A 57,671-nucleotide genomic window follows, 5' to 3' on the forward strand; every position below is an offset into this window, starting at 1 on the left:
CCTGCGTGGTCACGCTGCGCTGCCGCCTCCGGGCCTGACCGCTCATGCCGTGTCTGTTGTCGGCATGAGCGGGGCCCTGCGTGGTCACGCTGCGCTGCCGCCTCCGGGCCTGACCGCTCATGCCGTGTCTGTTGTCGGCATGAGCGGGGCCCTGCGTGGTCACGCTGCGCTTCCGCCTCCGGGCCTGACCGCTCATGCCGTGCCGACCCGTTCGGTTTGTGGCATGTCTTCCTGCGGCGGTGCGGGTTCCGGATCGGTGCCCGCGCTCGCCCGCCAGGCCACAACGAAGCAGGCGACGTAGATGACCGTCTGCGCCACCACCGTGAAGTAGACGTTCTCGTTGTAGACCGCGACGATCAGCCAAGCCACGGTGAGCAGGGCGACGGTGCGTTTGCCGCCGCGCATCAGCCCGGCGTACACCGCCAGCATCCATACCGCGCCCACCGCGATGTACACCCACGGCCCGAACGGAGCGCGGAACGACGCCAGCGTCAGCACCGCCAGCCAGATGGCCAGCTGCTCGGCACGCACCCGCGGCCCTTCCGCCCCGGCGGACAGCCGCCGGTGGATACGGACCGCGGTAGCCGCCACCAGGATCAGCAGCAACAACGTGTAGATGTTGGTGATCACGCGAGCGGGCCCGACGGGATCGCCGATATCCCAGCCCATGATGTTCGCCTTGTACGGCAGCCCGAACGGCGAATAATTGACCAGCTGGTTGGCTCGCTCCACCAGCACGAACTGGTGGAACTCCCCGCTGGCCAGCCGCTGCCATGTGCCGTCGGACAGGAATTGCCGCCACGGCTCCCAGCCGAAGATCGCCAGCGTGGCCAGTGAATACAGCACGCCGAACACCGCGGTCCACACCGCGGGCCGCCAGCGCCGCTGGACCAGCAGATAGACCAGCAGGATCGCCGGGGACACCTTGGCGATGATCGCGAACGCCAGCGCCGCGCCGCCGAAGATATTGCGCCGCCGATGGAACAGCACCATGGCGCCCGCCCCGCCGACATACAGCACCAGCACATGGATGTTGCCGATCTGCAAAGTCGCCAGGGTCGGCAGGCTGAGCCACACCACCGGGGTCAGCGCCGCCAGCACCCCGCCCTGCCTGCCGCCGACCCAGCGGGCGATGGCGAACATCGCCACCAGCACGATCGCCACGTACAGCGAGTAATACAGCGCGCGCAGCGTGGCGAAGTCGTGGCTGAACAGCAGCAGCAACCGGGGCAGCAGCAGGAACGGCGGCGGGTAGAGGTAGGCGTCGCGATCCTGCGGCGCCACCGCGGGCAGGATCGAATCCGCCCGAGGTGATTCGTAGCGGTGGCGGTCGTAGAGGCTCGCCGGGTCGTGCTCGGCCATGAGCGCACCGCTGATGTAACCGGACAGGTGGGTCTTCTTCACCAGGAAGTCGTCGTCGGCCGACAGCGAGGCGTCGACGTTGTCGGCGTCGAGGATGAACTGCGTCAACCGGGCCAGCACCGCGACCACGAGCAGGATGGCCACGCTCCACAGCACCCGCACCACGATCGGTTTGGCACGCACCACCTCCCGCCACTCTGCGGGCACCGTCGGCACGAACAGCACGAACAGCGCCACCGCGCACACGACGCCGAGCACGGCGGTCACCGGTCCGGGGAGGCCGGTGAGCGAGAGCACGATCATCACGACGGGGACGAGAATGCCGACGACGAACACCGCGTACATCGCGGCGAAGTAGTCGAGCGAACCACGGAACGTGGTCCATGTCCTGGATATCATCTGCAACCTACGGCTTTCGGTTCCCGCGCCGCCCGATCCGGGCCGCGCGGATGGTCTATCTGGTCGCTGCTGTGGCGTGCCCGGTCAGCAGCGGAACCACCTGGGACACCACGTCGCCCGCGGTGGGTGCGGCGCGCAGGTCTGCGCCGATCTGTTCGGCGGCGGCGCGGAATCCGGGTTCGAGCAGCAGCGTGCGGATCGAGGTGGTGAGCGCGTCGATGTCGCCTTGGCCCGCGGGGGTCTCGGCGGCCAGCCCGGCCCCGCTGCGCACCAGGCCGCGGGCGTAGTCGAACTGGTCGAACATCTGCGGCAGCACCAGTTGCGGCAACCCGAACCAGCCCGCGGTGAGGCCGGTGGTCGAGCCGCCGTGGTGCACCAGCAGATCGCAGCTCGGCAGGAACAAGTTGAGCGGAACCTCCTGCACGACCCGGACATGCCCGGGCAGTTCGCCGACGGTGGCCCGGTCGGATGCCGACAGTGCGACGACGACCTCGGCGTCCTCGATGTCGGCCAGGGCCGCGAGGACCGATTCCAGCGGCCGCGGACCGGTCAGGCCCAGCGTGCTGCCGCCCATGCACACCGCGATCCGCTTGCGGCCGTGCTCGTTGCGGTGCCACGGCGGCAGCGCGCCGGTGCCGTTGAACGGGACGTAGCCCAGCGGGGTGCCCGGCGCGGCGTCGGGCGCTTGCAGCCGCTGCGGGCAGATGTCGAGCACGGCGACCGGGTCGGCCAGCCGGGTGCCCGCTTCGGCGGCGAGTGCGGCGGTGCGTTCGGTGAAGGGGCCGCCGGTGGGGTCGATGCCCCAGCGGTGCACCAGCACCGGCAGATCCAGGTGCGCGCCGAGCGCCCGGCCGATGGTGGCCAGCGGGTCGGTGAGGATCACCTCCGCCTGCCAGTCGGTGGCCACCGCGGCGAACGCCTCGAGGTATCGGCAGGCATGGTTGTGCCAGTTCTGCGCGGCGATCTGCCACAGGCCCTGCCCGCTGGACAGGTCGCGGTCGGCGAACAGCGGCAGCGGGAACATGCCCGGATTCACCTGGGTGCGCAACTGGTCCATGGGCACGTTGAGCGCGGTCAACTCGACGGCGTTGAGCCCCGAGCGCAGCGCGGTGGCCGTCACGTCGTCGCGTGAGGCGACCAGCACGTCATGCCCGGCCAGCCGCAGCGCCCAGCAGAACGGCACCATCGCCAGCAGGTGGCCCGACGAGGGCACCGGCACGACAAGAAACTTCATCCGATCACTCCTTCGGCTTCATCCACTCCATCGGATTGGTGTGCCGAGGCACCCATGATGGAGCCGATTGCTCGGCGTTGCGGCGTTTTTCGACGACCACGATGTTGTGGTAGAAGTGCAGCGCACCGATCCAGTCGTCGAAAGCGCCTGTCGCGCGGCCGGATTCCTTCTCGAATTCCTGGTGGTGCAAGGCGTCCACGAGGGTTTTCAGGTAACCGATGCTGGTGGCCGGGTCGTCGGTGGCGGTGCTGCTGCCGCCCCAGCCCGACCAGTAGGAGGTCTGGGTGTCCTCCACCACGTACAGCCCGCCGGGCCGCAGGTGGGCGAACAGCGCCCGGAACGAGGCGATCACGTCACCGCTGATGTGGCTGCCGTCGTCGATGATGATGTCGAACGGGCCCAGTGAGCTGCCGAGTTCGTCGAGGAACGTCGCGTCGCCCTGATCGCCGCGCAGCGGTTGCAGGCGCGGCTCGGCGATGCCGGACTTGTCGAAGTAGTCCAGCCCGAACACCAGCCCGCGGCGGAAGTACTGCTTCCACATCCGCAGCGACGCGCCGCCCACATCGGGTGCGGTGTAGCCGCCGATGCCCAGTTCCAGGATGCGCACGCGGCTGTCGCGCAGCGGCGCGAAATGCCGCTCGTAGTGCTGGGTGTACCAGTGCCCGCCCCACTTGTCCGAACCGAAGTGCAGCGACAGCGCGTTGAGGTCGTAGTGCTGTGGGCGGCAGGCGGTGACGATACGGTCGGCGGCGACCGCGGCGGCGTCGCGGGCCACCCGCCACGGGTCGTCGGGTGCGAAACTGCCCGGCCCCGGCTCGTCCTTGATCGCGATGGCGCGCGTGCCCAGCGCCGCGTCGGGCGGGCCGTAGACCGTGCGCAGCAGTTCCACCAGATCTTGCCGCACCACCAGCCACGGATCCTCCAGGGAGCCGGGAGCTATCGCGGGCTCCTCGGCGCCCAGGGTGAGCAGATAGTCGAGCTGTTTGCCCTCGTGGGTCAGCTCGAACACCGCCGTGACCGGCTGCCCCGGCCGGGATCCGTAGTTCGCGCGCCAGGCGATCTCCTTCAGCACCGCGTCGGCGACCGCCTCGGTGCCGATCTCGCCGATCCGCGCGGCGGTCTCCTCGTAGACGCCGTCGGCGACGGAGATCAAGTGGGCGGCGAGGACATTCTCGTCGTTCAGTGGCACGTCATCCATCCGTTCCGCCGGTGCGTACCGGCCTCGATTGCTCCGCCGGGCGCACGCCCTCGGCGACGAGCATGGCGCGCACCATGCCGTGGAAGTCCACCGAAGGGCGCCACCCGGTCCGCTCGCGCAGCCTCGTCGCGTCACCCACCAGCGGTCGCCCGCTGCGGGTGAGCACCGAGGAACGTTCGCGGACATGGTCGTTCCAGTCCAGTCCGGCCATGCCGAACGCGGCCGCGCAGAACTGCGCGACCGTGTGGTGTTCGCCGGTGGCGACGACGAACTCGTCCGGCTCGTCGAGGGCCAGGATGCGCGTCATCGCCTCGACGTAGTCCGGCGCGTACCCCCAGTCGGCGCCGGCGTCCAACCTGCCCACCTCCACCGTGGTGGTCTCACCGCGCTGGATCCGGGCGACGGCGCGCACGATCTTGCGGGTGACGAACTTCTCGGCCCGCAACGGTGATTCGTGGTTGAACATGATGCCCGCGGCCGCGAACACGCCGCGGGCGCGGTAGGCGCGGCAGGCCAGCAGGCCCGCCGCTTTGGTCACCCCGTAGATCGAGTCCGGTCGCAGCCCGCTGTTCTCGTCGCGCACCGCGGCGCCGTCGGAGCCGAAGACATGCGAGGAGGCCGCGTAGAACAGCCGCGTATCCGTCCGGTGACGATCGATCGCCTCCGCGAAATGCTGCACCGGCAGCGTGTTCACCCGGTGCGAGGCGCGGGCCAGCTCGCGCGGGTCGCCGTGGTCGTCCTGCGAGGAGTGCTGCACCGCTGAGAGCAGATACACCTGCGCGGGGCGCTCGGCGGCGATCAGCTCCTCGACCGCGGCGGCGTCGGTGATGTCGACCGGGCCGTCGCGGCCGATGCGCAGCACGCGCTCACCGCGCGCGGTGAGCAGGTCCGACAGCAGGGTGCCGTCCTGCCCGGCCGCACCCGTGACGACAACGGTCATCTCACACCACGTCCAGCTCCGGCAGCGGGAACACCAGCCGCCCGCCCGCCGCGCGGAAGGCGCTTTCACGCTCCAGCATCATCGTGCGGAAATGCCAGGGCAGTACGAAGAACTGGTCGGGGGCCAGCTCGCGGGCGCGTGCCTCCGACACGATCGGGATCGCGCTGCCGGGGGTGAACTTGCCGAATTTGTCGTCGTTGACCTCCGCGATGCACGTCAGGTCCTCCGGGCCGATCCCGCAGTGCTGTAGCACCACGTTGCCTTTGGTGGAGGCTCCGTAACCGAGCGTGCGCAGGCCCGCCTTACGGGAGCGGTCGAAGAAGTCGCGGACCCGTTCGCGATGCTGCTCGACTCGTTCGGCGAAGTCCGCGTACGGCTGCGCGGTGTGCAGCCCCAGCGTGGACTCCTCCTGCCGCATGCGATCCAGCGCGGCGGCATCGGCAGGCGAGGGCTCGCCCCGCTTGCCCAAGGTGAGCGCGAAGCTGCCGCCGTTGACGGCATTGCGTTCCACCTCGAGCACCACGAAGCCACAACGCCGCGCCATCCATTCGATCTGGTCGAGGGTGTAGTACTCCAGGTGCTCGTGACAGATCGTGTCGTAGGAGGTGGTGGCCAGCATCGCGGGCAGATAACTCTGCTCCAGCACCCAGATGCCGTCGTCGGTGAGGCTGTCGTACACCGAGCGCATGAACTCCAGCGGCGCGGGGACGTCGTAGAACATGGCGATCGAGGTGATCACCTTGGCCCGTCGCCCCGCCAACGCCGATTCGACCAGTTCGCGGGTGAAGTACCCGGTCACCAGCCGCACGTGCGGCGGATAGAACCGGCGGAACTTCTCCCCCAGCGGGTCGATGCCCACGATCGTCGCCGACCCTTCGGGGTAGGCGCGCAGCAGCGTCGCGTCGTTGCTGCCGATGTCGATCACCACATCCTCCGGCGACAACGGCACCCGCTGCCGGATCCGTGCCACCCGGTGGGCGAGGTGGTCGATCATAGATGTGTTCAGTCCGGAGCGGTATCCGTATCCGGGGGAATACATTTCGTCGAAGTCGGCGGTGTGGCGCAACTGCACCAGCCCGCATTCCTCGCTGCCGGTGGGCACGCAGCGCACCAACTCCAACGGGTAGCGCGGCACCTCGGTCGGGTCGGTGGCCGGGAACACCCCGGTCAGCGCCATCGTGCCGAGGTCGACCACCGTCTCGAGCCGGGTGTTCCCGCACACTCGGCAACCCTGCACCGCCACTGCTTGCCTCACACGTTCTCCATATCGTGGGCGACCATCAACTCGACCAGTTCGGTGAAACTCGTGCGGGGCGCCCACCCGAGCTTCTCGCGCGCCTTGCTCGGGTCTCCGGTGAGATGATGCACCTCTGCGGGCCGGAAATAGGTCGGATCCACCTCGACGAGCACCCGCGAGGTGCGCCGGTCGATTCCCTTCTCCGCCAAACCTGTTCCTTCCCAGATCAATTCGACTCCTGTGGCGGAGAAGGCGGTCTCGCACAACTCGCGCACGCTGTGCGTCTCGCCCGTGGCGATCACGTAGTCGTCGGGTTCGGGCTGTTGCAGCATCAGCCACATCGCCTCGACGTACTCCTTGGCGTATCCCCAGTCCCGGCGGGCGTCCAGATTGCCGATGAACAGCTTGTCCTGTTTGCCCTGCGCGATGCGCACCGCGCCGCGGGTCACCTTGCGGGTGACGAAAACCTCGCCACGCCGGGGTGATTCGTGATTGAACAAGGTGCCGTTGACCGTATACATCCCGTAGGCCTCGCGATGGTTGACCGTGATCCAGTACGCGTACAGCTTCGCCACGGCATACGGCGAACGCGGATGGAACGGCGTGTCCTCGCTGAGAGCCACATCGTGCAGTCCGCCGTACAGCTCCGAGGACGAAGCCTGGTAGAACCGGGTGGCGATGCCGGTCTTGCGGATGGCGTCCAGGATGCGCAGCGTGCCGATCGCGTTGGTCTCGGCGGTGAACTCCGGGATCTGGAACGAGATGTGCACGTGCGACTGCGCGCCCAGGTTGTAGATCTCCGCCGGGCGCACGTCCTCCAGGATCCGGTTGAGGCTGCTGGAATCCATCAGATCCCCGTAGTGCAGGAACAGCCGGCGTTGGGAATGCGTATCGGAATACAGGTGATCTATCCGGTCGGTATTGAAATTCGACGCACGCCGGATAATCCCGTGCACCTCATATCCTTGCTGCAACAGGAATTCCGTCAGATAAGACCCGTCCTGGCCGGTGATGCCGGTTATCAGCGCCTTTCTCATCAAACCTCCAACCCCGAGACTAACGGGTAGCCAAAAAGCGGGCAATACCTATCTTTCGGTCGCCGCCGGTATTAGAATTCGATTGCATGAGCGCGGCCTCCGAAAAAACTCTGGTAATGATTCCGACGTACAACGAGCGTCGCAACGTGGGCCCGTTGCTCGCTCAGATCCTGGAACAAGGCACCGATTTCGATGTCCTGTTCGTCGACGACAACTCCCCGGACGGGACCGGAGATCTGCTCGATGAGCTGGCCCGACAGCACGCGCCCCGCATCCACGTGCTGCACAGGGCCGGGCGCCAAGGCGTCGGCTCCGCACACCAGGCCGGAATTCGCTGGGCCTACGCGCGAGAATATCGGCACATCATCACGATGGATTCCGATTTCGCGCATCCGCCGTCGTATCTTCCGGCGCTGCGCGCCGCTGCGGCCGGTTTCGACGTCGTGGTCGGATCGCGGTATCTGAAAGAGGACAGCCTCGCCGACTGGACTCCCTTCCGCAAGGTCCTCACCCGGGTCGGGCATTTCCTCACCGTGACACTGCTGCGGATGCCCTACGATGCCACCGGTGCGTTCCGATACTACCGGCTCGACTCCGTTCCGGTGGCGGCTTTCGATCGTGTCCGTTCGACCGGATACTCCTTCTTCTTCGAAAGTCTCTACATTCTCGCCGCCAATGGGTTCCGGATCGAGCAGGTGCCGATCCACGTCCTCAACCGCACCGCGGGCGCGTCCAAGATGCGCACCCGAGACGTCGCGACCAGCGTGCGTTTCCTGCTGGTGCTGTGCGCGGAGAAGTATCTGCGCCCCAGCAGGCATCGCCTCAGTTCGCCCGCGCACCGCTGACCCTCCGCCCGGCCAGCCAGTCGATCACCGCCGCCGCCTCCGGCCAGTCCGGGCCGGTGGCGGTGATCGGGAACTGGTCGTCGACATGATCTTTGGCGAACTCCGAGCGTGAGCCCACCGCGTCGCGCACCTCGGCCAGCGTGACGGTGGTGCGTGCGCCGACCTCACGCAGGCCGGTGTCCTCGAGGTGGGCGGCGATCCATTCGGCGCACCACTCCACCGGGGCGAAGCTCTGGCGCGAGCGGCCGCTGGCGAACACCGGACGGTCGGCAGCCATGTCCGCCAGCACGCCCTTGCGGTAGTCCCCGCCGTACATCGGACCGAGCCGCACGACGAGACTGTCCGGCGTGCGACACATCTGCTCGGCTTCCGCGCGATGGCGGCCGTAGACGGTGTCCAGCTGGGTGCGCGCGGAGATGCTGCTGATCTGCACGAACCGGTCCCAGTCCCACCGCTCGCGCAGCAGGCGCGTCTTGTCCACCGTCTCCTGGCGATCGGCGTCGGGATGATGCTCGGCCCAGAACCTTTTCGACGGGCAGGCGGTATTGATCAGCACGTCGTAGCGACCGGCCGCGCGGTGACGTTCATGATCGGCGCGTGCCACCGGCACCACCTCCCACCGTCCGCTTCTCGCGAGCGCGCCGACCAGCGCGGCGCCCACGTATCCGGTGGCGCCGACCACGGCCACACGTAATCGGCTCACGCGCAGTCCTTTCCGGCATACACATCGCTCGCGGGGGGCTTCGGCCCCTGCGCCCGCGCGCCGTGTCCGCTTCGGCGCTCGGGCCGCCCGCGGTGGAGCAATCCCGGTCCTGTGGTCACAGCGCTCACGCGCCGTTGCCTTCCAAGGTGTGCGGCAGCGGCGCCACCTGCACGATCGGCGGATCGCACTCGTCCCACGGCTTGGTCAGCATGGCGATGAACGTCAGCGGGGTGATCGAGTACACGGTGTGCATCACCCCGATCGGCGTGCGCGTGCAGATGCCCTTGGACACGTGGATGAACTCCTCCGGGCAGTCCGGATCCTCGTGGTCGTCCTTGGTCACCAGCACGCCGTTGCCCTCCACGAACAGCAGATACTCCACGAAGTGCGGGTGGTAGTGCAGGCCGCGCACTTTGCCGGGGTGCATGTAGATCAGGTTGAACTCCAGCAGGGGTTCGGGCGGGACCCAGGTGAAAATGCCGCCGCGCCCGTCGCGGACGGTGTCGAGGTTGCAAGAGGGGGTGAGGACTTCGACCTTCATTACTGCATCCCTTCATCAGGCGGATACCGCGTGGGGGCGGACAGCGGCGAGCTTGTCCGCGAGCGAGCCGAGCAGCGCTGCCCGCTGCTCGACGAGGAAGAAGTGACCGCCGGGCAGCAGCTCGGTGGAGCGCAGTCCCGGCAGGACGTCACGCCAGGCCTCCAACTGCGTGACCGCCACCTGCCGGTCGTCCCGGCCGCCGAACAGGTGGGCCGGGCACGACGGCGCGGCGGCGGGAGTGAACCGGTAGTCGTCGAAGATCTCGAAGTCGCTGCGCAAGGCGGGCAGGAACAACGCCATCACCTCCGGGGTCTCGCGCACCTCGGGCGGAATGCCGCCGTAATGACCGACCGCGGCGACGAACTCGTGATCCGGCAGGTCCGACAAGCGCCCCGGCCTGGGCAGGTGCGGGGCCACCGCGCCACCGAGGAACAGCGCTCGCGGCGCGAGCGGGTCGGGCAGGCGGCGGGCCACCTCGTAGGCGGTCAGCGCGCCGAGGCTGTGACCGAAGAAAGCGAACGGGAGATCGGTCAGGGGCAGGACCTGGGCCAGCGCGGCGTCGACGAGGTCGGTGAAGCGGCGGATGGGCCTCTGCGCCAGATGACGCTGCCGGGCGGGCAGTTCGACCACGCACAGCTCCACCCAGTCGGGCAGCTCGCGCCGCCACGGCGTGTAGGCGGCGGCTTTTCCGCCTGCGAACGGCCAGCAGAACAACCGCAGGCCGGCAGTACCCGCGGTCTTGCGGTGGATGGTCAGCCCATCCGTCTCGGCCGGTCGCGTCGATCCGCGGGCGGCCGAAGGTGCTTCCGAAGTCGGAGCAATCCCTGCCACAGTCGTTTTCGTTTGAGGGATGGTCGACCCTACCGGCGACGTCGCAATGATCCCGGGCGTGATGCTGTCCGGTTCGGGGACGGCCGACGCTGCCACCGACACGGAAATCGTGTCAGGGGCGATGTATTCCCGTTCTGGGGCCGACGCTGCCATCGTAGCCACAGCGGGCTCGACGGCGGCATGTTCAGATCCCGCTTCGCCGAGGAGGGCCCGCAGATCGCCCACCGTCGCGATCCGGGTCACCGGCGCGCCCAGCGTGGCGAAGAACTTCGACAGCGGCGCGGACGGGCCGACTTCGTAGCGGGGGGTGCCCGAGCGCAGCAGCGCGCGCATGTTCGCCGTCCAGCGCACCGGAGCGGAGATCTGGCGCACCAGATGCTCGGCGAGGGTTTCGGGCCGGTGGAACTCCCCGGTGTAGTTCGAGGTCACCGCGACCGAACGCTCGGTGCGGATGCGCGGCGCGCAGTCGGTGAGATGTCCGGCGAACTCGGCCTCGATGCCGCGCATCCACCGGGAGTGGAACGGCGCGCTCACCCGCAACGGGACGAAACGCAACTCCGGATGACGTTCGGCGAGGACGACGCGCGCGGCCGCGACCGCCTCGCGCGCACCGCTGATGACCAGCTGATCGGTCGAATTGTCGTTGGCCACCTCCGCGCCCGCCTCGGCCACCAGCTCCGCCACTCCGGAGCCGGCGATATCCGGCAGGATCAGCGCGGCCATCGCGCCCGCACCCTCCGGCGCGGCACGCTGCATCAGCGCGCCACGCGCGCGCACCAGGCGAACCCCGTCGGCGAGTTCGAACACGCCCGCCGCGACCAGCGCGGCGTACTCGCCCAGGCTGTGCCCGCCGAAAGCGACCGGCCGGAAGCCGAATTCGGTCACCAGCACCCGGTACGCGGCGATCTCCATGGTCAGCACGCACGGCTGGGTGTACTCCGTGCGATGCAACCGCGGATCGCGCTCGGCGCAGATCCGCAGCAGGTCCTCGCCCACCGCGGCGCCGGCTTCGGCGAAAGTCTCCCGTGCGAGGGGGTATTCGGCGCAGAAGTCCGCGCCCATCCCCGTGCGCTGGGCGCCCTGGCCGGGGAAGACGATCGTGCACTCGGCGCTCATCGCAGCACCTCCGCGGCCGGCTCGGCCCCGTGCGGCGCGGGAATGTATCCCACCTCGGCGCAGTGCGCCAGATACACCCGCACCAGGTCCTCGGTAGGCGGACAGTCGATGCCCGCGGCGCCGAGCACCCGCCGGGTGTAGGCGCAGTCGGCGTAGGAGCTTTCTTCGTAGTGGATGGTGCCGAACAGTTCGATGCCGTACTTGAACATCTCCAGGGTCTGGCTGTCGTAGACCTCGTCGCTGCCCAGCCGGTAGATCTGCCGGTCGGTGGCCCGGCGATGGAATTCCTCGAGCGGCACCAGATCCACTTCGTAGCCTGCGCGCTGCACATAGCGCACCACGTCGTAGTAGCGCCGGATATCGGGGTTGGTCAGGTGGTAGGTCTCCCGATAGGTGGGGCGGTGCAGGGCGATGTGCACGATCGCGGCGCTGACGTAGTCGACCGGGGTGATGTCCCAGTGCACCGGCGTCAGCATCGTCTCGCCGGTCTCGATCATCGTCTTGAGGATGTCGTAGTACGCGCCTTTGACGCTGACCTCGGAGAACGGGTACCGGCCGGTGCGGCTGTCGCCCATGATGTTGCCGGGGCGCACGATGTCCCACAGCAGTCCGCGCTCGCTCGCCGCCCGGATCAGCTTCTCGGACTCGTACTTCGTCTGCTGGTAGGGCAGATGGTCGTAGCCTTGGCCCAGTTCGAGATCGCGCTCGGTGAACGGCGGGTTGTTGAAGTTGAGCCGATCGCCCAGCGCGCTGAAGCTCGACACGTACATCAGGTACTTGCCGCGCGAGCGCAGCGCGAAGTCCACTGCGCGGCGGGTGCCTTCGACGTTGATCGGGGCCAGCGCGTCGTAAAAGGTGACCAGGGTGGTGCGGCCCGCGGCATGGATGGTCAGGTCCACCTCGTCGGCGAGCCGGTGCCAGGTGTCCTCGTCCAGGCCGAGCCGTTCACTGGAGACATCGCCGAGCACGGTGGTGACGCGCTCGGCGAATGCCCGCTCGAGGGTCGCTTCCGGATCGTAGGTGGCCAGGAAGTGCTTGATCCGCTGCTCGGCCACGGCCACGGTCTTGCCGCGCACCAGGCAGGTCACCCGCACGTCGGTGCGCGTGAGCAGATCGTGCAGCAGCTTGCCGCCCAGCACACCGGTCACGCCGGTGATGAAGACCGATCGCACCGGGATCGGGGCGTCCATGGTCACCGCGGGAATGTCGTGCTGGGTCGCGGTGGCCGCGCTGACGGCGGTGGGACGCGGGGCGTCTTGCGCCGCGCCGGTGATGATGATGCCGTCGGCCACCAAATAGTGCGACAGCGACGCGATGGTCGGATACAGCTCGGTCGATTCCGCCGGGATCTTGACGTCGTAGTGCTTCATCAGCCGGTTGAGCATCCGGACGGTGGCCACCGAGTCGAACCCGAAGTCGGTGAAATCCGCGTCGAGGTCGAGCTCGGCCGGATCGGTCTTGGTCAGATCGGCGAAGATGTCGCGGATGTGCTCGGCGAGCCGATCGCGCAACGCGCTGTCGAATTCGTCGCCGGACGGCTCGGTGGCGACCGATTCGAGGGGTGTCCGCACCGGTTCGGCGGGCACCGGTATGTCTCGGTGCGCCGCGCCGTTCGTGGAGTGTCCGTTGCGCCGATCCGCCGATGGCGGCTCGGTTTCCCGCGCGACCACCGTCTTCGCGACCACCTGCGGCGCCGGGTCGGTGCGCCGCTGGTAGTCCTCGGGCACGATCCAGTACCTGCGCCGCGCGAACGGATAACCGGGCAGGCTCACGATCCGGCCGAACGGCCGCCCGTAACCCTGTTCCCAGTCCACGGTCCACCCGCCGGCCCACAACTCGGCGACCCGCGGCAGATTGCCGGAACGCAGCAGTGCGCCCACCTCGGCGCGCTCGGCATCCGACTCGCCGGGCAACTCGTCGAGGTCGCGGTGGGTGCGGGCCACCCCGCGGAAGACCAGCAAGCCCTCGGCCGGTGCCGGTGCGCTCGAATCGGCTGTGCTGTCGAGCAATTCCACGAGTTCGGCCGTGGAGGTGGCCACCACCGCGAGGCGATGCTCGAATGTGGCCCTCCCCACGGCCAGCGTCCACGCCACGTCGGGCAGCGCAAGCGGATGCTCGCGCAGCCGGTCGGCGGTGCGGGCGGCCAGTTCCGCGAGCCGGTCGGCGTCGCGCGCGGACAACACCACGATCCTCGGTCGCCCGTCTTCGGCAGTCGGCGCGACGGGTTCGCCGTCGGTGAGAATCACATGGGCGTTCGAGCCGCCCGCGCCGAAGGAGCTGACGGCGGTGACGCGGGGCTTGCCGTCGGCGGGCCGCGGCCATGGCGTGGGCCGGTCGATGACGCGGAACGGAGTCTCGGTGAAGTCGATTCCCGGGTTCGGCGGGTCGCTGTGCAGATTCGGCGCGATGGTGTCGTGGCGCAGCTGCAACAGCGCCTTCACCACGCCCGCCGCGCCCGCCGCCGCTTCCAGATGCCCCACACTGGATTTCGCCGAGCCGATGCCGCAATAGCCACTCGCGGACGTCGAGCGGCGATACGCCTTCGTCAGCGCCGCGATCTCGATGGGATCACCCAGCGCGGTACCGGTGCCGTGGGCTTCCACGTAGCCGATGTCGCCCGCGTCGACGCGCGCCGCGTCGAGGGCCCGGCCGATGAGGTCGGCCTGAGCGACCGGGTTGGGGACGGTGAACCCGTTGGTGCGCCCGCCGTGGTTGAGGGTGCTGCCGCGGATCACGCCGTAGACGCGGTCACCGTCGGCGCGTGCGTGGCGCAACGGTTTGAGCACGAGAGTGACCACACCCTCGCCCGGCACGTAGCCGTCACCGCCCGCGCCGAACGACCGGCAGCGGCCGTCGGTGGAGGCCCAGCGGCCGTAGCCGAGCAGCAGGTACTTGCCGGGGTGGATCGACACGTTCACCCCGCCGGCCAGCGCGTAGGCCGCTTCGCCGCGGCGCAGGCTCGCACAAGCCAGATGCAGGGCGGTCAGCGATGCCGAGCACGCCGTGTCGACCGCGAGACTCGGGCCGTTGAAGCCGAAGTGGTAGGAGACCCGGTTCGCCACCGCGAAATAGCCCGAGATCGGCACACCGACGAATGCCTGATACTCGGCGTAGCCCACGCCGGCGAAGACCCCGGCATCGGGCAGGCCGCGGGCCGCGGCGCTGCGGCGCACCCGCTCCGGCGAGTAACCCGCGTCTTCCAGTGCGGCCCAGGAGGTTTCGAGGAACAGACGTTGCTGCGGGTCCATCTCTTCGGCGTCTTTGGGGGTGATGCCGAAGAAGCGGGCGTCGAACTTGTCCACGTCGTCGAGGAACCCACCCCAGCGGGCGTAGGTGGTGCCCGGCTCGTCGGGATCCTCGGACAGGTATTCGCGGTGATCCCAGCGTTGCGGCGGCACCTCGACGATGCAGTCGCGACCCGCGCTCAGGTTGGCCCAGAACTCCTCGACGGTGCCCGCCATCGGGAACTTGCCCGCCATGCCGATGACGGCGATGTCCTCGCAATCGTGCGCATCGTCGAGGATCTGCTCGAGGGATTCGGCAGCAACGCTTGCTTGAGCAACCGCAGGCGCTGCCCCGGGTGCGCCGGCGGGTGACGGCGTCACGGCAGCGGGGTCGGCGGTGAGGGCGGCCACGCGCGGCGAGTGCTCGTCGGCGAGATAGCCCGCGAGGTCGCGGACGGTCTGATATTCGAAGAACAGGGTGCTCGGCAGCGGACCGAAATCGGATTCCAGCCGGTCGTTCATCTTGCTGATCAGCACCGAATCGATGCCGTAGTCCTGCAACGGAATGCGGGTTCGGATCCGCTGCGGGTCGAGTCGGCAGTACTGGGCGAGTAGACCTTTGAGGTAGGTTTCGGCGGCCCCGCGCAACGGCGGGACCTCGGCAGCAGATGCCACAGATCCACGCGCTGGGTCGTGGGCGACGTCCTGGAGGCCGCTGTCGCCCAGGGGTGCGGCCGCCGGTACCGCCGAGCCTCCGGCGGCCTGTCGCGGTGCCGAGGTGCCATCGAGTGGCGTCGTCTCGGGCGCGAATGCCGCCGGTACGGGGGCGGTGTCGCCTACACGCAGCGCTTGCGGCACCGCGTCGGTCGACGACGCCGCGGCGCGGTGTGTTGCCGCAACTGTCCGGGGCTCGGCAACTTCCCGAGGCTCGCCGATGCGCTGAGGTTCGTGGAAGCCCGCTGGGAGGGAAGCCCCTGCTGGTTCGGAGGCGCCTGCGAAATCGGCGGCGACTGCCGCCTCGGAGACACTCACCGGTCCGGAAACCTCGTGGAAGCGCCCAGCCTCGACCGCGTCCGAAGATGGAGCACTCGCCTCCGCCGCCCAGCACCTTTCTCGGTCGAACTCGTAACCGGGCAGGTGAATACGGCGCGCGGCCGGATCGATCCAGCCCGCGTGTTCGACATGTCCACCCTCGACCCATTGCCGTGCCGCTGCTACCGGGTCGTCCAGCACGATGGCTCCGGCTCGGTCCGTGGACGGGGTGTCGACGGTTCCGGTGAACACGCCTGCCGGACGGTCGCCCTCGGCGAAAGCGGCCAACCGCGCCGCGATCGCGTCCACCGAGTCTCCGACCACGGCGAGCCGATGCTCGAAATCGGCGCGCCCGAATGCCAGCGTGCGCGCGATGTCCGCGGGCGCCAGCTCCGGATGCGCGGCCAAGTGCCTGCGCAGCGACCGTGCCATCCGGGTCAAGCTCGTCGCGCTGCGGGCCGAGAGCACCACCAGCTGCGGGCCGCCCGGTACGTCACGGCGGGCCGTCACCGGCTCCGGTGCGCCATCCACCACCACGTGCGCGTTGGTGCCGCTGAAACCGAAGGAACTGATCGCGGCCCGCCGTGGTGCGCTGTTCCACGCGCGCAGCTCGGTGTTGACGAAGAACGGCGACTCGTCCAATCCGAGTAGCGGGTTCACCGAGTCGACGTGCAGCGAGGGCGGCAGCTGTCCGGCGCGCAGGGCCAGCAGCACCTTGAACAGGCTCGCCATGCCCGCGGCATGCGAAGCGTGCCCGATATTCGATTTCACCGATCCCACCGCCACGGCGCCGACCGCGCCGGTGTAGCGCCGGAAGGCGGCGGTGAGCGCCTCGATTTCGATCGGATCACCCAAACGCGTTCCGGTGCCGTGCGTTTCGACGTAACCGATGGTGGACGGATCGATCCAGCCGTCGCGATACACCGCCAGTTCCAGTTCGGTCTGCGAACGCACGCTCGGGGCGGTGATGCCATTGGTGCGGCCGTCGTGATTGATGCCGATCCCGCGAATCACCCCGTGGATGGGGTCGCCGTCGCGTTCGGCGGCGGCCAGCGGCTTGAGCACCACCACGCCGACGCCCTCGGCGATCACGAAACCATCGGCGCCCGCGTCGAAGCTCGCGCACCGGCCGCGCGGCGACAGCATGCCCATCGAGGAGGCGAGCAGGTGGTACTCGGGCGTCACGAACACCGCGACGCCTCCGGCCAGCGCGAGCTCCGACTCGCCCGCGGCGAGGCTGCGGCAGGCCTGGTGCAACGCGACCAGCGCCGAGGAGCAGGCGGTGTCCAGCCCCAGGCACGGACCGGTGAGATCGAGGTGATAGGCCACCCGGGCGGGCAGGATGGCCGGACTGTTGCCGGTGAACATGTGGTGGGAACCGGCCGCTCCACGGCTGCGCAGCAGGTTGGCGTAGTCCGACCCCGGCGACCCGGCGAACACACCGCACCGGGTGCGGCGCAACGACTTCGGGTCGATGGCGGCGTCTTCCAGGGCCAGCCAGCTGTGCTCCAGGAACAGCCGCTGCTGCGGGTCCATGTAGTCGGCTTCGGCGGGCACCAGGTCGAAGAACGCCGGATCGAACTCCTCGACACCGTCGAGGAATCCGCCCCATTTGGAGTAGGTCTTGCCCGGCGTCACCTGCCCCGCCCGGAAGTAGTCGGCGATCGGCCAGCGCGTGACGGGAACCTCGGTCACCGAGTCGCGGCCATCGGCGAGATTGCGCCAGAACTGCTCGAGGTTCGCCGCGCCAGGGAACTGCCCGGACATGCCGATGATGGCGACGTCCATCGATGCCGACCTCTCACTGGACTGCGCGGCCTGCGCAGCGACGGTTCGGGCGCCCGACGGCGCCACGTTCGAGACGGGAGATGGTGGGGCGGGCATCTGTACCGCCGATGCGCTCGCCGCCGTGGCTCCTCGTCCGGCCAGGTGCGCGCTGAGCAGCCGTACCGACGGATGGTCGAACACCACCGTGGGGCGCAGCGCCGAGCCGTAGCGGGCGTTGACCCGGTCGATGATCTTCACCGCCAGAATGGAATCGACCCCGTACTCCGACAACGGCAAGTCCGCACGCACCTCACCGCGCGCCACACCCAGTCCGTCGGCGACGATGTCGACGATTTCGGCCTCCAACGCCGCAGCATTGCCGGGCTGCGCGGATGCGCTCACCGCGGCGAGCTGTTGCGCGGCGGCCGAAGGTTCGGTCTGCCGAACGGCGGCCGGTTCAGCGGCCGCCGCGAAATGCGGCTGCGCGGCGGCAGCCGGTTCGGCCGCGAAGTGGCGTTGCGTAACGGAATCCGGCTCGGCTGCCACCCCCGGGGGGAGCGGCATACGGGCGGTGACCGCGAGCGAGGGCTGCGCGGTCGTGGCCGGTGCGGCGACAACGGGAGCGGCCTGCGCAGCGGCGGGCGCGGTGGCGCTGACCGCGGCCAGCAGCCGGAAACTCGGCTCCTCGTCCGCCGACAGCCCGGGACCCCACGAACGGACACCGGAGAATCCCGCCGCGGACAGCGCGGCCTGCCATTGTGACTCGGACAGCAACGGGGAGTGCGGGATACGCGCCTCCGGATCGCGGTAGGCGTGCCAGCCCTCCAGCAGCCCGAAGGTCAGCGCGAGCACCTCGAGGTCCGTGGTCGCCTCGGTGAACGCGAGCACACCGCCGGGCGCCAGCAACCGCCGGATGTTGCGCAGGGTCGCGTCGATCGACCGCGTCGCGTGCAGAACGTTGGCGCACAGCACCAGGTCGGCCTCGTGCGCGGAGAATCCCTGCGCGACCGGATCGGCGTCGATATCCAGCACCGCGAAACGCAGGTTCTCGCGCGTGCCGAAGGTGCGCCGTCCGTGCGTGAGGAAACTGTGCGAGACGTCGGTGTAGTGATAGTCGAACGCGATCCCGCGCGCGGTGAGCGCGTCGAGCACCGCGTGCGTGGAACCGCCTGTCCCCGCCCCGATTTCCACGATCCGCAGCGGCCGCGTGTCAACGGTCCGCTGCGCGACCGCCGCCACCAATTCGGCGAGCAAGCCGTTGGTGAAGTCGTAGGCGGCGTTGCCTCGATAGATCGCGCCCACCAATGCGAGGTCGCCGCCGGGGAACAGCACCTCCGTCGCGGACAACTCCCCGCGCAGCACGCGCGGATACGCCGCGAGGCAGCCATCCAGCAATGCCACGTAGGGCGCGGTTTCCGGGAAGCGAGCCAGCAGGTCGGCACGCATCCCGCCGGTGCCGGGTGGCGGGCCGGGGACCTCGAACCGGTCGTCGTGCCGGCGCACGAGCCCGTGTCGTTGCAGGATGTCCAGGCAGCTGGTGCGCAGCCGGCCGAACCCCGGTCGCACTCCCAGGCGCGCGTCCAAGGATTCCTGAGTCCACTCCCCCGCAGTGAGTCCCATGCCCGCGAGCGTGGCGAACAGCAGCATCGCCGCGTAACGGCCGAGTTCGGCTCGACCGGGCTCCACGATGCCGGTGGGCTGCAGCGCCGCCTCGAATCGCCGCACCGCGGTGTCGAAGCCCGAGCGCGGCGGCGCGATGATCCAGTAGTCGGTGCGTTCGAACGGGTAGCCGGGCAACGGGATCCGGCGCCGCGGGCCGCCGCGCCCGCGCCAATCGATGTCGGCGCCCGCGACCCACCGGCGGGCCAGTTCCTGGTCGTCGGTCGCCGGTGCGAGCAGCGGCTGGGTTTGTGCGTCGACGGTTCCGGTGACCACCGGACCGATTCGGTCGGTGCGGAACCGGTCGAGTGCGTCGGCCACCTCCACCGGGGAGGAGGCGACCACCGCGAGACGGTGTGCCAGCGCGGGCCTGCCCACCTGCAAGGTGCGCAACGCGTCGAGGAAGTCCGCGGGATCGAGGGTGCGGAAGTGCCGCGCCATGGTCTCGGCATAGCGGTGCAGCCGCTCCGGGGTGCGCGCCGAGAGCACGAAGATCTCGGGTTCCCCCGTCCCGGCCGGGGCAATCCGGTCGTCGACGAATTCGGCGAGCACCACATGGGCGTTGGCGCCGCCCGCGCCGAACGCGCTGATGCCCGCGTGCCGCGCCACCGCGACGCCGTCGACGGTGCGGCGTGGCCAATCCTCCAATTCCCGTGGCAGGTGGAACGGCACCGAGTTGAACGCGATGGCCGGACCAGCCTGTGCGGCGTGCAGCGTCGGCGCGATTCGGCCGTGGCGCATCTGCAGCAGCACCCGGGTCAGGCCCGCGACGCCCGCGGCCGCTTCCAAATGGCCGACGTTCGACTTCGTGGACCCGAGTGCGCGGGAGCGACCGCTGCCCCCGGAACTTCCGAATACCGCCGCCAACCCGGCGATTTCGATCGGATCGCCGAGCGGTGTCCCGGTGCCGTGCGCCTCGAGGTAGTCGATCGCGGCGGGATCGACCCCGGCCGCGCGCAGGGCCTCGCCGATCACCTCGGCTTGCGCTCCGGGGTGCGGCACGCTGTATCCCGAGGTCTGCCCGCCGTGGTTGACCGCGCTGCCGAGAATCAAGCCGTGGATGGTGTCGCCGTCGGCGCGGGCTGCCGACAGCGGCTTCAGATACAGCGCGCCGACGCCCTCGCCGGGGACATAGCCGTCGGCGCCGGCGGAGAAGGGCCGGCACCGGCCGCTGTCGGACATCATGCCCAGGCTGTGCAGCAGCAGGAACTTGTCCTCGTGCAGCAGCAGATTCACCCCGCCCACGATCGCCGCGTCGCACTCACCGTCCAGCAGACTGCGCCGCGCCAGATGCAGCGCGGTCAGCGACGCCGAGCACGCGGTGTCCACGGTGAGGCTCGGGCCGCGCAGGCCGAGGGTGTAGGAGGTGCGGTTGGCGATGGACGACGGGATGGAAGCCACCGCGACGGGATCGCCGTCGCGGGTGGCCGCGACCCCCAGCAGCCGGTAGTCGCTCCAGGTGGCGCCCACGAACACACCGACGCGGCGTGCCCGCACGGCCGGATCGGTGTGGTGGTAGCCGGCGTGCTCGAGCGCCGCGTAGGCCTGCTGCAGGAACAAACGCTCCTGCGGGTCCAGCAGCGGCGCCTGGACGGGCGGGATCCGGAAGAACTGCGGGTCGAACCCGCCCACGTCGCGCACGAATCCGCCGATCATCGGCGGCGCGCCGGGAGTGCCCTGGACGGCGGTCAGCCACCAGCGTTCGGCGGGGACCGGGCGCACCGCGTCGTGCCCGTCGCGCAGATTGCGCCAGAACTCCTCGATGTCGTCGGCGTCCGGATAACGGCCGCTGATGCCGACGATCGCGATGGGTTCCTCGGCAGGCGCGCGGTGCTCGTCGCCCGGTACCGGCTCGGCGGCAGCGGCGGTGGACGCGGCTGCCGGTTGCAGTCGTGCCCGTAATGCATCGGGCTCGCCCCAAATCGCCGCGAGTTGCGCGCGGTCGCGCGTGGCACACGACAACAGCAGGTCGATTCCGGTCGCGGTGGGCAGCAATCCGGCACCGGCCCGCCGCAGCGCGGCGATCTGCTCGGCGGGCGGGCGCATGCCGCCCTCGGCCCACAGCGGCCAGTCGACGCTGATCGTCCGGCTTCCGGCCCGATCGCGCTGTTCGGCGAAGACGTCCAGATAGCGGTTGGCCGCCGCATAATCGGCTTGCCCGGGATTGCCCAGCACCGCAGAGACCGAGGAGAACAACACGGTCAGCCGGGCCTCCGGCAGCGCCCGCGTCAGGTGCTCGACGCCGTAGACCTTCGGCGCCAGAACGGATCGCGCGTCGTCGCGGCCGGTGCTCGACAGCAGCCCGTCGCGCAACTGTCCCGCCCCGTGGTAGAGCACATCGACCGGTCCGAAGGTGGCGTGGGCTATCGCGGCGACGCGTTCGGCGTCCGCGGCCACCGACACATCGGCGCGCACATGAACGGCTTCCGCGCCGAGGCCGGCGAGTTCGCCGAGCAGTCCTGCGGCCGCCGCGTCGAGCGGACGGCGCGACACCAGGACCAGGCGGGCGCCGTACTCGCCGGCGAGGCGGCGAGACAGCTGCTGCCCGATTCCACCGAAGCCTCCGGTGACGACGACCACCGATCCCGGGCGCAGCACCGCGTCGCCGGAACTCGGCATGGGGTCGGTGAGCAGGCGTGCCCGGCGGACCTGGCGTCGTCCGCCGTGGTAGCGGATCTCGGTGTCGGGATCGCGTTCATCGATGCCCAGCTCGGCGGCCACGAGGTCACCGATCGCCCCGGCGGGGTCGCGCTGCACGGCACGCAGAAGCGGTTGCGGCTGCTCTAGCCGAAGCGTGCGCGCCAAGCCGCCCAGGAGTGCGCAACTCGATTCACCCGCGGGGGTAGCAGGCGTGAAAGCGAGCACCCGGCGCACCGGCGACTGCGGCACCCCCGCCGCCGCGCGCAGTAGATCGCGCAGCGGCAGGTACACCCGCTCGATCAACGTCTGCGGATCCGTGGCCGCTTCGGGCCACAGATACAACGCGGCGTCGAAGCGCAGCCGCCGTGCTGTCAGCTGTGCGACCAGCAGCTGCATGTGCTGCGAGTTCGCCGGGTCGACGACGAAAGCGTCTGCACCGGAGACGAATTCGAGGCCCGGCCGGACCTGGATGACGGTGACGGTCTCGTCGTGCGGGTAAGGGTGCTCGGCGGTGTCGAAGACGAGCAGCCCCTCCGGTTCGCGACGCGGATGCGTGGTGGCGTCGGGTTCCCAGTCGAATCCGAAGGTGATCAGCTCGTCCGCTCCTGCGGAAACCGCGACGGCTGTGACCGCTTCCGTCGGCGGCTCCGCGGTGCGCACGTCCGCGACGGATTCTGTTCCGGTCACGACCGGCTCGCCGAAGGCAGTACCGGCGGCGGGATGCGCTGTGGCGTCACGGGGCCGGTAATTCGTGCCGACGGTGTCGGCGAGATGCCCGGCCAGCGCCTCGATGGTCTGGTATTCGAACAGCAGCGTCGGATAGAGCGGTTCGCCGACCCGCGCCTCCAGCTCCGCGGTCAACCGCAGCAGGCGCCCGGAATCCAAGCCGAGCTCATAGAACCCCACATCCGTCGCGATGCCGGCGGGATCGGCGCCGAGTTCGCTCGCGACGAGAGCAGCCAAGTCGGCGGCGATCACCGCACGCGGATCACCGGAGGTAACGGCCACAGGGGTGGAAGCGGTCGGTCGCGGGGATGTCGACTCCGGCGGTGTCAGCAGCCGCTGAATGTCCGCGCTGCCGCGCACCCGCTTGGATGTCAGCCGATAGCCGACCACCGGAGATCCGTCCCGGTCGTAGAGGGCTACCTCGGCTTCGAGCAGGTCTCCGCGGTGCCTGCCGCCGCGGACGGTGGCCCGCACGAAGACCTCCTCGGGAGTGGCCCGCCAAGCGCGCACGTCACCGAAGTAGATCGGGATGAACGCGCTGTCGTCGTCCACGCCGAGGCGATGCGGGTCGATGAACGGCACGATCGTGGAGGCATCCAGGAACGTGGGATGCAGCAGGAATCCGGGCAGATGCGCGGCGGCCTCGGGGCCGAGACCCAGTGTCGCGGTGACCAGGTCGTCGCGGCGGTCGAAATGTCCTGTGGCGCGCATGAAGTCGCGATGCTCGATACCCCGGCTGCCGCTCTGGGCGTACATCTCGGCCATACCGCGCGCCTGCGCCGACGCCCGGAACCCAACCACATCGATACCGGGCGGTTCGGTGGCCGAATCAGCGGGCAGCACAACACATTCCGCGACCGGCTCGCTCGGCCCGACGGGCTGGCCCGCCGCGTCCAAGCGCTGCACGTCGATGGCGATGCGGCCGGACGGGCGATCGACCCGGAACGCGATGCGCACGGCGCCGTCGGCACCGAGGGCCACCGGACGCTGGAACAACGCCTCCCGGATCGTCAGGTCACCGGGCCGGTACCCCGCGGCCATCGCCGCACGCAGGATCATGTCGAGATACACCACGCCCGGCAGAATGCGGACACCGTGCACCCGGTGGTCACGCACCACGGGGTCCTCGGCTCGCAGAGTGGTGGCGAAGCTGTCCAGGTCGATTCCGCTCATCGCAGCGGCTCCACCCGCAGGAACGACGGCGCGGGTGCGCTCGGCGTCATCGGGACCACGATCCGCGGCGCGGGCTCCGTCGATGTGCTGGGAACCGTTTTGGGCAGCATGAAGCTCCTCTTGCGGAAGGCGGGTGGATCCAGGGGGTGGCGCGTCGGCCGGTGCCCGTCGGGCGCCTGTTCGATGACGAGGTGGGCATTGGTGCCGCCGAAGCCGAACGAGCTGACGCCCGCCGCGCGGGGCCTGCCGTCGGCCGGCCGCCACGGGCGCAGTTCCCGGTTGACCTGCAGCGGCGAACCGGTGAACTTGAAACGCGGATTGAGGTTGTCGCAGTGCAGCGACGGCGGCAGCGCCGCGTGGTGCACGGCGAGGATCGTCTTGACCGCCCCGGCGATGCCCGCCGCGGACAGCAGATGGCCGATATTGGTTTTCACGCTGCCGACCGCGCACGGCTCCGGGCCCCGCGAGCGGTCGCCCAGCACGGTCGCCAATCCCTTCAGTTCGATGGGGTCGCCGATCATGGTGCCGGTGCCGTGCGCCTCGAGATACGACAGCGCGTCCGGCGACATGCCCGCCGCCTCGAGCGCCGCGGTGACCACCTCGATCTGCGCGCGCATGTTCGGGGTGGTGATGCCCATGGTGTGCCCGTCGTTGCCGATCGCCGAGCCGCGCAGCACCGCGTAGACCCGATCGCCGTCGGCGAGGGCGTCGTCGAGTCGTTTGAGCAGCAGCAGCGCCGCACCTTCGCCCGGCACGAAACCGTCGGCGTCCTCGGAGAACGTCGCGCACCGCCCGTGCGGCGAGAGCACACCCGCCGCCGACAAGGTGACGAACGGCATCTCGTCGAGCAGCACCTCCACACCACCGGCCAGCGCCGCGTCGACCTCGCCCGACCGCAGCGCCTGGCAGGCCAGATGCACCGACAACAACGACGACGAGCACGCGCTGTCGAGCACGACATTGCCCGCGTGCCAGTCGAAGAAGTCGGAGATGCGCGCGGCGATGAAGTTCTGCCCGATACCGATCACGGTGTGCCGGTCGGGCACCGGAATCCGGTTGAAGTAGTTCGCCGCCCGGCTGCCCGCGTAGACGCCGACCCGCTTGCCCGCCAGCTCGTCACGCCGGTACCCGGCATCGGTGGTGGCCAGCACCGAGGTCTCGAGCAGCAGCCGCTGCAACGGGTCCATCTGCCAGGCGAGTTCGTCGGTGACCGCGAAGTACTCCGGATCGAACAGATCGACACCGTCGACGAACCCGCCCCACTTGCTGTTGGTCAGCCCGGGCCCGCCGGTCGGGCGGTAGAACCGGGCGGGATCCCAGCGAGCCGGGTCGACCTCGCGGATGCCGGACGCACCGGCGGCCAGCAGCCGCCAGAACGCCTCCGGAGTGTCGCCGCCGGGCAGCCGGCAGCCGATGCCGATCACGGCGATCGGCTCGGCTGCCCGGCCGCGGCGTGCGTCGGCAGCCCAGGTGGCCGCGGTGGGGCGTGACTTTCCGCGCTGCTCCGTCTGCGGTGGGGCGCTGGACGGACGCTGCGGGTCGGCAGGCGAATCCGGTGGCGGTGCGGGCGCGAAGCGTTCCGGATACTGCTCGGTCAACAGACTCGCCAGCTCGTCGAGCGTCGGGAATTCCAGCACCAGCGCCGGGTCGAAGGGCTGACCGACGACCTGCTCGATCCGGCGCACCGCCGAGGCGATCAGCACCGAGTCCGCGCCGTACTCCTCGAACCGTTTGTCGCCCTCGAAACGGGCCGGAGCCAGCTTCAATTCGTCGGAGAAGATCCGCAGCAACTCCTGATACGCCTCGGTGGACCCGGTCGCCGCCGCGGGCCGCACGGACGGTGCGGTCGCCGTTTCCGGCGCTGCCCGACCGGTGCGTGTCGAAAGATCCGCTGCCGCACCGTGATACGGCAATACGACAGGTGCGGGCAGTCCGAGCACCGCGTCGAGCAGTTCGAACCCCTCCGCGGCACTGAGCGCCGGAAGGCCGGTGGCCCGATAGGCCGCGCTGGTCACCTCACCGAACCCGGTGCCACGGAACGACGGCCACTCCACCGACCGGAAATAGGGCCGTCCCAGCGCGTGCTGGGCTTCGGCGAAGCGGTCCAGATGCGCGTTGGCCATCGCGTAATCCGACAGACCCACCGCCAAGGCGGGCAGCACGGCCGACACCGACGAGAACGACACGAAAAAGTCCGGACGGTCGGCGGCCAGCGCGTCGGCGAGGACCGCCGTACCCGCCAGCTTGGGTTCGAGCACGGTCGCGATGGCGGGGCCGGTCTTGCGCACGAACGCCGGACTCTCGCCGGAAACGCTTCCCGCGCAGTGCAGCACACCACCGATGGGACCCAGCTCGCGCCGCACCCGGTCGAAGAACCCCGACAGCGCCGTCTCGTCGGTGAGGCTGCCGAAGTAGGTCCGCACCGCGACGCCGCGATCACGCAACGCGACCAACCGCCGCACCTTCTGCGCCACCGGCCCGGATCCGGCGGCCACGCGGTCCCATTCCGGTTCCGGCGGCAACGGATCCCGGCCCAGCACGGCCAAGCGGCGCGCCCCACGCTCGACCAGCGCCGCCGCGAACTCCGCGCCGAGTCCGCGCGTCCCGCCGGTCACCACGTAGGTGCGGGCGGGATCGACGACGAGACCCGCACGTGCGGACGCGTCCGCCAGTTCGACGGCTTCGCGGATTCCGTCCCGATACCGCACCCGGGGGCAGCTGTCCTCGGTGGCGGCGCACTCCGCGCCCAGGATCGCCAGCAATCGCACGGGATCGGCGCACACCGCCGCTCGCTCGGCGATCACATGGACACTGCGCGTGCGCACGTCACGGATTTCCGCGGCGAGCGCGGCGACCAGACCGCCCAGCGGCGCGGCTTCCGGGCCGTCGGCACCGACGTGGCCGCCGCAAACATGCACCAGCGCGAGGGAACCGGCGCGCGCCTCGAGCACACCCTGATACAGCCCCATCCGGCCGAGATCACCCGTGGGCCTACCTGCCGCCGCGGGAGCGAGATCGCACACGTCGAGCACGCAGTCGGTATCGGGGTAGCGCGCCGCGAGCGCCCGGCCGAGAGCCGCGCCCGCGTCGAAGTCGTCGCGATTCAGGTCGCCCGGCAGGTCCGACAGGCGCACCAGACGGCCCCGATCGCCCGCCGCGGCGGCGAGAGCCTCCACCAGAGGGTGCGGAGTACGTGCGTTGTACACGATCAAGCTACGGCGGGCGCGCAGGTCACCGCTGGGGAGCGGAGCTTCTCGCCACACCGGAACCAGCAATCGGCGTTCCGCTGACGCGGGTTGCCGCATCGCCGCAGGGTGGGTGGCGGATGTGGACCACGACGAGGACTGCGGTGTCACGGACTCCGCGGCGATCCGGTCCGATGAAATCGGCGGCCTCGGGGTGCCGGAACCTGACGCGGCTTGCGGCGTCGACTCCGGGACAGGCCACATCAGACCCTGTCCAAGCCCCGGCGCGGGCGCGTACCCGCCATTCTGCGCAGGCGTCACCGGAACCGGCCCGGACACCGACTGTTGCGCCGATGCGGGGAGTGTCCGCGACTCCGGCGTGAACGCGGATCCCCGCTCCAGCACAGGCTGCGGCACCGTGACGGGCCCGGGCGCGGACCCTCGGCTCCACAGGGGTTGCGGCGATGCGCTGTCCGGCTCGGACGCCGACTGCGGGCCGGGCGTGGGCTTCGTGACGAAATCGGAGCCCGGCACGGTCTGCGGGCTCGGCGCGGAAGCGGAGCCGGGCACCGGCGCGACGTCCGGAATCCAGTATCGCTCCCGGGCGAACGGATAGGTCGGCGCGGGAATGCGACGGCGAGGTCCGGGATCGCGGACGCTGGCCCAATCGATGTCACCGCCGTCGAGCCAGCGCGCGATCCGGGAGTCCTCCCCCGCATCCCGGCACGACCTGGCGCCGGGGGCGTCGTCGACCCAGGCGCGTACGGCGGCGCGCAACTGGTCGATGTCGCGGGCGACGAACGCGGCGCGTGCGCTGCCCGCCTGACGGCCCACCTGCATCGTGTAGGCCAGATCGGCGAGGTTCGGTTGTTGCGCGGCGAGGAAGCGGTCCAGCGCGGCGACGTACTCCACCAGCCGCTCCCGGTCGCGAGCCGAGACCGGAACGACCTGCCCGCCGCTGAACCGGGTCGGCGGCCTGCGGTCGACGTACTCTTCGATCACCACGTTGGCGTTGGCCCCGCCCGCTCCGAACGAACTCACCGTCGCCCGGCGCGGGCGCGCCGGATCCCCGCCGGGCCACGGCAGCGGCTCGGCCGGAATCCGGAACGGCGTCGCCGCGAAGTCGATGTTCGGGTTGACCGGAGTGGCGTGCAACGACGGCACGATGGTCCGGTGACGCAGTTGCAGCAGCACCTTCGTCATGGCGGCGACACCGGCCGCCGCCTCGAGGTGGCCGACATTGGACTTCACCGAGCCGATCGGTAGCTCGGACACACCGGAGCCGCCGAAAACCTTGGACAATCCCGCGATTTCGATCGGATCACCCAGTGCGGTGCCGGTGCCGTGGGCTTCGATGTAGGACACCGATGCCGGGTCGACCCCACCGGCGCGCAGCGCCGAGCGGATCACCGCCGCCTGCACGTCGGGATTGGGCACCGTGAACCCGTTGACGCGACCGCCGTGATTGATCGCGGTGCCCTTGATGACGCCGTAGATGGTGTCACCGTCGGCTTCGGCGTCGGCCAGCGGCCGCAGCACCATCGCCCCGACGCCCTCACTGGCCACATACCCGTCGCCGCCCGCGCCGAAGGAGCGGCAGCGCCCGTCGGTGGAGGCGAACTGCCCCTGGCTCAGCGCGACGAACTTGTAGGGATGCAAGGACAGATTGACGCCGCCGACCACCGCCAGCCTGCATTCGCCGGTGCGGATGCTCTGGCAGGCCAGGTGCAGCGCGGTGAGCGAGGACGAGCACGCCGTGTCCACCGCCATGCTCGGCCCTTGGAAGTCCAAGGCGTGCGAGACGCGGTTGGGGATGCTCCAGAACGTCGACCCGGGCAGCGTGCCGTGCCCGAGCCGGGACTCCTCGGCCCCGAACATCTGGTAGGTCCCCCACATGACGCCGACGAACACCCCGGCCTGCTCCGGGCGCAGGCCGCCGCGGGCCAGGTCGGCGCGGGAATGCCCGGCGTCTTCCAATGCGGCCCAGGCGGTTTGCAGGAACAGCCGCTCTTGCGGGTCCAGGATTTCCGCCTCGCGCGGGGAGATGGCGAAGAACAGCGGATCGAAACAGTCGACGTCGTCGAGGAATCCGCCCCACTTGGTGTAGGAGGTGAACGGGTTGTGCCGGTCGGGAACGAAATAGCGGGTGTGGTCCCAGCGGTGCGGCGGGATCTCGGTGACGCAGTCGCGTCCCTCGACCAGCACCCGCCAATACGCGTCGAGTCCGTCGGCGCCCGGGTAGCGGCCGCTGACACCCACGATCGCGATATCCCCTACCGCGCCGGTGTCGCGGTAGGCATCCGAGGCGGTGGCCGGGTCGACGGCGGTCGGTGTCGCGAACGAGTCGGCCGCGGCGCGCTGATCGAGCGGCTGGTGTGTGAGGTGCCGGTCGTCGGCGAATGAGCGGCCGTTGGTGCCGGGCTCGTCGGTGCGTGCTGCGAATCCGTTGTCGGCAGTCTGCGGCCGAGTGTCCCCGTTCGGTGTGATCGAAGCATCCGCGTTGTGCCTCGTAGGAGCGGGCGTCCGCGCCGCCGTTCGATCGGAGGAATCGCCATGGCTCTCGATCGACGGCGGCACGAACGGCTCGGCAGCGGATCCGAGCCGCACCAGCAGGCCGACCACGGCGCGCGGGGTGGGGTACTCGAACGCCAGCGTCGCGGGCAGGCGGTGACCGCTGCGGCGGGACAGTTCGTCGCGGATCTCCAGGGCCGCAACAGAATCCAGCCCGAGTTCGTGCAGCGGACGATCGAGGTCGTCACCGGGCGCCAGGCCGAGGCAGCGCCGGACCAGAGCCTCGATCTCGACGGTCGGATCGCTTGCGGCGGGGACGTTGTCGACATCCGCGACAGTGGGTGCGACCGAATCCCGCAGCACGTCCGGCACGTCGGCTCCGCCTGCCTCCGGCCGCGCGAGCGGCAGCACGGTGACCGCCGCCGGTAGTACCGAACCGAGCAGGTGGGCGAGTGTGTCGAAGGCCTGTTCAGGGCGCAGCATGCCGTAGCCGCGCCGGGCCAGCCGCTGCACGGCGCCGCTGCCGAGTCGCTCGACCATCCCGGTGTCCGCCCACGGACCCCACGCGATCGACAGCGCGGGCGAACCCGCCGCACTGCGCGACTCGGCCAGACCGTCGAGGAAGGCGTTGGCGGCGGCGTAGCTGGACTGCCCGGGCAAACCGACCACCGCCGCGGCCGAGGAGAACAGCAGGAAGAAACGCAGAGAACGAGCCGCGGTCAACTCGTGCAGGTGCCATGCGCCGAACGTCTTCGGCGCGAGAACCCGCCCGACGCGTGTTGCCGTCTGCTCGGCGACCACGCCGTCATCGAGCACCCCGGCCAGGTGCACCACGCCCGCCAGCGGCGGCAGCTCGCGGTCGATCCAGTCCAGGGTGGCAGCCACGGCGTCGTGATCGGCGACGTCGAGCGACCGCACCACGATCCGCGCCCCCCGCCCCCGCAACTCCGCGATGACCGACTCCGCTCGGGCATCGGGTGCCGACCGCCCCGCGAGCACCAGCTCCGGCCAACCCTGGTCGACGAACCAGCGAGCCAGCCGCACGCCGACTCCGCCGAGACCACCGGTGATCAGCACCGTCCGCCCCGCTGCGGACGCCACCGCCGACTCGCCCTGGATGACTTCCAACGGCACCAGCCGCGGCACACGCCGGCGTCCCCGGCGCAGCGCGAGCTGGCGCGGCGCCTGCGGCGTGACGAGCGCGTCGACCACCGAGCGGATGTCGCCCAGCTGATCGAGATCGATGATTCGACAGCCGATTTCGCGGTGCTCGAGCTGCGCACCGCGGGCGAAGCCCCACAGCGCGGACTGCTCGGGAGCCACCTGATCGGCGGGATCGACCCGTTGACCGTGGCGGGTGAGCAGCCACACCGCGGGCTCTCCGGCCAGCGCCGCGGCTTGCACGAGATGCACAGCGCCCACGACCAGACGTTCCGCGGCGACCGGCGCCGGGGCATCGTCGGCGGAGAGGGCGAGCGCCGAGACGATCCCGCGCAACGATGCCCGCCCGTCGCTCACCGCGCCGAGCAGCGCACGCACCGCCGCGGGTACGCCCAGGTCGACCTCGAACTCGTTTTCGGCACGGAAGGCGAAACCATTTCCGGGCCGGGCCAAGACGCACTCCGCGCCGCGCGCCCGCAAAGCGTCGGCGAGTCCCTCGGTGAAGTCTCCGGGCGCGCCGATGATCAGCCAGCGCCCGGCCGCCGAGGCGGGCAGTGCCGGGCCGGTCTCCTGCCAATCGATGCGGTAGGCGTCCGTGACGGTCCGATCGTGCGGCGCACGGGACGGCTGCCCGCCCGCGTTCGGCGTGGGTGTGGGCATCACGCGCAATCCGTTCGCGACCAGCACCGGGCGACCCTCCTCATCGAGCAGTCGAACATCGGCGACACACAGCTGTGGCGTCTGCTCGACGACGCGCACATGGCCGAATCGAACGGTGCCCGCCGCGACCGAGACCAATGCCTGGTCGATCGCGAACGGCACCCACGTCTGCTCCTCGGTCCTCGGCGACATCGCCGCGTAGGTGGCTTGGAACGCCGCGTCCAACAGAACCGGATGCACCATGCCCACGCCGCTGTCGATGTCGGGATCCGACAACGTGACCAGAGCTTCGCCGCGGCCGAAGCGCACGCCGGTGACACGGCGGAACGCCGGGCCGTAGGGTAGGCCCGCTCGGGCCAGCAGCTCGTAGAAGTTCGCCGCCGCAAGGTGTTCCGGACAGTCGCCGAGGATCTCCGCCAGGCCGGGACCGTCCGGAATCCGGCGCGTTCCGGTGTGGACGTGAGCGCGCGCGTGCGTGCCGGAACCTTCGGTCGACACCTGCACCGCCCACCCGTCCCCGGTCGGCTCGACGTTCACCCGCACCGGCTGCGGGCCGCTCAGCGTGAGACCGCGGGCGATCACGAGGTCATCGATCGCGACGATGTCACCGGCGACGAGTTCACGCGCGGCGTCGGCGATCGTCGCGACGAACCACGCTCCCGGTACGACGACAGCCCGATCGACGACGTGATCGGCCAGATAGCGCGGAGACTCCGGACCGAGCACCAGATCGAAAGACGCCGCCCCGCGCGAATTCGGATGCTCGGAACGGTCTTCCTGTCGAGTGGGAGCCGGCACCGGAGCGTTGTCCGGTCGTACCGGGTTCGTATGCGATGTGGCAGCGCCGTTCGAGGCGTTCCGCGTAGCGGCTGGCGGCGTCGGTATGGACGCCGCGGAGTCGGCAGTGGCTTCCGAAGGTGCGGCGAAGTGTTTCGACTGCGCTGGGAGCAAGTCTCCGGGAGCAGGAGCTCTGAGGGCGGCGGCCGACGCGCTCTTCGAGTACTCAGGGGCAGCTGGGTTCGGATCCGGAAGCGGCGCGTCGTCGGGTCGTGACGAGCGGCCCGCGAATCGCACCGGCGCGCTTTCTCGCTCCGCGAGTGCGCCTCCCGATCGCACCGCGAGATCCGATCTCGGCGCGGACTTATCCGGTGGCGTCGACGCGGCTGTCTCGGATCGCGAGTCAATCCAATAACGTTGCCGCTGAAACGGATACGTCGGGGCGAGCACACGCCGCCGATCGCGTGGCCGGTGCACCTGCTCCCAGTCCACCGGCGCGCCAGCCACATACAGCTGCCCGAGCGCGGTCATCATCGTCTCGCGGTCACCGCGTCCGCGGCGCAGCGACGCGGCGAACCGTGCCGAGCCGCCCAGCGCTCGCTCGCCGAGCGCCGACAACGTCGGCTGCGGACCGATTTCGAGGAAGTCGCCGATGCCCAGCTCGGCCATGGCCCGCATGCCCTGGGCGAACCGCACCGGCTGACGCGCATGCCGCGCCCAGTACTCCGGCGTGAGTTCCCCCGCGCGCAGCGGCGCACCGGTGAGGTTCGAGACCAGCGGGATCGCGGGGTCGGTCATCGTCGCGCCCGCGGCCGCCGCGGCGAGGTCGTCGAGGATCGGATCCATCGCCGCGGAGTGGAAGGCATGCGAGACGGCGAGTTCGGCGGTCCGGATACCGCCCGCCGACAACTCCTCCCGCAGCAGATCGAGCGCGGCTCGTGGCCCGGCGACCACCACCTGTGCCGGTCCGTTGTAGCCGGCGATCGACACCGCGGGTTCATGCCGTGCCACGAGCGGGGACACCTGCTCGGCCGCAGCGTCGACGGCCACCATCCCGCCGCCGTCCGGCAGACGCTGCATCAGCCGCCCCCGCGCGGCGACCAGGCGCAGGGCGTCCTCCATGGTCATCGCGCCCGCCGCGCAAGCGGCGACGTACTCCCCGACGCTGTGCCCGAGCACCGCCGCCGGAGTGATCCCCCATGCCCGCCACAGTTCCCACAGCGCCCACTCGACGGCGAACAACACCGGTTGGGTGAACATTGTGCTGCGCAGCAACTCCGGCCCGTGATCTCCGTACACGGCTTCGACAAGCCCGATTCCGTCCGCGATCGGTCCCAGCACCGCGTCGCAGCGCCGCAGGGCGTCACGGAAGACCGGCTCGGAATCGAACAACTCACGTGCCATGCCGGGGTACTGCGATCCCTGCCCGGTGAACAGCAGCGCCACCTTCGCGCGCGCTGTTCGCTCCACCCGGCCGCGGATCAGGTCGGACCGGTTCCGCAGCTCTCGCGCCGCGGCCTCGCCGGTCTCGGCGACCACCGCGAGCCGCTCTTCGAAATGGGTGCGGCCGGTCGCGGCGGTATAGGCCAGATCCCCGAATGACGCGCCCGCCGAGTCGATTTCGTCGGCCCAACGCCGGGCGCTGTCGGTGAGGGCTGTTTCGTCGCGTGCGGACAGGACGAGTACCTCCGCGGCCGGCGATTCCGGTCGCGGCGCCTGCGCCGGGTCGCCCTGCGCCAGAACGACGTGCGCGTTGGTGCCGCTCATCCCGAAGGAGCTGATCCCGATCGCCGGTTCGTGGCCGGTGCGCGGCCAGTCCCGCGCTTCGCGCACGACTTCCAGCGGCAGTGCGGCCCAGTCGATCAGCGGATTGGGTGTGTGGAAGTGCAGGCTCGGCGGTATCCGGTGGTGCTGCAACATCAGCACCGCTTTGATGACCCCCGCGACACCGGCCGCCGCCTCGGCGTGCCCGATATTGGTCTTCACCGACCCGATGAGCAGCGGCTGCGTGCGGCCCGCCCCATACACCTCGGCCAGCGCGGTGGCCTCGATCGGATCACCGAGCGGGGTGCCGGTGCCGTGTGTCTCGACATAGTCCACCGCGGCAGGCCGCACGCCCGCCCTCTCCAAAGCGTCGGTGATGACGCGTTGCTGGGCCGGGCCGTTGGGCGCGGTGAGACCGTTGGATCGGCCGTCGTGATTCACCGCGACGCCACGCACCACGGCCAGCACTCGATCGCCGTTGCGGCGGGCCTGCGACAGCCGGGTCAGCACCAGCACGCCACAACCATCGGCGCGGACGTAGCCATTGGCGTCGGCGTCGAACGCACGCGACCGTCCGTCGGGCGAGAGCGAGGCCAGACGGCAGAAACCGATGGTGGTCTCCGGCGCCAGTTGGAGGTTGACTCCACCCACCAGTGCCAGATCGCAACGGCCCGTACGCAATCCGTCCGAGGCGGCTTGCAGCGCCACCAGCGACGAGGAGCATGCCGTATCCAATGTCATCGCCGGACCTTGCAGTCCGAGGACATAGGCCAAGCGCCCGGCCGCCACGCTCGGCGCCGAACCGATCACCGAGTACGCGCCGATCGCGGTCGGCTGGGCGGCGCGCGTCGGTGTTGCCGGATACTCGCTGAAACATAGTCCGACGAACACGCCGGTGCGGCTGCCCGCCAGCGTGCCGGGTGCGCGGCCCGAGCGCTCCAGCGCCTCCCAGCTGGTCTCGAGCAGCAGGCGTTGCTGCGGGTCCATCGCGCGCGCCTCCGCCGCGCCGATACCGAAGAACGCGGGATCGAATTCGTCGGCGCCGTCGACGAAACTGCCCCAGCGGGTGTACATCGTGCCCAAAGCCGCCTGGTCGGGGTCGTAGTAGGCGTCGATATCCCAGCGCTGCGGCGGCACCTCGGTGATCGCGTCACGTCCGTGCCACAGCAGGTCCCAGAATTCTTCCGGTGTGCGCACCCCGCCGGGGAAACGGCAGCTCATCCCGACGATGACGATCGGGTCGTCGGTGGGCTGGTCGCTTCCGGACGCGCCTTCGGCCGAAATGTTCCCCTCCACTGACTGTTCTCGCGGCCCCGGCACCGGAAGTTGGTGCGTGGACGTGACAGCGGAGTAAGTCGCGGGCGTGACCAGAGGGTGCGGCGTGGGCGCGGCCGCAGAGTGTGGCGTGGGCGGAACCGCAGAGTGCGGCGCGGACGCGACCGGAGGTTGCGGCGTGGGTGGGACTGCGAAGTGTGGCGCAGCCGGAACCTCAGACTGCGGCGCGGCCGAAACCTCAGACTGCGGCGCGGACGGAACCGGAGGCACGTGATCGGCGGTTTCGTGCTCGCCTCCAGTGGAGGCGACCGCTCCCTTTCGGTGCAGGAACCGCGCGATGTCACGCACGGTCGGGTAGTCGAAGACGAGCCCGGCCGGCAACGGCATCCCCACCTCGGTGGCGAGCGCGGCACGCAACTCCATCCCCGTGAGGGAGTCGACCCCGGTGTCGTGCAATGGCACCTCCGGATCGAGTTCTCCAGCCCTGTCCAGTACGCGCATCGCGACGCGCTGCACGAGCGCCTCCATGGCGGCGAGGTCGTTCGACGCCACCGGCGGCTCCGATGCCCGTGTGGTCTCCGGTCGGGTTCGCAGCGGCGCTGCCATCGCGACGCCCGGCGCCCGGTGCGCATACCACCGTTCCGGCACGAATTCGAAGACGCCCGGAGCAGTGCTGTCGTGCCGAAGGAGGTGCTCGAGCGCCGCGGCCGCATCGTCCTGATACAGCGGCGGCAGACCGCGCCGCACGAGCCGCGCGGTGACATCGGACCGATCGGCGGCCATACCCACATCCGCGAACGGTCCCCACCCGATGCTCAGCGCGGGCAGTCCCTCGGCCCGCCGCCGCCAGGCCAGCGCGTCCAAGGCGGCGTTGGCCGCGGCGTAGTTCGCCTGACCCGGGGTGCCGAGCAGGCCCGCCACCGAGGAGTAGGTGACGAAAAGTTCCAATGGCTGGTCTCGGGTGAGTTCATCGAGGTGACGCGCCGCGTGATACTTGGGCCCGAGCACGGTCTCGAACCTCGACCAGTTCTGCTCGGTCACCACGCCGTCGTCGAGCACTCCCGCGCAGTGGATCACGCCGCGCAGCGGTGGGAACTCCGACTCCGCGATGCCGCGCAACAGTGCCGCGACCGCCGCACGCTCGCTGATATCCGCCTGCCGCGCCGTCACACCGACTCCGACGGCGCGCAGCGATTCCAGCAGCCGCTCCCCGGCCGCGTCCGGTGCGCGTCTGCCGACCAGCACCAAGTGCCGGGCGCCACGGTCGGCCAGCCACCGTGCGGCCGCCGCACCGAGGCCACCGAACCCTCCGGTCACCAGGTAGGTGCCCTCGGGCAACCGGTCCCCGCGCGCGGCGGGGCTATCCCTGGCGAGCAAGACGACGCGACCTGGATGATTTCGTTGCGACATGGCGCGGAACGCCTCGGCGGCACCGTCGATGCCGTGCACCGCGTGCGGCAGCGCAGTCAGTGCACGCTGTTCGAACAGGTCCATCACGCCGCGCAGGATCGCGCCGAGCCGCCGCGGGCCGACAGCGGCCGGATCGAACGGCCGATGGTCGACATCGTCGCGCCGGTGAACCGTGCCGGTCTGTACCGGATCGATGACCTCGACGAATCGACCGCCTGCGCGCAGGATCTCGGAGGCGTGCGCGGAAAAGCCGTCCCCCAAGCTGTCGACGACGACATCCACTCCGCGCCCCGCGGTCGCCGCCCGAACGCGTTCGCCCACCTCGTCGCCGCGCCAGGTATCGATCCGCGTGACCGGCAGACGCGCGCTCTCAGCCCAGCGACACAGCGCGGCGGTCGCGAGCACCTGCGCGCCGACGTGCGAGGCCAGCTGGACCGCGGCCATGCCGATGCCATCTGCGGAGGCGTTGACGAGCACACGGTCCCCCGCGCGCAGCTCACCGAGGTCGAACAGCGCGTGCCAGGCGGCGGTGAAGGAGTACGGCACGGTCGCGCCTTCAGCGAAGGAAAGGTGATCCGGCAGTCGGGCCACCATGCCCTCGTTCACCGTCACGTGACGAGCGAAACCGTCAGTGGTCAAGGCGACAACACGGTCACCCATAGCGAGTCCCTCGACGCCGGCGCCGACCGCGGTGATCCGGCCCGCGCATTCCGAGCCCAACGGCAGCACACCTTCTGGATGTATGCCCGAGGCCACCCACAGGTCGTGAGCGTTGAGACCGGTCGCGGCGACAGCGATTTCGACCTCATCGGACGCCGGTGCGCGCCGCGTTGCGGACATCAACCGCATCCGGTCGAAGTCGCCGGAGCGGTCCGCGACCAACCGGTAGTCGTCGGCGGGCGCGAGGCCGTCGGCGAGACGAGCTGTCAGCCAACGGCCGTCCCGAATCGCGAACTCTCCGGTGCGATCGCCGAGCAAGCCGTCGACGATCGGTGCGCTGTCGACGGACGATCCGGCGGACAGATCCAGCAAGCGACACCCGAACTCGGGGTGCTCGGTGGCCAGTGTGCGCCCGAAGCCCCACAACAGTGCCTGATCGGGATCCGGCCGGTCGGCCGCTGCGACGCGTTGGGCGTTCACCGTCAGCAACCACAGCGCGGCAGGACGGTGCGCCCCCGAATCCAGCGCACGGGTCAAGCGCAAGGCGGCTTCGATACGAGTCTGCGGGGACGCCGACGTCCACGCGAACACGACACCATGGAACGGACGCGTGGTCATCGACGAAACGGTGTCTGCCGCGTGCTCGTCCTCTGGGCGAACAACCACGGTTTCGATGCCGCGTGCGCCCAGTCCGGCGGCGACGGCAGCACCGACCGGCCCGTCACCGAAGACCAACCAGCGACCTGCCGGGTGCTCTCTCGCCGAGGCTCCACTTTCGACGGGAACCCATTCCAGGTGGTGCAGCAGACGTCCGAGCCTGGACGAGTCGGCCGCGACGGCTGTCGATACGGCATCGGGTTTCGCGCTGAGCAGGCTCACCCCCCGCAAAGCGGCGAGCGGTCGCCCGGACGCCGAGTGCAGCGTGGCGTCACCGACGATGACGCGCGCACTGCGTTCGGTCACCCGCACCCGGCAGCGGACGATCGATTCTCCGAGCGCCGGACCGCCGAAGAATCGAGCACGACCGATCTCGGAGGGCAAAAACATCTCTTCGCCTCCGTTGGCGGTCACCACGATGCTGTGCAGGCAGGCATCGAGCACGATCGGGTCGAGCACGGATGTGCCGTTATCCGGCAGGCGGAACCCGGCCTCGGACTCGGTGTCGCTGATCCGCCGGAAGTCGAGGGCGCAGCGGTAGTCGGGGCCCAACTCGAGGCCCAGCCCAGCCACGGTGTCGTAGTAGGCGGGCCAGACCCGCGCGTCCGAATCACTCGTCACACCATCGTGCGAATCGACCGAATCATCGCCTGCGGCAATGAGAGTCGCCGTCGCAAAGTCCGTCCGAGCATCGCCGGGGCCGACGATGCGCACGTCGTAGCCGACCGTGCCGGGTTCGAGCACGACCCGCACCACCGCTTCGGCGGTGACCTCCAGCGGCTTGATCAATCGCAGCCCGGCGACCTCCCACTTCCCAGGCAACCGAGCGGCGATCTCGTTCAACCGAACGCACAACCACGCCGCGGGTACCGTCGGCACGCCACGCAGCCGGTGCCCGTGGAACATCTCCGGTGCCAGCCGCAAGGGGTGCGACGGCCCGGTGTCCTCCGAGCGCGGCTCGAGCTCCAGCCAGTGCCGTTTGCGCTGGAACGGATACGTCGGCAGGTCGACACGGCGCCACGGGCGACCGGAATACACCGTCGCCCAGTCGATCTCGTCCCCCGCGACATACCGGCGACCCAGCTCGACCGAACCACTCGTCGCCTCGACGACCGAACCGCTCGCGGTCGCTCCCGAGGCGACATCCTCGAGCGCGGCGCGCAACTGCGCGGCGGTATCGAAGCCGATCGCGACGCGCTCACCGAAATGTGTACGGCCGATGGCGGCGGACGCGCACACATCCAGCAATGCCGTCTCCGGATGGGCGGCCAGCAAATCGCGGTAGCGAGCCGCCAGCGCACGCAGGGCCTCGGCGCTCTTCGCCGACAACACCAGCAGGTAGGGCCCGGAATCGGTCACCGCACCGGCTTCGGAGACCTGAGGCGCTTCTTCGATCACCACGTGCGCGTTCGTCCCGCTGATCCCGAACGCGCTCACCCCCGCCCGCCGCGGTCGCCGCGAACGCCGCCACGGGCGCTCCTCGGCGACGACGCGGACCGCGATCGAATCCCAATCGATGTGCGGATTGCCCGACCGGAAGTGCAGCGAGGCGGGAATGCGCTCGTGCCGCATCGACTCGATCACCTTGATGATGTTGGCGATGCCCGCCGCCGCCTGGGTGTGGCCGAGATTCGACTTCACCGACCCGATCCACAGCGGCGCGGCCTCGGTGCGGTTTTCGCCCAGCACCGAGGCGAGGGCGTGCACCTCGATCGGGTCGCCGAGCGCGGTGCCGGTGCCGTGCGCTTCGATGTACTCGATGTCACCCGCCTCGACCGCCGCGTCCGCCAGCGCCGCACGAATGACTCGTTCCTGCGCCGGACCATTCGGCGCGCTCAATCCCTGACTGCGACCGTCGGAATTGACCGCCGATCCGCGCACCAGCCCCAGCACCCGATCGCCGTCGCGCTGGGCGTCCGCCAACCGCTTGAGCACGAGCATCCCCGCCCCGTCACTCCAGACCACCCCGTCGGCACGCGCGTCGAAGGTCTTGCACCGGCCGTCGGCGGCCAGGCCGCGCGCCCGCGCGAAGTAGATGTCGAGCGAGGGCGTGAGCACCACGGTGGCACCGCCGGCCAACGCCAGATCGCATTCGCCGCTGCGCAGACTGCGCACCGCCGCATGCACCGTCACCAGCGACGAGGAGCACGCGGTGTCGATGGTGAGGCTCGGACCGTTCACGCCGAGGAAGTACGACAGCCGCCCGGAGGCGACGCTCGACAGATTGCCGGTGCCGAACCAGGCGTCGGGCGCGACACCGGCCCGCGCCATCCGTTCGGCGTAGTCATTGGACATCAGACCGACGAAGACGCCGGTCCGGCTGCCTTCCAGTCGGCTCGCGGGATAACCGGCATGTTCCAAGGCCTCCCACGACGTTTCGAGCAGCAGCCGCTGCTGCGGGTCGAGCATCCGCGCCTCGCCGACGGAGATGTCGAAGAATCCGGCATCGAAATCCTCGACACCGTCGACGAAGCCGCCCCACCGCGTGTAGGTCTTGCCCTCGGCGTCCGGGTCCGGATCGAAGACGGCGTTCACATCCCAGCGCTGCGCGGGCACCTCGGTCACCGCGTCGGTTTCGGTAGTGAGCAAGTGCCACAGGTCGCCAGGGCCGCGCACGCCACCGGGATAGCGGCAGCCCATGCCGATGATCGCGATGGCGTCGGCGTAATCGTCGGCGGTAGCGCTCGGTTCGCGCGCTGTGAGCTGCGCCACGTTCGGTGTACTAGGTGTAACCGGAAGTTCGGGTGGGTATACCGGGGGCGTGAGCTGCTCAGAGGTGCGCGTGGTCGGTCGCTGTGCGGCTTGTGCTCGACCCGTGCGACCGGGCGCTGACTTCGCATCGAGCCGGGCGATCTCCTCGGACACCGCGGCGACGGTCGGATGATCGAACAGCAGGGTCGCCGGAAGACGTACTCCCAGATCAGCGGAGAGCGCGTTGCGCAGCTCGACGGCCATCATCGAATCCAGCCCGAGTTCCCGCAGGGGCGTGCGGTCGGAAACGGCTGTCGTGCGGCCGAGTGCGGTCATGGCGTGGGTGCGCACCAGATCGAGCAGCTCGCCGGGCTCACGCGAGGTTCGAACATCCTGCGAGTCGCCCTGGTCGATCGCCTCCCGCTCCGCCGGAACGGCCGTGACGGTGGGGAATACCGCGACGACTCCTTCGGCCGACAGCAGCGAACGCAGCGCTCGAACACCGTCCTCGGCCGCCAGTTCGGCGACGCCGTGGCGTGCCCACGCTCGGCGGGCCGTGTCGCTCAGTCCTGCGGCCATGCCGGTACCCGCCCACGGACCCCAGGCGATGCTCACCGCAGGCAGCCCTTGCGCCGCACGCAGGCGGGCGAGGCCATCGAGATACGCGTTCGCCGCGGCGTAGTTGCCCTGCCCGGCCGTGCCCACCACGGCGCTGAGCGAGGAGAACAGCACGAACAGATCCGGCGACCTGTCCGCGGTCAGCTCGTGCAGGTGCCAAGCGCCGCCGACCTTTCCCGCGAAGACCCGATCGATGTGGCCCGGGGTCTGCTCGATCAGCAGGGCGTCGTCCAGAACACCCGCGCAATGCACCACCCCGGCCAGCCTCGGAAGCTCATGACCGAAGCGAGCGATCAGCCGGGACAACGCCTCCCGGTCTTCTACGTCGACCACCGCGGTCTCGACATCCGCCCCCGAGGCCGCGATCCGCGCCATCTCCTGCTCGTCTTCCGGGCCAGGGGCGCTGCGACCGGCGAGCACGACCATGCCCGCACCGGCCTCCGCCAGGATGCGCGCGGCGGTCGACCCCAGCGCTCCACGACCGCCCGTGATCAGATACGCCCCGCCACGATCCAGCTGAGGCACTGCCCCGAGTTCATCGGAGGGCCGCATCCGCATCGTGTAGCGGTGGCGTCCGCGCAAAGCGATCGCGAACTCCGCCGCATCGGAACGGATTTCGCTCACCAGGCGGTGGTCGTCGCAGCGCGCGCCGTCGGGCAGATCGATCAGGCGACAGCGCAACTCGGGAAGCTCGGTGCGCACCACCGCGCCCAGTCCCCACAGGGTCGCGGCGGCCGGGCGCACGGATTCGCCGGACAGTGCTCCGGTTGCCCCGACGGTCACCAGGTACAGCGGCGCGTCGGTGACTGCCCGAGCCATCCGCTGCACAGCATTCAAAGCGAATCGCGTTTCCACACGCGCCGCTTCGGCAGTGTCGTCCGCATCGGCATCGGACAGATAGATCACTGCCCGCTCGCCGGGCCACCGGGCCGGGTCGGTCGTGCGCTCCACTGCCACCGCATCGGTGCCCGCGGCACGCAAGGCGGCGGCGAGCCGGTCGGCCTGTTGCCCGACGCCGATCACCAACACGGCGGCAGGGCCCGGTCCGGTCGGCGACACCACGGCGGATTCCCAGAGCGGGCGGTGAGTGAGGCCGGACATGCGATCCCGATCCTGCGATTGCCCGGCAGTGCCGGACTCGGCGAACCATACGTCTTCGATATCGCAGACCACCGCGCCGGCGGTATCGAAAACAGTGATACGAACCGTGCGGCCGGTGCGCTCGGCCAGCGCCCACGCAGTGGCGCCCGCGTTCACGCTGGACAAACGCAAACGGCCGATCCCGATCGGCAGTCGAGCCGTGTCGCTGTCCCTGGACACCAACGCGAGACCGGTTTGCACCGCAGCATCCAGCAGACAGGGCAACCAGGCGTCTGGTTCGTCGGCCAGTGCCGCCGGGCGTTTCAATTCGGCCAGCACGCTGCCCGCGCCCAGCTGCAACCGCGAAAGCCAGCGAAATCGTGGACCGAACGTCAATCCGGCGTCCGCGCAGCGACGGTAGAAGTCTTCGACATCCCATTCGGTGGTCGGCGCGAGCCGCGCCGCGGAGAGTTCGCCGTGGTCGCGCGTGCCACCCGCGGCGGCGCGAACCGCTGCGGATACCGCGGTGACACTGCCGTTGTCGACGTGAAAGCGCACTTCGGTGCGGTCACCCGCGACGGACACGTGCGGCTCGGCCAGTTCCTCCAGCGGTACCGGCCGGGCGGCGACGAAATCGACCAGCTCGTCGCCGGCGCCTCCGGCCGCACGCAATGCGCGCAGCGCCAGTTCCGCCGCGGGCACCACCGCCCGGTCCCGAAACCGGTGCTCGGCAAGGTATCCGGTGCGCGCAGCGGTGCCCGCGATCGGCACAGTGACCCGCTCTCGCTCGAAAGGATAGGTGGGCAGACCGTTGCGCCGCCGCGCGTCCGGGGGCACCACCGAGGTCCACTCGACCTCCGCGCCGGCGCAGTACAGCGCGCCGAGACCGGTCAGCAGCACCTCATCGTCGGTGGCCGCGCGGCGCATACTCGGCAGCCACAAGGCATCAGGATCGGCGTGCCGCCCGAATTCCAGCAGCACCGGATGCGGTCCCACCTCGAGGTAAGCGTCCACGCCCAACTCGGCGGCCGCGCGCACGCCCTCGGCGAAACAGACGGTGCCGCGAGCGTGCGCACGCCAGTACGCGGCATCCAGAGGGCCTTCGAGCCGCGCGCCGGTCACGTTCGACACCAGAGGAATCGCCGCCACGCGCGGGGCGGGCACCAACTCGGCAACCCGGGCCTCGAAGTCCGCCAGCATCGGCTCCAACAGCGGCGAGTGGAACGCCGTCGTGCCGGGCAACCGCACCGTGCGGATCGACCGCTCCTCAGCGGCTCGCATCACCCGCTCCACCGCGTCCGCCGCGCCGGAGACGACGAATTGTCCGGGGCTGTTGACCGCGGCCACCGACACACTCGCCGCGAGTTCCTCCCACAGCGTTCCGAATTCCTCGGGTGCGGCGAAGACCGCCGCCATCGCCCCGCCCCGGGGCACCGCTTGCATCAACCGACCGCGTTCGGCGGCCAGTCGCAACCCGGCGTCGAGGTCGAACACCCCCGCGACCGTCGCCGCGACCAGTTCACCGAGGCTGTGTCCCAGCACGACATCGGGTCGAATGCCGAACGCCGCCCACAGTTCGGTGCACGCCCACTCGATGGCGAACAGAGCCGGTTGCGCGTACTCGGTGCGGGTCAGCTTCTCCTCGTTCGCCTCGAACAGCAGCGGCCGCAGACGGATTCCGCCCGGAAGCGGTCCGAGCAACTCGTCACAGCGGTCGAGCGCCGCGCGGAAAGCCGGATATCTGCGGTCGAGTGCCGCACCCATCCCCGCATACTGTGCGCCTTGTCCGGTGAACAGCATCGCGATCCGCGGCTTGCCCGCAATCGAGTCCGTCGATCGAGGTGAAGGTTCTGCGAGCCGGCGCGCGGCCTCCTCGGCCGTTCGCGCCACGACCGCGCGACGGTGCACGAAATGCGTGCGTCCCAGCGCCGCGGTGGCGGCGGCATCGGCGAGCGGCACCTCCGGTCGCTCCAACTGCTCGGCGTAGCGGCGAGACAGGATGTCGAGCGCGGACGGGGTACGTGCCGAAAGAGCGAGCAGCGCCGGTCCTTCCGGGTCCGCACGCGCATGTGGTGCGGGCGCCTGCTCCAGCACCACATGCGCGTTGGTGCCCGCGAAACCGAACGAGCTCACGCCCGCCAGCCGCGTCCGCTCCGTGCGCGGCCAGATGACATCGCTGGTCGGCAGCGCCAGCGCCGTGCCGTCGAGCGTGATCTTGGGATTCATCGTGGCGAAATCGTGCTGACGCGGAACGCGTTCGTGCTCGAGTTGCAGCACCACCTTGATCAGCCCGGCGACGCCCGCGGCGGCCTCGAGGTGACCGATCTGCGACTTCACCGACCCCAGCAGGCACACCGACCCATCCGCCCGCGGCGCACCGAGAACCTGCGACAGCGCCTCGATCTCGATCGGATCGCCCAGCGGTGTACCGGTGCCGTGCGCCTCCACGTAACCGATCTCGTCGGCGGCACATCCGGCGTCGGTCAGCGCGTCGCGCAGCAGTTCGCGCTGGGCCGTCGGGTTCGGCGCGGTCAGCCCCATGGAACGACCGTCGTGGTTCACACTCGAGCCGCGGATGAGCGCCCTGATCGCGTCGCCGTCGGCGATCGCTCGCGAAAGCGGCTTCAGAACAACGATTCCCGCGCCCTCGCCGCGCACATACCCGTTGGCGCGAGCGTCGAAAGGACGACAGTGCCCGTCCGGGGAAAGCGCACCCATGCGGGCCAGCGCCTCCGACGTGAGTTCGGATTGCAGCAGATTGACCCCGCCCGCCAACGCCACCTCGCACTCCCCCGCCCGCAGGCTGCGACATGCCTGATGCACCGCCACCAGCGATGACGAACACGCCGTGTCGATCGCCACGGCGGGACCGCGCAACCCCAGCACATAGGACACCCGCCCGGCGACGATGCTCGACATCGTCCCGGTGAGCGTGTGCGCGTCCACCGAACTCACCCAATCCGGTGTGATCGTGCGCTGATACTCCTGCCAGCTGACGCCCAGGAAGACGCCGGTGCGGGCCGCTGCCGGAGTGTCCGGTGCCAGCGCCGCGTCTTCCATTGCCTCCCAGGCGACTTCGAGCGCCAGCCGCTGCTGCGGATCCATCGCCGCCGCTTCGCGTGGCGCGATGCCGAGGAACTCGGCATCGATGGCATCGATGGGACCGGTCAGCAGGCCCGCCCGCCGCCGTGCTCGCCGCGGAGCGGAATCCGCTACCGCCCAACGGCTTTGCGGCGCCTCGATGATCGCGTCGCGGCCCGAGGACAGCAGTTCCCAGTACTGCCGCGGTGTTTCCGCACCGCCGGGAAAACGGCAGCCGATACCCACGATGGCGATCGGCTCGCGCTGCGGCCGCGCCTCCAACTCCTGTATCCGGCGGAGCGCCCGCGTCAGCAAGACCCGTAGGTCATACCCATCATCCGACATCTGCGCTGCCACCCACATCTTGCAAAAGTTGTGACGTGGAACATACGACGGGCCCGGTTATGCGTCAATTGCACAGGGTGTGCACAAAAGTAACCGAAGTTACCAACTAGTAGCTTGATCTTCCGCTGAACGATGTTGCCCGGGTGAAACATTCACTTTTGAAGGATTCACCTCAGGGCTCCTGATGTACTCGCGGCGCCCCGATCCGATCGATCCGGTCCCGTCCCCAGGCGCCCAGCGGCTCCAGTGCCGCGTTGAGCGCGACGCCGATCTCGGTCAGCCGGTACTCCACGCGCGGCGGCACTTCGCGGTAGACGGTCCTGCTCACGATCCCGTCCTCCTCCAGCTCCCGCAGCTGCTGGATCAGCATCTTCTCCGAGACCCCCGGCAGCCCCTTGCGCAGCTCGCCGAAGCGCCGCACGCCGTGGTTCTCCAGCTCCCAGAGAATCAGCGCCTTCCACTTGCCGCCGACCACATCCATCGCGGCATCGATACCGCAGAAGTACGGCCCCGATCGCTTCGCACCCACCGTCCACCTCACTACCTGCTCACAAACCAATTGGTAAGTACCGGACTAAATAGTAGGTACTTGCCTCTCCGCCGGGCAACGAGCACTCTTGGTCACAGCGCGCTGACCAGGACGTTTCTCGAACCCAAGGAGTTGAACCCGCAATGGCGGAGACCACGAAGACCCCGGTGACCATCCTGGGACTCGGTGCGATGGGCCAGGCGCTGGCCGCCGCATTCCTGAAGGCCGGCGTGCCGACAACCGTCTGGAACCGCACCCGCGGTAAAGACGCCGAACTCCTCGCGGCCGGAGCCGCCACCGCCGCGACCGTCACCGAGGCGATCGGCGCCGACGGCCCGATCATCGCCGTACTGCTCGACCACGCCTCGGTGCGCGCCACCCTCGACCCGGTCGCCGCCCGACTGGCTGGACGACAACTGATCAACCTGACCAGCACCGCCCCCGGCGAAGCTCGCGAACTCGCCGCCTGGGCGGCCGGACACGACTGCGACTACCTCGACGGCGGAATCATGGCGGTGCCACCCATGATCGGCCAACCCGGCGCCTCCATTCTCTACAGCGGCTCCCGGACGGTCTTCGACGCACACCGCGAAACCCTCGAATTGCTCGCTGCCGCGGAATACTTCGGCGAAGACGCGGGCTTCGCCTCGACCTACGACTTCGCCCTGCTCGCCACCATGTACGCCATGTTCGGCGGCTTCCTGCACGGCGCGGCCATGGTGCGCTCCGTCGGTGTCCCCGCCGCCGAATTCGGCCGACGAGCCGCCGCGTGGGTCGGCGCCATGGCCCAGTCCTTGCCACATCAGGGGGCCGTCATCGACACCGCCGCCTACACCGACCCGGTCCAATCCATCGCGTTCCACAAAGCCGCACTTGACGCGATAAACCGCGCCAGCCGCGACGCGAACGTCACCCTCGACTTCGTCGCCCCCTTGAAAAACCTTCTCGACCGTCAGGTCGCCGACGGTCGCGGCGCGCTGGGATTCGAACGAACATTTGAAGAACTCCTCTGACCCGCACGTCAGGCTTTGAATTCCGCGATCGCCCGCGCCCAAACGATGCAGCATCGCTTCAGCTATCGGTTTGCGGCGTCCCGGCGGGGGTACCGCATGCACGTCGGAAACGGGAATAGGTAAGGAATCTGCCATGAGCAAGCGATCCCTCAGCAAAGGTGACAAAGTGGAATGGAAGAGCCACGGCAGTACCGCCGAAGGCGAGGTGGAAGAGGTGGTCACATCCGACACCGAAGCTGCCGGTCGGACCGTCCGGGCATCCGAGGAAGATCCGCAGTACCGCGTGCGCAGTGCGAAAAGCGGTCGTGACGCGGTGCACAAACCCGACGCTCTTCATCGGCAGGACGATTGAAATCATGACGACAGACAAGAAGGGCACGCGTGCGGAATTCGACAACATCGTCAATATGACGGCCAAAGAACTACGTCGTTGGCTCGACACCGACGAGTCGAAGTCGGTCGGACAGAAATCGGATGGCGGCGGCGAGTCGACCGGGCACAGGAGCGGACGCCGCATCGTGGACATCCTCGAGAAGATGCCCTTGCGCTCGTAGCGCAGATCAGCCGGTGGTAGCCGGCGAGTCAGGAGTTGTCCGCTCGATCACCCAACAGTGGCGGCGAGCGGAGTGCGGCAATGACTTTCGGCAGTTCGGCCCTGCGGCAGGAGAGCGCCCGATGCGGTGGCTGGACGGCACAGTCGCCGACCCGGCGCGGGATCGTTGAGGAGCGTCCCGGCCGGATCGAGGACGCGATTCACTCGATGCGGACGATGCTCTTGCCGTGGGTCACTCCGCCGGCCAGGTTCGCGATCGCGGTCTCGACGTCGGCGAGGGTGTATTCGGCGGTGATATCTACGCGCACAGAGCCGTCGGCGACCAGCGCCATCGCGTGAGCGGCACTGTCGGCGAGCCGCTGCGGGTGGGTCTGGCCTGCCAGATTGCTGTTGTAGGTCATCAGCGACTGACCACGCATCAGCAGATCGTTGGCCGACACGGTGACCGGCTCGAAAGTGGCGATGTTGCCGTAGACCACGATCCGGCCGTGCGCCGCGAGCCGGGCGAGGCTCGCGACCCGAGTGGGCCCGCCGATCGGGTCGAGAATTACGTCGAAGCTCTCCTCACCCAAGACGTCGGGGAATTGTTCACGCTCGAGCACCTCGTGATAGCCGAACCGGCGCGCGTAATCGAGCTGACCGGCGTTGCCGACGACGCCGACAATCCTCTCCGCGCCCGCGGCGGCGGCGAATTGCCCGGCCAGCGACCCGACACCACCAGCGGCGGCATGGATCAGGACGCTGTCCCCCTTCCGTACTCGGGCGACGGTATCGACCAGGTCGTACGCGGTCGGAGTCACCCAGCCGAACGCGCCCGCGGTGCGTGCGTCGACGCCCGAGGCATTGATCGCCAGCACCGCCGGTGCGGTCACGACCTCGGCGTAACCGCCCCCGCCCACCAGCGCCACGACCTGCTCGCCGATCCTGTCGTCGTCCACGCCCTCCCCCACCGCGATGATCTCGCCCCCGACTTCGAAGCCCGGTACGAACGGGCGCGGAATCGGGAAATGCCCCGCGCGCACCAGCACGTCGCCGTACTGCACGCCCGCATAGGCAACACGGATGGCGACCTCACCCCGTCCGGCCACAGGCTCATCGGTCTCCGAGATCCGGAAAGTGTCATCGGTGTCCAGCACAACAGCCTTCATCACATACAACCTTCTATGTTGACTCAGTATCCTGATACAGGAACCTACTCAGTATCAGGTACCTGAGTCAACTTAGGGAGTTGTGTCATGGGCGATGTGCCTGTCGAGGAATACGTGTGCACCCGGCTACGCCGCGCGGAGCAAGCGCTTATGGCCCACCACGAAACGGTGCTGCGCGGCTACGGGCTCACCATGACCCAATACACGGTGCTGCTGACCCTGTCCCGCGAAAACGCCATGTCCGGCGCCCAACTGGCTCGCGCGTGCGGAGTCACCCAGCAGAGCATGGCCACCGTCCTGACCGGCATGCAGAGCAAAGGACTCATCGACCGGCAACCGTCCGCGGTGCACGCCAAAGTCCTCATCGCCACTCTCACCCCGGCAGGCCATGGCCTGCTCGACCGTGCCTACCAGGAAGTCATCGTGCTCGAACGCGCCCTCACGGACCGCTTCACCCCCGAGGAGCACAGAAGGTTCTGCGAGTTCCTCGACCGTGCCACCGCAACCCTCGTCGAACAAACCTCGACCGGTCACGGCGGCTGACCCGGCCATAGGCGGCTACGGCCGCTGCCGCGGCTGCGACACCGAGATCCCGATCCACCTCCTTCGAGTGATTCCCACCACCCAGTGGTGCCTGGATTGCCGACGGCATCTGCCTGCCTTCGACGGTTCCCGCTCGCTGCGACGCGGGCGCGGTATCCGGCCGTCGAGGATCAGGCGACAGTGACCGGTTCGGGCAGCTCGGCGAGTTGTTCGGTCAGTTTGGCATGGATCGCGGCGACCGCGTCCCGGCCCAGCGGCAGTCGCAAGGGGGGCGTGGGAGATTCGACGGCGGCGATGATCTGCTGTGCCGCATGGACGGGATCTCCGTACACATTCGGGTCGAGGTCGGCCAGACGCTCGCGCGCCGCCTCGACGCTGGCGGCGTAGTCGGGGTGCTGGACACTTCTTTGGACAGGCCTTCGTTCATACCTTCCACGGCGAACTCGGTGGCCGCGTAGAGACCCAAACCCGGCGAGGGGGCCGCGACACCCGCCACCGATGAGATCTGCACGATATGGCCGCGCTAGCGCTCCCTCAGCACTGGCAGACAGCCGTATGCGTGATCAGGTCCATCCGGTCGCGGCGAGCAGCAGCAGGGCGGAGATGGCGAGCACCAGGCCGAGGATGCCGCCGTAGAGCAGCGGGCGCGGGCCGGTGGCGCGCATGCGCCGCCAGTCCAGCGAGGCGCCGACGGCGGCCAGCACCGCCGCGACCAGCCAGCCGCTCACCGCGGTGGACATGACAGTCCACCTCACGGGCAGCACCCCGGTTCCGGCGATCACCGAGGCGGCGAGGAACAGCACAACGAACAGCGGGATGGTGCGCCACATCGGGGCTGTTCCAGCGGCGTCCCGGCGGGGCACGCGGCACTCGGTGAAGTGCAGCCCGATGCACAGCGGCACGATCATGAGGCTGCGCGCCAGTTTGACGATCACCGCGAACGACGCGGCCACCGGTCCGAACGCCACACCGGCGGCGAGCACCGAGGAGGTGTCGTTGATCGCGGTGCCTGCCCACAGACCGAACGCCTGCTGCGAGAGGTCGAGGATCCGTCCCAGTGGCGGATAGACGAGCACCGCAACGATATTGAAGACGAAGATGGTGCCGAGCGCGTACGCCACCCGGTCCCGTGCGGGCGCGATGACCGCGGTGACCGCCGCGATGGCGGATGCTCCGCAGATGGTGGTGCCCGCCGCGATCAGGATCTCCGACTCGCGGTGCAGTGCGAGTAATCGGCCCACGAACACCGCCGCGACCGCGCCTGCCAGCAGCGTGCCCAGTAGCACGACTGCGGTGTCGCGTCCGACGGTGAGTACCGCGTCGACGGGCAGGTCCAGGCCGAGCAGCACGACGGCGCAGGCGAGCACGCGATCGCGGGTGAACGCCAGGCCGGGCGCGAACCGCCCGGTATCGGTGCCCCCGCCGCGCACGAGCGCGCCGATGAGGATGCCGGCGGTGAGGGCGGTCACCGGCGCGCCGACCGCTGGAACGAGGCGCCCGGCGACGGTGGACAGAGTAGCGAGGAACGCGGCCAGCGCCAGGCCGGGGACGAATCGGTGCAGCGTGTTCACCTGCCCGATGGTGGCCGCAGCGGCGCTTGCCTGGTAGACCGCGATTCCCACCGACGTCATAAGCTCGGCTTATGACTTTGGGCCCTGAAACTCCCGATCTCACCGTGCTGGACCTGATGGTCTCGGTGGCGGAGACAGGCAGTCTGGGCGCGGCCGCGCGCAGGCAGGGGATCAGCCAGCCTGCGGCCAGCATGCGGATCAGTGCGCTGGAGCGCCGGTTACGGCTGCGGCTGCTCGATCGCGGCCCGACCGGTTCGGCGCTCACCGACGCGGGTCGCACCGTGGTCGAGCACGCGCGGACGGTTCTCGCGGCAGCGCATGCGTTCACGAACGCCGTCGCGGGTCTGCATGCCGAGCGGGCGCCGCGGGCGCGCATCGCGGCCTCCAAAACTATCGCCGATCACCGTATTCCACAGTGGCTGGCGGCCCTGCGGACAGTCCGGCCGGACGCCGTGGTGGCGCTGGAGGTCGGCAACAGCCGTCAGGTGGAGGCCATGGTGCGCGAAGGCGCGGCGGACATCGGTTTCGTCGAGGGCCCACACCCTCCAGCTGGTCTGAGTGGCCGGGTGCTGGGCACCGACGACCTGGTCGTCATCGTGGGGCCGGACCATCCGTGGGCGCGCCGCACCGAGCCGGTCACGCTTCGCGAACTGGCCGCAACCCCGCTGCTGTGGCGAGAGCCAGGGTCCGGTACTCGCGATACGGTGTGGGAGATCATCGCCGCGCACTGCACGCCCGCTCCCCCAGCCGCGGAACTCGGTTCCGCCGCAGCCATTCTCGGCGCGGTCCGAGGCGCGATGGCGCCCGCGGTGCTCAGCGCTCTGATCGCCGGACCCGAGCTGACCGCGGGCCGGGTGGCGCGGGTGCCCGTCGCGGACGCCGCACTGCTCACCCGCCGGTTCCGCGCCATCTGGCGCCGGGAGACCCCTCCCACGGACGCGGTGGAAGCTCTCGTGCGATGCGCGGAGCGGATCGAGCGGGCCCGCGGGGGCCTTCCCGTTCCCCCGGATCGCTGATCTGAACTACTCGGCGTCCCTCACCGCGACCTGTTCCAGCGGAACATCCGTGGGGGTAGCGATCAGTCCGGTAATCCCACGCGTTCTCGATGGGAATACCGAGTTCGTACCTGCCTGGAACTGGCAACGTAGGGGCGCTCGTATCCGCGAGCCGCAGCAAACCCCTGGCCACCGCCACACTGCGCAGCTCTCACCGACCGCGAGGAGTCGGTCGAACTCACCCACCAGCCCACCGTGCTTGTGGTGGGCGCGCCGTGGGTACTCGCCCGACGGGCAAGGACGAGGGCTGCTCGACGAGGGGTATGGGCCGTCGAAGGTCGATCATCGTCGCCGTGCGCAGTCTGCGTTCGCGCCGCATGATCGGCCCGAGTTCCGGCGCGCCGATCGATACCGTCACGGTGCAGTCACCGGGGCCCAGTGCCGCCAGCATCCCGTTGCGGACGGTGGCGGCGAGCGGCTGGAGCAGTATCGCGACGCAGAGTTCTATCGTGAACTCCCCGACCGAATTTCCGTCGACGGTGACGTCCAGGCACGGACGGTAGGTCTGGGTGATCTCGTGTTCGAACAGCGTGACCTGTTCGGTTCCACCGGCGCGGGTACGCATCGCCGCCGAGCGCAACCGGTCGTAGCGGCGCCAACCCCCGATCGCGACACTGCCCAGGTCGACCTCGAGCAGCCCATCGATGGTCTCGGCCACCTCGTGCAGCGCCACCGACCCCAGTGTCCGGGCCACGGCCGGCGCCCGGCGAAGGGCCAAGCGTTCGGCGCCCCTTTCGTGCAGGCACTCGGCCAGCTCACCCACCTCGACATCGTGCGGGGCGTTGTGGAACAGAACTGACCGAGCACTCATCGACGCTGGACTCGTCATCCGAGCACCTCCTTGACGTTCAGCCACGGCTCGCAGGCCCGCAGCCGCACCCGCACGTCCGGAGCACGGGGGACCTGGCGAACATGGATCATCGGGGGGACATCCGCGACCACCCGCACGTGTACCTGCGGAAGACGCGGATCCTTTTTGCGCGGCGCCTCATTCGGGCGTTTCCGGCGACCGCGTACAACCAGCGCCGCGGCGCCGAGGAGGAGAAGGAACCCTCCGAGGCCGAGTATGTCGCCGACGCCGGTGTCCTGATCCCTGTCCTCGGCTTGCCCCGGCGACGGTGGACGCTCGCCGGACGGCTCTGTGTTCGCGCGTTCGTCGGTAGTGGTGACCAGCCGCGCGGGGATCATCTCGATGGATGTCCGCGCGGCAACGCCCTGGGAGGCTCCGACGCACGCGGCGGAAATGGCGTGCGAACCCAGCTGGACCCCTTCGGGAACATCGACGCGCACATCGAACACGCCACCCCGTACCTGGGCAGGCGCCGATGCGGACCAGTCCGGAAAGGCCCGCACCAGGTCACAGGGCCAGCGCTCGCCCCGCACGGTGATAGCGGTGCCGAGTTCTGCGGTGGCCGGAGCGACGAGCGCGGGCGCGGGACTCTCGGACGGTACGGGGGTCGGGCCGGCACTCGATGGTCGCGCAGTTGTCCGGAGCGGTTCGCTTGTGGTGGTCGGCGGATTCGGCCTGGTCGTCGTGGTTGTCGGCTCAGGATTCGTCCCCGTGGCCGTGGGATCGGGCGTCTTGGTGGTGGTCTGCGGCTCCGTTTCCCCAGTCGAAGGCGGCGTGCTATCTGTCGGCGTGCTATCTGTCGGCGTGCTCACCGGCCACACCGGCCCCGCCGTGCTGGGCGGGACGGGCACGGTGGGAATCGGCTCCGGTGCCGCGACGGATACCGGCACGACGCCGAACAGGCCTGCTATGGCCACCGCGACAAGAAGTGCTTGCGAGTCGTTTCTCATGATCACCTCCCCCCGAGGCCGGTATGCCCTCGAGGATCCAGTCGAGTGTGGGCGCACATCGTCCTCGTCACGCGAGTAGCTACCTACCTGTTTCCCCGAGATCCGCTACGGCTTCAGCCCCTCGATAGTCGCCCGAGGAAGGATCAGCTCACCGCGTGGCCCACAATTTGACCAGCTCAGAAGACTTCTGGGGTGCTAGCGATGCCTCCGTAACCCGGTACGCCGTCACTCTCCCCGACCCGTATCGCGCTGATCGATCACCACAGGCAAATATTTGGCATTCACCGTTCGCTTGTGCACACGGGCGGTGTTCCCGGAGCAGCTTGCCTGTCGGTCCGGGCCGGCTGACGCGCCTTCGGCCGAGGCGAGCATTGGGCCCATGGCCGCGAGGGATCAAGTGCCGGCTACTCGTATTCACAGCACAACGGGTCCGATCGGCGAGCAGTCACGCGGACGGCATCCCGGTCACGCTCGGTATCCTCGGCCGCGCGGTCGAGCAGCGCTAGAGCCGCACGCCGGTGGCCCCATTGCATAGCCCAACATGCGGTCACGCACCCAACCGAACGGCGCCTCATCGACCTCCCGCCTGCACGGATAGTCATGCGACCATCCCTCCCGACATGCTCGAGAATCCGCAGGTCCAGCCGCGATTTGGTCCACGCGGAGTGATCCGATAATCTTGCTGAGCACACCGGTCCGGGTGGCGGAATGGCAGACGCGCTAGCTTGAGGTGCTAGTGCCCTTTATCGGGCGTGGGGGTTCAAGTCCCCCTCCGGACACAGAAAACGACCCATTTCTGCTACAGAAAACGTGTCAGGGCACTGCCCGGACACTCGCCCTCCGGCAGAGCCGGTGACCTGCGGTTTTACCCCTGGGCGGGGGTGAAATTGTGACCGAGAACACACTTCTACCGGTCCTCCCTGTCTTCTCCGCGGTCGATCAGCCCGCAGTCAATCGAGCGATGTGCGGTGTGCCCGGCCTGCCACTAGGCAATGTCGAGCAACCTCCCGCGCGCACGGCAGTACACAGCATCCGCCCGGTCGATTCCAACGGCCGCGTAGTCGACAAGGCCGTGCTGACCGCGTTGGATTGGCGGCCCGGTGACCAGTTGTCGTGGCGGCTCGCGGGCGGGCTGATCGTGATCAACCGCCCCGGGTACGGCCGCCGCGGTGTCACCAAATACGGGCACCTCTCGCTACCGGCGCCGGTCCGTCGCGGGGCGGGCATCCGTATCTATGACCGGGTTCTGCTGGCGGCGGACCCGCAGCAGGAGCTGCTGGTTGTCTACCCGCCGCATGTGCTCGATGAGATCCTCGCGCGCCGCTTCGCCGAAGGAGCGCACGCATGAGCGCGCGCGCCGCGGCCGACATCGCCACGATCCAGATGATGATGGAACGTCTCGGGCTCAGCATCGCCGACCTGTCGGCCGGGACCGGGTCAGCACCAGCGACACCGGCTTTCGCCGAGTACGTCCCGACAGTGCTGGCGGCGATGCCGGACGGGCGCACTCGGACGCACTACCGAACATATTGGAACAAGATTCTCGCCCAGCCCGGCTGGGCGCAGCGGCGCCTGGACGAGCCGACGACCGCGGATCTGCAGGGGTTGTGTGAGGCGATCCGCGCACAACGGGTGATCCGCCGCAGCGACCGCGGGGGCCGCGAGGTGCTGCGTCACGTGACCGACGCGTTGCGGCGGCTGTACAAGCACGCCGAGGACAACCGGGTGATCGACCCGCGCGACAACCCTGCGGTCCGGTTGACCAAGCCGAAGCGCACTCGCTCGAATCGGCGTGCGTTGCACAGCGATCTGCTGGCGCAGATCGTTCATGTCGCGGCGACCACGGGCAACGATCCGGAGTTGGATACGTTGTTGCTGCGGCTGCACACCGAGACCGGATGCCGCCGTGGTGGGGCGCTGGCGTTGCGGCCGCAGGATCTGGATCCGGTGCAGTCGCTGATCCTGTTGCGGGAGAAGGGCGGCACCCAGTTGTGGCAGCCGGTCTCCCCCACCCTGATGCGCGCGTTGTGCCGGCACGCTGAGCAGCGCGGCGCGGCACCGAACGAGCAGTTGCTGCGCGCCCGCAACGGGAAACCGATCACCCGCCGCCGCTACAACGGACTGTTCGAACGCCTCGGCCGCCACCTGCCGTGGGTTCATTCTCACGGCATCTCCATCCACTGGCTGCGCCACACCACGACCACGTGGGTCGAACGCCATTACGGCCCGGCGGTAGCGAGCGAGTTCGCCCGCCACTCCCACAACGGGAGCGGAACGACCGGCATCTACACCACCGCCACCATCAACGAAGTCGCCGCCGCCCTCGCCCACCTCACCGGCGAACCCCACCCCTTGGCCACCACCAACTCGGCCCGGGACCGGGCCGGGAACGGAGTGGCGACCATCCCTGCTCTGGAAGGTGCGTGATGACCAAGAGCCTTCACACCGACCGATCCACTTCCGGCCAATCCACCTCCGACACACCCGCATCCAACGAATCCGATACGCGTCAGGACGAATTCGTGGTCCAGTCCGGCCGGTGGTGGATGCGTCGTGGCCAGCATTTGATGCCGACGGATCTGGCGCAGCGGGTCGCCCAAGCCGAGCAGCAGGTGCCGTGGCAGGGCCACCGTGCGCTGTATGACGTGCACAGCGAACGGGAGATCGCCGCCGAACGGGCCCTGCACGTGTGGATGCGCACCAAGCAGCGCCGCCAGCGCAAACGCGTCTTCCGCGCCGAGCTGGCGAACGCGGATCGCGACCGCCGCGCCGCGGCCGCGATAGAGCGCGAGGACGCCATCGAGCAACGCTGGCATCGGCGCGCTCGCGCCCAACGGGACCGTGAAACCAACCCCGATGCGCTGGAGGGGATGCTGCACCGCCGCGCGACCCGCTCGTCGTGGCGGCTGCGCGCGGTCATGGCCATCGGGTTGCTGTGGTCTGCGGTCAACGTCGGCCGCAACCTGACCCCGGACGGCGCGAGCGGGGAGGTGAGCTGGTGGCTGCTGTGGGCGCTGAGTTTCGGTATCGAGGCGATGATCTCGGTGCCGATCCTCGAGATCATGGCCCAGGCCGCCACCGCCGCACGCCTCGGCATCACCGTGCAACGCACCAAGATCCTGCTGTTCGAAGCCGTGCTCTTGACATCCACGGTCGGACTCAACTGTGGCCCGCACCTGGCTGCCGGTGATCTGGGCCGCGCCGCGGAATACTCCGTGGCCCCGATCATGGTGGTCGTGTTGATGTGGCTGCACGCCTGGCTCACCGCCCGCAACGCCGAGATGATCGCCACGCTCGCCGCCCGCCGCTCCGAAACATCCGCGCACGAATCTTCTGCCTCGGATGACAGCGGTGTCGGCTCTGCAGATCGCGCCGTAGCTTCTGGTCGGCCGGCATTGTCGCCGGTAGCGGTGCGACCGGCGGATCCCGCGTCGGCGACCACGATCGCGGCCCCGGGATCCGAATCGGTGGGTTTCCCACCGCCAGGCCGGAACGGGGCAACCGCTGTCGCCATCTCCCCCGAATTCGATGAACAGTCGACATCTCAACCGCCCGCTGAAGCAACACCACAAGCTGACGGGGGCATCACGACGACGATGACGGTCAGCTCGTGCGCTGAGATCGCCGAGCAGCTGGTGCTGCGCAAACTCGTGCAGAAGCCCGCCCCGCAGATCGTGGCCATTTTGCAGCTGGCCGCCCAAGGCCTCAACGCCAACCGGATCGCCACCGAGATGAGCGCGATCACCTCGACGCCGTGGGCGCGCTCCACCGTCGACCGCATCATCGCCCGCGCCGAATCCCTGGGCTTCGACCCTGCCACCGCCGACCAGGGGGTTGCGGCCTAACCCGACATTCCAAGCAGTCACCGCAGCACCGCACCCCGCTTGAAGACGCGCTAGTTCCGGAACCAGAAAGGACGC

General features: G+C 69.5%; 27 protein-coding genes, 1 tRNA gene and 1 pseudogene. 11 read left to right on the plus strand and 18 right to left on the minus strand.

Annotated features, from left to right (window positions below; genetic code table 11):
- Nucleotides 1-192 precede the first annotated feature (192 nt).
- The 6 genes from ACZ6DL_RS21285 to gmd are packed head-to-tail and all read right to left on the minus strand — an operon-like array spanning nucleotide 193 to nucleotide 7,407.
- On the minus strand, nucleotides 193-1,761 hold the full coding sequence (locus ACZ6DL_RS21285; RefSeq protein WP_466053447.1) for a glycosyltransferase family 87 protein: 1,569 nt from the start codon (nucleotides 1,759-1,761) through the stop codon (nucleotides 193-195).
- Nucleotides 1,762-1,816: 55 nt separating this feature from the next.
- Entirely contained in the window at nucleotides 1,817-2,995 is a 1,179-nt protein-coding gene (locus tag ACZ6DL_RS21290; protein WP_466053449.1) for a nucleotide disphospho-sugar-binding domain-containing protein, read from the minus strand.
- A gap of 4 nt (nucleotides 2,996-2,999) precedes the next feature.
- On the minus strand, nucleotides 3,000-4,184 hold the full coding sequence (locus ACZ6DL_RS21295; protein ID WP_466053451.1) for a class I SAM-dependent methyltransferase: 1,185 nt from the start codon (nucleotides 4,182-4,184) through the stop codon (nucleotides 3,000-3,002).
- Between the two features lies 1 nt (nucleotide 4,185).
- Nucleotides 4,186-5,133, minus strand: a complete 948-nt coding sequence (locus tag ACZ6DL_RS21300; RefSeq protein WP_466053452.1) for a GDP-mannose 4,6-dehydratase — start codon at nucleotides 5,131-5,133, stop codon at nucleotides 4,186-4,188.
- 1 nt (nucleotide 5,134) lies between these two features.
- On the minus strand, nucleotides 5,135-6,388 hold the full coding sequence (locus ACZ6DL_RS21305) for a class I SAM-dependent methyltransferase (RefSeq protein WP_466053454.1): 1,254 nt from the start codon (nucleotides 6,386-6,388) through the stop codon (nucleotides 5,135-5,137).
- Nucleotides 6,385-7,407: a GDP-mannose 4,6-dehydratase gene (gene gmd, locus ACZ6DL_RS21310; RefSeq protein ID WP_040867022.1), complete on the minus strand. Its 1,023-nt coding sequence runs from the start codon at nucleotides 7,405-7,407 to the stop codon at nucleotides 6,385-6,387. Before gmd ends, ACZ6DL_RS21305 begins: the two co-directional genes overlap by 4 nt.
- 116 nt (nucleotides 7,408-7,523) lie before the next feature.
- On the opposite strand from gmd, the gene ACZ6DL_RS21315 reads away from it, so the two are divergent.
- Nucleotides 7,524-8,252 carry a polyprenol monophosphomannose synthase gene (locus ACZ6DL_RS21315; RefSeq protein WP_357044323.1) on the plus strand — a complete coding sequence of 243 codons (729 nt, stop codon included), beginning with the start codon at nucleotides 7,524-7,526 and terminating at the stop codon, nucleotides 8,250-8,252.
- Here the strand turns inward: ACZ6DL_RS21315 and ACZ6DL_RS21320 are convergent.
- The 6 genes from ACZ6DL_RS21320 to ACZ6DL_RS21345 form a co-directional block, all read right to left on the minus strand.
- Nucleotides 8,230-8,955, minus strand: a complete 726-nt coding sequence (locus ACZ6DL_RS21320; protein WP_466053456.1) for an NAD-dependent epimerase/dehydratase family protein — start codon at nucleotides 8,953-8,955, stop codon at nucleotides 8,230-8,232. The genes ACZ6DL_RS21315 and ACZ6DL_RS21320 overlap by 23 nt on opposite strands.
- 124 nt (nucleotides 8,956-9,079) lie before the next feature.
- Complete coding sequence (locus tag ACZ6DL_RS21325; protein ID WP_040867020.1) at nucleotides 9,080-9,496, minus strand: cupin domain-containing protein; 417 nt, start codon at nucleotides 9,494-9,496, stop codon at nucleotides 9,080-9,082.
- 15 nt (nucleotides 9,497-9,511) lie between these two features.
- Nucleotides 9,512-11,443, minus strand: coding sequence for a thioesterase domain-containing protein (locus tag ACZ6DL_RS21330; protein ID WP_466053458.1), 1,932 nt, complete (start codon nucleotides 11,441-11,443; stop codon nucleotides 9,512-9,514).
- Nucleotides 11,440-23,664, minus strand: a complete 12,225-nt coding sequence (locus tag ACZ6DL_RS21335; protein WP_466053460.1) for a thioester reductase domain-containing protein — start codon at nucleotides 23,662-23,664, stop codon at nucleotides 11,440-11,442. The genes ACZ6DL_RS21330 and ACZ6DL_RS21335 overlap by 4 nt, the downstream gene beginning before the upstream one ends.
- Nucleotides 23,661-45,539 carry an SDR family NAD(P)-dependent oxidoreductase gene (locus tag ACZ6DL_RS21340; protein ID WP_466053462.1) on the minus strand — a complete coding sequence of 7,293 codons (21,879 nt, stop codon included), beginning with the start codon at nucleotides 45,537-45,539 and terminating at the stop codon, nucleotides 23,661-23,663. The genes ACZ6DL_RS21335 and ACZ6DL_RS21340 overlap by 4 nt, the downstream gene beginning before the upstream one ends.
- 172 nt (nucleotides 45,540-45,711) lie before the next feature.
- Nucleotides 45,712-46,068: a winged helix-turn-helix transcriptional regulator gene (locus ACZ6DL_RS21345; protein WP_466053464.1), complete on the minus strand. Its 357-nt coding sequence runs from the start codon at nucleotides 46,066-46,068 to the stop codon at nucleotides 45,712-45,714.
- Nucleotides 46,069-46,211: 143 nt separating this feature from the next.
- Here ACZ6DL_RS21345 and ACZ6DL_RS21350 point away from each other — a divergent pair, with 143 nt between their 5' ends.
- From ACZ6DL_RS21350 to ACZ6DL_RS21360, 3 genes are all read left to right on the plus strand, one after another.
- Nucleotides 46,212-47,081 carry an NAD(P)-dependent oxidoreductase gene (locus ACZ6DL_RS21350; RefSeq protein WP_466053466.1) on the plus strand — a complete coding sequence of 290 codons (870 nt, stop codon included), beginning with the start codon at nucleotides 46,212-46,214 and terminating at the stop codon, nucleotides 47,079-47,081.
- A 133-nt stretch (nucleotides 47,082-47,214) separates the two neighbouring features.
- Complete coding sequence (locus ACZ6DL_RS21355) at nucleotides 47,215-47,433, plus strand: hypervirulence associated TUDOR domain-containing protein (protein ID WP_466053468.1); 219 nt, start codon at nucleotides 47,215-47,217, stop codon at nucleotides 47,431-47,433.
- A 4-nt stretch (nucleotides 47,434-47,437) separates the two neighbouring features.
- On the plus strand, nucleotides 47,438-47,635 hold the full coding sequence (locus tag ACZ6DL_RS21360; protein ID WP_466053470.1) for a DUF3140 domain-containing protein: 198 nt from the start codon (nucleotides 47,438-47,440) through the stop codon (nucleotides 47,633-47,635).
- A gap of 199 nt (nucleotides 47,636-47,834) precedes the next feature.
- On the opposite strand, the gene ACZ6DL_RS21365 is transcribed toward ACZ6DL_RS21360, so the two are convergent.
- Complete coding sequence (locus ACZ6DL_RS21365) at nucleotides 47,835-48,782, minus strand: quinone oxidoreductase family protein (RefSeq protein WP_466053472.1); 948 nt, start codon at nucleotides 48,780-48,782, stop codon at nucleotides 47,835-47,837.
- 87 nt (nucleotides 48,783-48,869) lie between these two features.
- On the opposite strand from ACZ6DL_RS21365, the gene ACZ6DL_RS21370 reads away from it, so the two are divergent.
- Both ACZ6DL_RS21370 and ACZ6DL_RS21375 read left to right on the plus strand, forming a co-directional pair.
- A complete protein-coding gene (locus ACZ6DL_RS21370; RefSeq protein ID WP_466053474.1) occupies nucleotides 48,870-49,325 on the plus strand; it encodes a MarR family winged helix-turn-helix transcriptional regulator in 456 nt (151 codons plus the stop codon).
- Nucleotides 49,276-49,509, plus strand: a complete 234-nt coding sequence (locus ACZ6DL_RS21375; RefSeq protein WP_466053476.1) for a TraR/DksA C4-type zinc finger protein — start codon at nucleotides 49,276-49,278, stop codon at nucleotides 49,507-49,509. Before ACZ6DL_RS21370 ends, ACZ6DL_RS21375 begins: the two co-directional genes overlap by 50 nt.
- On the opposite strand, the gene ACZ6DL_RS21380 is transcribed toward ACZ6DL_RS21375, so the two are convergent.
- From ACZ6DL_RS21380 to ACZ6DL_RS21390, 3 genes and pseudogenes are all read right to left on the minus strand, one after another.
- The gene (locus tag ACZ6DL_RS21380) at nucleotides 49,496-49,657 is read right to left on the minus strand and encodes a hypothetical protein (protein ID WP_466053805.1); all 162 of its coding nucleotides are present in this window, start codon (nucleotides 49,655-49,657) and stop codon (nucleotides 49,496-49,498) included. The two genes, ACZ6DL_RS21375 and ACZ6DL_RS21380, sit on opposite strands and share 14 nt — an antisense overlap.
- A 74-nt stretch (nucleotides 49,658-49,731) precedes the next feature.
- Nucleotides 49,732-49,836, minus strand: a pseudogene (locus ACZ6DL_RS21385) (short-chain dehydrogenase); the annotation flags it as partial.
- Between the two features lie 52 nt (nucleotides 49,837-49,888).
- Nucleotides 49,889-50,956, minus strand: coding sequence for a YeiH family protein (locus ACZ6DL_RS21390; RefSeq protein ID WP_466053478.1), 1,068 nt, complete (start codon nucleotides 50,954-50,956; stop codon nucleotides 49,889-49,891).
- Nucleotides 50,957-50,967: 11 nt separating this feature from the next.
- Here ACZ6DL_RS21390 and ACZ6DL_RS21395 point away from each other — a divergent pair, with 11 nt between their 5' ends.
- Nucleotides 50,968-51,912 (plus strand): LysR substrate-binding domain-containing protein, encoded by a 945-nt coding sequence (locus tag ACZ6DL_RS21395; protein ID WP_466053480.1) that lies wholly within the window; start codon nucleotides 50,968-50,970, stop codon nucleotides 51,910-51,912.
- Between the two features lie 217 nt (nucleotides 51,913-52,129).
- Here ACZ6DL_RS21395 and ACZ6DL_RS21400 read toward each other — a convergent pair whose 3' ends face one another.
- Nucleotides 52,130-52,780 (minus strand): hypothetical protein, encoded by a 651-nt coding sequence (locus ACZ6DL_RS21400; RefSeq protein WP_466053482.1) that lies wholly within the window; start codon nucleotides 52,778-52,780, stop codon nucleotides 52,130-52,132.
- Complete coding sequence (locus ACZ6DL_RS21405) at nucleotides 52,777-53,334, minus strand: hypothetical protein (protein WP_466053484.1); 558 nt, start codon at nucleotides 53,332-53,334, stop codon at nucleotides 52,777-52,779. Before ACZ6DL_RS21405 ends, ACZ6DL_RS21400 begins: the two co-directional genes overlap by 4 nt.
- Nucleotides 53,335-54,445: 1,111 nt before the next feature.
- Between ACZ6DL_RS21405 and ACZ6DL_RS21410 the strand changes: the two genes are divergently transcribed.
- The 4 genes from ACZ6DL_RS21410 to ACZ6DL_RS21425 all read left to right on the plus strand — a co-directional run bounded on the left by ACZ6DL_RS21410 (nucleotide 54,446) and on the right by ACZ6DL_RS21425 (nucleotide 57,596).
- A tRNA-Leu gene (locus tag ACZ6DL_RS21410) sits at nucleotides 54,446-54,530 on the plus strand.
- 110 nt (nucleotides 54,531-54,640) lie between these two features.
- Nucleotides 54,641-55,099, plus strand: coding sequence for a hypothetical protein (locus tag ACZ6DL_RS21415; protein WP_466053486.1), 459 nt, complete (start codon nucleotides 54,641-54,643; stop codon nucleotides 55,097-55,099).
- Complete coding sequence (locus ACZ6DL_RS21420; RefSeq protein WP_466053488.1) at nucleotides 55,096-56,178, plus strand: tyrosine-type recombinase/integrase; 1,083 nt, start codon at nucleotides 55,096-55,098, stop codon at nucleotides 56,176-56,178. The genes ACZ6DL_RS21415 and ACZ6DL_RS21420 overlap by 4 nt, the downstream gene beginning before the upstream one ends.
- Nucleotides 56,178-57,596: a hypothetical protein gene (locus tag ACZ6DL_RS21425; RefSeq protein ID WP_466053490.1), complete on the plus strand. Its 1,419-nt coding sequence runs from the start codon at nucleotides 56,178-56,180 to the stop codon at nucleotides 57,594-57,596. Before ACZ6DL_RS21420 ends, ACZ6DL_RS21425 begins: the two co-directional genes overlap by 1 nt.
- Nucleotides 57,597-57,671: the final 75 nt, after the last annotated feature.

Source organism: Nocardia sp. NPDC041819, assembly GCF_055590505.1.

What these genes read in the sequence shown, in the direction of transcription:
- ACZ6DL_RS21285 (WP_466053447.1), bottom strand. Translation starts at nt 1,761, where the DNA reads ATGATATCCAGGACATGGACCACGTTCCGTGGTTCGCTCGACTACTTC.
- ACZ6DL_RS21290 (WP_466053449.1), bottom strand. Translation starts at nt 2,995, where the DNA reads ATGAAGTTTCTTGTCGTGCCGGTGCCCTCGTCGGGCCACCTGCTGGCG.
- ACZ6DL_RS21300 (WP_466053452.1), bottom strand. Translation starts at nt 5,133, where the DNA reads ATGACCGTTGTCGTCACGGGTGCGGCCGGGCAGGACGGCACCCTGCTG.
- gmd (WP_040867022.1), bottom strand. Translation starts at nt 7,407, where the DNA reads ATGAGAAAGGCGCTGATAACCGGCATCACCGGCCAGGACGGGTCTTAT.
- ACZ6DL_RS21315 (WP_357044323.1), top strand. Translation starts at nt 7,524, where the DNA reads ATGATTCCGACGTACAACGAGCGTCGCAACGTGGGCCCGTTGCTCGCT.
- ACZ6DL_RS21325 (WP_040867020.1), bottom strand. Translation starts at nt 9,496, where the DNA reads ATGAAGGTCGAAGTCCTCACCCCCTCTTGCAACCTCGACACCGTCCGC.
- ACZ6DL_RS21330 (WP_466053458.1), bottom strand. Translation starts at nt 11,443, where the DNA reads ATGAGCGCCGAGTGCACGATCGTCTTCCCCGGCCAGGGCGCCCAGCGC.
- ACZ6DL_RS21335 (WP_466053460.1), bottom strand. Translation starts at nt 23,664, where the DNA reads ATGAGCGGAATCGACCTGGACAGCTTCGCCACCACTCTGCGAGCCGAG.
- ACZ6DL_RS21340 (WP_466053462.1), bottom strand. Translation starts at nt 45,539, where the DNA reads ATGTCGGATGATGGGTATGACCTACGGGTCTTGCTGACGCGGGCGCTC.
- ACZ6DL_RS21350 (WP_466053466.1), top strand. Translation starts at nt 46,212, where the DNA reads ATGGCGGAGACCACGAAGACCCCGGTGACCATCCTGGGACTCGGTGCG.
- ACZ6DL_RS21355 (WP_466053468.1), top strand. Translation starts at nt 47,215, where the DNA reads ATGAGCAAGCGATCCCTCAGCAAAGGTGACAAAGTGGAATGGAAGAGC.
- ACZ6DL_RS21360 (WP_466053470.1), top strand. Translation starts at nt 47,438, where the DNA reads ATGACGACAGACAAGAAGGGCACGCGTGCGGAATTCGACAACATCGTC.
- ACZ6DL_RS21365 (WP_466053472.1), bottom strand. Translation starts at nt 48,782, where the DNA reads ATGAAGGCTGTTGTGCTGGACACCGATGACACTTTCCGGATCTCGGAG.
- ACZ6DL_RS21370 (WP_466053474.1), top strand. Translation starts at nt 48,870, where the DNA reads ATGGGCGATGTGCCTGTCGAGGAATACGTGTGCACCCGGCTACGCCGC.
- ACZ6DL_RS21390 (WP_466053478.1), bottom strand. Translation starts at nt 50,956, where the DNA reads ATGACGTCGGTGGGAATCGCGGTCTACCAGGCAAGCGCCGCTGCGGCC.
- ACZ6DL_RS21395 (WP_466053480.1), top strand. Translation starts at nt 50,968, where the DNA reads ATGACTTTGGGCCCTGAAACTCCCGATCTCACCGTGCTGGACCTGATG.
- ACZ6DL_RS21400 (WP_466053482.1), bottom strand. Translation starts at nt 52,780, where the DNA reads ATGACGAGTCCAGCGTCGATGAGTGCTCGGTCAGTTCTGTTCCACAAC.
- ACZ6DL_RS21420 (WP_466053488.1), top strand. Translation starts at nt 55,096, where the DNA reads ATGAGCGCGCGCGCCGCGGCCGACATCGCCACGATCCAGATGATGATG.
- ACZ6DL_RS21425 (WP_466053490.1), top strand. Translation starts at nt 56,178, where the DNA reads ATGACCAAGAGCCTTCACACCGACCGATCCACTTCCGGCCAATCCACC.